This window comes from Streptomyces malaysiensis subsp. malaysiensis (genome assembly GCF_040653035.1).
Lineage (GTDB): Bacteria > Actinomycetota > Actinomycetes > Streptomycetales > Streptomycetaceae > Streptomyces > Streptomyces malaysiensis.
Genome location: NZ_JBEZNG010000002.1, coordinates 57,672 through 113,667, shown reverse-complemented (window position 1 = coordinate 113,667; position 55,996 = coordinate 57,672). Strand labels below are relative to the sequence as shown.

At 68.5% G+C, this 55,996-nt stretch carries 50 protein-coding genes and 7 pseudogenes (2 of these 57 only partly in view); 29 read left to right on the top strand and 28 right to left on the bottom strand.

Annotated features, from left to right (window positions below):
- Positions 1-407, top strand: the 3' portion of a protein-coding gene (locus tag AB0E24_RS04675; protein ID WP_100808725.1) for a TetR/AcrR family transcriptional regulator. It extends 295 nt beyond the left edge of the window; only the last 407 of its 702 coding nucleotides appear in the window; its start codon lies off the left edge, out of view; the stop codon is at positions 405-407.
- Positions 408-721: 314 nt separating this feature from the next.
- Here AB0E24_RS04675 and AB0E24_RS04670 read toward each other — a convergent pair whose 3' ends face one another.
- From AB0E24_RS04670 to AB0E24_RS04660, 3 genes and pseudogenes are all read right to left on the bottom strand, one after another.
- Entirely contained in the window at positions 722-1,369 is a 648-nt protein-coding gene (locus AB0E24_RS04670) for a zinc-binding dehydrogenase (RefSeq protein WP_359375252.1), read from the bottom strand.
- Positions 1,370-1,381: 12 nt separating this feature from the next.
- Positions 1,382-1,534, bottom strand: a pseudogene (locus AB0E24_RS45960) (alcohol dehydrogenase catalytic domain-containing protein); the annotation flags it as partial.
- A 263-nt stretch (positions 1,535-1,797) separates the two neighbouring features.
- Positions 1,798-2,718, bottom strand: coding sequence for an NADP-dependent oxidoreductase (locus AB0E24_RS04660; protein ID WP_359374904.1), 921 nt, complete (start codon positions 2,716-2,718; stop codon positions 1,798-1,800).
- 98 nt (positions 2,719-2,816) lie between these two features.
- On the opposite strand from AB0E24_RS04660, the gene AB0E24_RS04655 reads away from it, so the two are divergent.
- On the top strand, positions 2,817-3,407 hold the full coding sequence (locus AB0E24_RS04655; protein ID WP_232636109.1) for a TetR/AcrR family transcriptional regulator: 591 nt from the start codon (positions 2,817-2,819) through the stop codon (positions 3,405-3,407).
- Positions 3,408-3,529: 122 nt separating this feature from the next.
- On the opposite strand, the gene AB0E24_RS04650 is transcribed toward AB0E24_RS04655, so the two are convergent.
- The 3 genes from AB0E24_RS04650 to AB0E24_RS04640 all read right to left on the bottom strand — a co-directional run bounded on the left by AB0E24_RS04650 (position 3,530) and on the right by AB0E24_RS04640 (position 6,847).
- Complete coding sequence (locus tag AB0E24_RS04650) at positions 3,530-4,174, bottom strand: response regulator (RefSeq protein ID WP_359374901.1); 645 nt, start codon at positions 4,172-4,174, stop codon at positions 3,530-3,532.
- A 4-nt stretch (positions 4,175-4,178) separates the two neighbouring features.
- Positions 4,179-5,564 carry a sensor histidine kinase gene (locus AB0E24_RS04645; protein WP_359374899.1) on the bottom strand — a complete coding sequence of 462 codons (1,386 nt, stop codon included), beginning with the start codon at positions 5,562-5,564 and terminating at the stop codon, positions 4,179-4,181.
- Positions 5,565-5,638: 74 nt separating this feature from the next.
- Positions 5,639-6,847: a Clp protease N-terminal domain-containing protein gene (locus AB0E24_RS04640; protein WP_359374898.1), complete on the bottom strand. Its 1,209-nt coding sequence runs from the start codon at positions 6,845-6,847 to the stop codon at positions 5,639-5,641.
- Between the two features lie 440 nt (positions 6,848-7,287).
- Here AB0E24_RS04640 and AB0E24_RS04635 point away from each other — a divergent pair, with 440 nt between their 5' ends.
- A complete protein-coding gene (locus tag AB0E24_RS04635) occupies positions 7,288-7,464 on the top strand; it encodes a hypothetical protein (RefSeq protein ID WP_250850435.1) in 177 nt (58 codons plus the stop codon).
- Positions 7,465-7,476: 12 nt separating this feature from the next.
- Here the strand turns inward: AB0E24_RS04635 and AB0E24_RS04630 are convergent, their stop codons facing one another.
- Positions 7,477-8,097 (bottom strand): hypothetical protein, encoded by a 621-nt coding sequence (locus AB0E24_RS04630; RefSeq protein WP_359374897.1) that lies wholly within the window; start codon positions 8,095-8,097, stop codon positions 7,477-7,479.
- A gap of 90 nt (positions 8,098-8,187) precedes the next feature.
- Between AB0E24_RS04630 and AB0E24_RS04625 the strand changes: the two are divergent.
- The 4 genes and pseudogenes from AB0E24_RS04625 to AB0E24_RS04610 form a co-directional block, all read left to right on the top strand.
- Positions 8,188-8,445: pseudogene (locus AB0E24_RS04625) on the top strand (PaaI family thioesterase); the annotation flags it as partial.
- 252 nt (positions 8,446-8,697) lie between these two features.
- Positions 8,698-9,525 (top strand): alpha/beta fold hydrolase, encoded by an 828-nt coding sequence (locus tag AB0E24_RS04620; protein ID WP_359374895.1) that lies wholly within the window; start codon positions 8,698-8,700, stop codon positions 9,523-9,525.
- Positions 9,518-10,129, top strand: coding sequence for a TetR/AcrR family transcriptional regulator (locus tag AB0E24_RS04615; protein WP_079255763.1), 612 nt, complete (start codon positions 9,518-9,520; stop codon positions 10,127-10,129). The genes AB0E24_RS04620 and AB0E24_RS04615 overlap by 8 nt, the downstream gene beginning before the upstream one ends.
- Positions 10,126-10,494, top strand: a complete 369-nt coding sequence (locus tag AB0E24_RS04610; protein WP_347235170.1) for a hypothetical protein — start codon at positions 10,126-10,128, stop codon at positions 10,492-10,494. Before AB0E24_RS04615 ends, AB0E24_RS04610 begins: the two co-directional genes overlap by 4 nt.
- A 280-nt stretch (positions 10,495-10,774) precedes the next feature.
- Here AB0E24_RS04610 and AB0E24_RS04605 read toward each other — a convergent pair whose 3' ends face one another.
- The gene (locus tag AB0E24_RS04605) at positions 10,775-10,966 is read right to left on the bottom strand and encodes a 3-methyl-2-oxobutanoate hydroxymethyltransferase (RefSeq protein ID WP_251771195.1); all 192 of its coding nucleotides are present in this window, start codon (positions 10,964-10,966) and stop codon (positions 10,775-10,777) included.
- 392 nt (positions 10,967-11,358) lie between these two features.
- Between AB0E24_RS04605 and AB0E24_RS04600 the strand changes: the two genes are divergently transcribed.
- Positions 11,359-12,051 carry a CPBP family intramembrane glutamic endopeptidase gene (locus AB0E24_RS04600; RefSeq protein ID WP_069869558.1) on the top strand — a complete coding sequence of 231 codons (693 nt, stop codon included), beginning with the start codon at positions 11,359-11,361 and terminating at the stop codon, positions 12,049-12,051.
- Positions 12,052-12,488: 437 nt separating this feature from the next.
- Here the strand turns inward: AB0E24_RS04600 and AB0E24_RS04595 are convergent, their stop codons facing one another.
- On the bottom strand, positions 12,489-13,538 hold the full coding sequence (locus AB0E24_RS04595; RefSeq protein WP_359374891.1) for a zinc-binding dehydrogenase: 1,050 nt from the start codon (positions 13,536-13,538) through the stop codon (positions 12,489-12,491).
- A gap of 76 nt (positions 13,539-13,614) precedes the next feature.
- On the opposite strand from AB0E24_RS04595, the gene AB0E24_RS04590 reads away from it, so the two are divergent.
- On the top strand, positions 13,615-14,193 hold the full coding sequence (locus tag AB0E24_RS04590) for a TetR/AcrR family transcriptional regulator (protein WP_359374890.1): 579 nt from the start codon (positions 13,615-13,617) through the stop codon (positions 14,191-14,193).
- Positions 14,194-14,550: 357 nt separating this feature from the next.
- Here the strand turns inward: AB0E24_RS04590 and AB0E24_RS04585 are convergent.
- Positions 14,551-14,715, bottom strand: a pseudogene (locus AB0E24_RS04585) (ATP-binding protein); the annotation flags it as partial.
- A 330-nt stretch (positions 14,716-15,045) separates the two neighbouring features.
- Between AB0E24_RS04585 and AB0E24_RS04580 the strand changes: the two are divergent.
- The 3 genes from AB0E24_RS04580 (at position 15,046) to AB0E24_RS04570 (ending at position 17,398) form a co-directional block, all read left to right on the top strand.
- Positions 15,046-15,450, top strand: coding sequence for a cupin domain-containing protein (locus tag AB0E24_RS04580; RefSeq protein ID WP_231981860.1), 405 nt, complete (start codon positions 15,046-15,048; stop codon positions 15,448-15,450).
- Between the two features lie 186 nt (positions 15,451-15,636).
- Complete coding sequence (locus AB0E24_RS04575) at positions 15,637-16,383, top strand: SDR family NAD(P)-dependent oxidoreductase (protein WP_359374888.1); 747 nt, start codon at positions 15,637-15,639, stop codon at positions 16,381-16,383.
- Between the two features lie 10 nt (positions 16,384-16,393).
- Complete coding sequence (locus tag AB0E24_RS04570) at positions 16,394-17,398, top strand: metallophosphoesterase family protein (RefSeq protein ID WP_359374886.1); 1,005 nt, start codon at positions 16,394-16,396, stop codon at positions 17,396-17,398.
- Positions 17,399-17,682: 284 nt separating this feature from the next.
- On the opposite strand, the gene AB0E24_RS04565 is transcribed toward AB0E24_RS04570, so the two are convergent.
- The 3 genes from AB0E24_RS04565 to AB0E24_RS04555 form a co-directional block, all read right to left on the bottom strand.
- A complete protein-coding gene (locus tag AB0E24_RS04565; protein ID WP_069869645.1) occupies positions 17,683-17,961 on the bottom strand; it encodes a hypothetical protein in 279 nt (92 codons plus the stop codon).
- A 445-nt stretch (positions 17,962-18,406) separates the two neighbouring features.
- Positions 18,407-20,464, bottom strand: coding sequence for an ATP-binding SpoIIE family protein phosphatase (locus AB0E24_RS04560; protein WP_359374884.1), 2,058 nt, complete (start codon positions 20,462-20,464; stop codon positions 18,407-18,409).
- Positions 20,465-20,979: 515 nt separating this feature from the next.
- Positions 20,980-22,455, bottom strand: coding sequence for an FAD-binding protein (locus tag AB0E24_RS04555; protein WP_359374882.1), 1,476 nt, complete (start codon positions 22,453-22,455; stop codon positions 20,980-20,982).
- A 423-nt stretch (positions 22,456-22,878) separates the two neighbouring features.
- Between AB0E24_RS04555 and AB0E24_RS04550 the strand changes: the two genes are divergently transcribed.
- The 6 genes from AB0E24_RS04550 to AB0E24_RS04525 all read left to right on the top strand — a co-directional run bounded on the left by AB0E24_RS04550 (position 22,879) and on the right by AB0E24_RS04525 (position 30,641).
- Positions 22,879-23,949: a PP2C family protein-serine/threonine phosphatase gene (locus AB0E24_RS04550; protein ID WP_359374880.1), complete on the top strand. Its 1,071-nt coding sequence runs from the start codon at positions 22,879-22,881 to the stop codon at positions 23,947-23,949.
- Positions 23,950-24,352: 403 nt separating this feature from the next.
- Complete coding sequence (locus AB0E24_RS04545) at positions 24,353-25,417, top strand: LacI family DNA-binding transcriptional regulator (RefSeq protein ID WP_206331031.1); 1,065 nt, start codon at positions 24,353-24,355, stop codon at positions 25,415-25,417.
- A gap of 162 nt (positions 25,418-25,579) precedes the next feature.
- A complete protein-coding gene (locus AB0E24_RS04540) occupies positions 25,580-26,536 on the top strand; it encodes an ABC transporter substrate-binding protein (protein ID WP_359374877.1) in 957 nt (318 codons plus the stop codon).
- Between the two features lie 74 nt (positions 26,537-26,610).
- Positions 26,611-28,176, top strand: a complete 1,566-nt coding sequence (locus tag AB0E24_RS04535) for a sugar ABC transporter ATP-binding protein (RefSeq protein ID WP_359374876.1) — start codon at positions 26,611-26,613, stop codon at positions 28,174-28,176.
- Positions 28,169-29,242, top strand: coding sequence for an ABC transporter permease subunit (locus AB0E24_RS04530; protein WP_147964619.1), 1,074 nt, complete (start codon positions 28,169-28,171; stop codon positions 29,240-29,242). The genes AB0E24_RS04535 and AB0E24_RS04530 overlap by 8 nt, the downstream gene beginning before the upstream one ends.
- 49 nt (positions 29,243-29,291) lie before the next feature.
- Positions 29,292-30,641 carry a hypothetical protein gene (locus tag AB0E24_RS04525; protein WP_359374874.1) on the top strand — a complete coding sequence of 450 codons (1,350 nt, stop codon included), beginning with the start codon at positions 29,292-29,294 and terminating at the stop codon, positions 30,639-30,641.
- A 92-nt stretch (positions 30,642-30,733) separates the two neighbouring features.
- Here the strand turns inward: AB0E24_RS04525 and AB0E24_RS04520 are convergent, their stop codons facing one another.
- Entirely contained in the window at positions 30,734-31,186 is a 453-nt protein-coding gene (locus AB0E24_RS04520) for a DUF6640 family protein (RefSeq protein WP_079260229.1), read from the bottom strand.
- 5 nt (positions 31,187-31,191) lie between these two features.
- Complete coding sequence (locus AB0E24_RS04515) at positions 31,192-31,878, bottom strand: TetR/AcrR family transcriptional regulator (RefSeq protein ID WP_347235161.1); 687 nt, start codon at positions 31,876-31,878, stop codon at positions 31,192-31,194.
- Positions 31,879-32,254: 376 nt separating this feature from the next.
- On the opposite strand from AB0E24_RS04515, the gene AB0E24_RS04510 reads away from it, so the two are divergent.
- Positions 32,255-32,893 (top strand): TetR/AcrR family transcriptional regulator, encoded by a 639-nt coding sequence (locus AB0E24_RS04510; RefSeq protein WP_359374872.1) that lies wholly within the window; start codon positions 32,255-32,257, stop codon positions 32,891-32,893.
- 5 nt (positions 32,894-32,898) lie between these two features.
- Positions 32,899-33,897: an NADP-dependent oxidoreductase gene (locus AB0E24_RS04505; protein ID WP_079255748.1), complete on the top strand. Its 999-nt coding sequence runs from the start codon at positions 32,899-32,901 to the stop codon at positions 33,895-33,897.
- Between the two features lie 341 nt (positions 33,898-34,238).
- Here AB0E24_RS04505 and AB0E24_RS04500 read toward each other — a convergent pair whose 3' ends face one another.
- On the bottom strand, positions 34,239-35,276 hold the full coding sequence (locus tag AB0E24_RS04500) for a C-terminal binding protein (protein ID WP_359374870.1): 1,038 nt from the start codon (positions 35,274-35,276) through the stop codon (positions 34,239-34,241).
- Positions 35,263-37,023, bottom strand: coding sequence for an IlvD/Edd family dehydratase (locus AB0E24_RS04495; protein ID WP_359374868.1), 1,761 nt, complete (start codon positions 37,021-37,023; stop codon positions 35,263-35,265). The genes AB0E24_RS04500 and AB0E24_RS04495 overlap by 14 nt, the downstream gene beginning before the upstream one ends.
- Here AB0E24_RS04495 and AB0E24_RS04490 point away from each other — a divergent pair.
- Together AB0E24_RS04490 and AB0E24_RS04485 are read left to right on the top strand one after the other, a co-directional pair.
- Positions 36,998-37,738 carry a glycoside hydrolase family 15 protein gene (locus AB0E24_RS04490; protein ID WP_435865245.1) on the top strand — a complete coding sequence of 247 codons (741 nt, stop codon included), beginning with the start codon at positions 36,998-37,000 and terminating at the stop codon, positions 37,736-37,738. The two genes, AB0E24_RS04495 and AB0E24_RS04490, sit on opposite strands and share 26 nt — an antisense overlap.
- Positions 37,735-39,165, top strand: a complete 1,431-nt coding sequence (locus AB0E24_RS04485; RefSeq protein WP_359374867.1) for a glucose-6-phosphate dehydrogenase — start codon at positions 37,735-37,737, stop codon at positions 39,163-39,165. The genes AB0E24_RS04490 and AB0E24_RS04485 overlap by 4 nt, the downstream gene beginning before the upstream one ends.
- Here the strand turns inward: AB0E24_RS04485 and AB0E24_RS04480 are convergent.
- Positions 39,145-39,540, bottom strand: a pseudogene (locus tag AB0E24_RS04480) (DJ-1/PfpI family protein); the annotation flags it as partial. The gene AB0E24_RS04485 and the pseudogene AB0E24_RS04480 overlap by 21 nt on opposite strands.
- On the opposite strand from AB0E24_RS04480, the pseudogene AB0E24_RS04475 reads away from it, so the two are divergent.
- Positions 39,453-39,788 (top strand): annotated as a pseudogene (locus AB0E24_RS04475) (ATP-binding cassette domain-containing protein); the annotation flags it as partial. The pseudogenes AB0E24_RS04480 and AB0E24_RS04475 overlap by 88 nt on opposite strands.
- Positions 39,789-39,835: 47 nt before the next feature.
- On the opposite strand, the pseudogene AB0E24_RS04470 reads toward AB0E24_RS04475, so the two are convergent.
- The 8 genes and pseudogenes from AB0E24_RS04470 to AB0E24_RS04435 form a co-directional block, all read right to left on the bottom strand.
- A pseudogene (locus AB0E24_RS04470) lies at positions 39,836-39,958 on the bottom strand (MerR family DNA-binding transcriptional regulator); the annotation flags it as partial.
- A 40-nt stretch (positions 39,959-39,998) separates the two neighbouring features.
- A complete protein-coding gene (locus AB0E24_RS04465) occupies positions 39,999-41,213 on the bottom strand; it encodes a glycerate kinase (RefSeq protein WP_359374866.1) in 1,215 nt (404 codons plus the stop codon).
- A gap of 176 nt (positions 41,214-41,389) precedes the next feature.
- Positions 41,390-43,171: a glyoxylate carboligase gene (gene gcl / locus AB0E24_RS04460; RefSeq protein ID WP_359374865.1), complete on the bottom strand. Its 1,782-nt coding sequence runs from the start codon at positions 43,169-43,171 to the stop codon at positions 41,390-41,392.
- A 1-nt stretch (position 43,172) separates the two neighbouring features.
- The gene (locus AB0E24_RS04455; RefSeq protein WP_283888465.1) at positions 43,173-44,069 is read right to left on the bottom strand and encodes a 2-hydroxy-3-oxopropionate reductase; all 897 of its coding nucleotides are present in this window, start codon (positions 44,067-44,069) and stop codon (positions 43,173-43,175) included.
- Positions 44,070-44,121: 52 nt separating this feature from the next.
- Positions 44,122-44,943, bottom strand: coding sequence for a hydroxypyruvate isomerase family protein (locus tag AB0E24_RS04450; RefSeq protein WP_079255743.1), 822 nt, complete (start codon positions 44,941-44,943; stop codon positions 44,122-44,124).
- A 214-nt stretch (positions 44,944-45,157) separates the two neighbouring features.
- On the bottom strand, positions 45,158-45,547 hold the full coding sequence (locus tag AB0E24_RS04445; protein WP_359374862.1) for an allophanate hydrolase-related protein: 390 nt from the start codon (positions 45,545-45,547) through the stop codon (positions 45,158-45,160).
- Between the two features lie 104 nt (positions 45,548-45,651).
- The gene (locus AB0E24_RS04440; RefSeq protein WP_359374861.1) at positions 45,652-46,818 is read right to left on the bottom strand and encodes a malate synthase; all 1,167 of its coding nucleotides are present in this window, start codon (positions 46,816-46,818) and stop codon (positions 45,652-45,654) included.
- Positions 46,811-48,277 carry an NAD-dependent malic enzyme gene (locus AB0E24_RS04435; protein ID WP_359374859.1) on the bottom strand — a complete coding sequence of 489 codons (1,467 nt, stop codon included), beginning with the start codon at positions 48,275-48,277 and terminating at the stop codon, positions 46,811-46,813. The genes AB0E24_RS04440 and AB0E24_RS04435 overlap by 8 nt, the downstream gene beginning before the upstream one ends.
- Before the next feature lie 271 nt (positions 48,278-48,548).
- On the opposite strand from AB0E24_RS04435, the gene AB0E24_RS04430 reads away from it, so the two are divergent.
- The 6 genes from AB0E24_RS04430 (at position 48,549) to alc (ending at position 54,705) form a co-directional block, all read left to right on the top strand.
- Positions 48,549-49,340 carry an IclR family transcriptional regulator gene (locus tag AB0E24_RS04430; protein WP_069869583.1) on the top strand — a complete coding sequence of 264 codons (792 nt, stop codon included), beginning with the start codon at positions 48,549-48,551 and terminating at the stop codon, positions 49,338-49,340.
- A gap of 164 nt (positions 49,341-49,504) precedes the next feature.
- On the top strand, positions 49,505-49,681 hold the full coding sequence (locus AB0E24_RS04425) for a hypothetical protein (RefSeq protein ID WP_359374857.1): 177 nt from the start codon (positions 49,505-49,507) through the stop codon (positions 49,679-49,681).
- A gap of 223 nt (positions 49,682-49,904) precedes the next feature.
- A complete protein-coding gene (locus AB0E24_RS04420) occupies positions 49,905-51,389 on the top strand; it encodes an NCS1 family nucleobase:cation symporter-1 (RefSeq protein WP_359374855.1) in 1,485 nt (494 codons plus the stop codon).
- A 44-nt stretch (positions 51,390-51,433) separates the two neighbouring features.
- A complete protein-coding gene (locus AB0E24_RS04415; RefSeq protein WP_359374854.1) occupies positions 51,434-52,168 on the top strand; it encodes an aspartate/glutamate racemase family protein in 735 nt (244 codons plus the stop codon).
- Positions 52,169-52,197: 29 nt separating this feature from the next.
- Positions 52,198-53,538: an allantoinase AllB gene (gene allB, locus AB0E24_RS04410; RefSeq protein ID WP_359374852.1), complete on the top strand. Its 1,341-nt coding sequence runs from the start codon at positions 52,198-52,200 to the stop codon at positions 53,536-53,538.
- Positions 53,539-53,589: 51 nt separating this feature from the next.
- Entirely contained in the window at positions 53,590-54,705 is a 1,116-nt protein-coding gene (gene alc / locus AB0E24_RS04405; RefSeq protein WP_359374850.1) for an allantoicase, read from the top strand.
- Between the two features lie 10 nt (positions 54,706-54,715).
- On the opposite strand, the gene AB0E24_RS04400 is transcribed toward alc, so the two are convergent.
- Positions 54,716-55,192: a TetR/AcrR family transcriptional regulator gene (locus AB0E24_RS04400; RefSeq protein ID WP_359374848.1), complete on the bottom strand. Its 477-nt coding sequence runs from the start codon at positions 55,190-55,192 to the stop codon at positions 54,716-54,718.
- A gap of 228 nt (positions 55,193-55,420) precedes the next feature.
- Positions 55,421-55,996: pseudogene (locus tag AB0E24_RS04395) on the bottom strand (non-reducing end alpha-L-arabinofuranosidase family hydrolase); its annotated part runs 327 nt beyond the window's last position; the annotation flags it as partial.

The following is a 55,996-nucleotide window of genomic DNA, read 5'->3' as shown; positions in this document are numbered from 1 at the left end:
TGTTCGACGCGATCGACGCACACCCCTGGGTCGGGGCAGAACTCTCCCGGCAGCCGTGGCGACCCGCTCTGCTGGACTTCTACGAGAGCATCGCCAGACTGCTGGACGCACTGGCCATCCCCGAACGATCGCGCTTCGACGCGGCCGGCACGCTCATGAACTACGTCCTCGGCGTCGCCGTGCAGAACGCCGCGAACGCCCGGCACCTCGCCGACAGCGACACGGACCGAGCAACTTTCCTGGACACCGCTGCCGCGCAATGGGCGCAAGTGAACCCCAGCCGGTACCCGTTCGTCCACGCGGCAGCGACGCGACTGCGCGAGCACGACGATCGCGAGCAATTCCTCGCCGGCGTCGACATCTTTCTGACAGGTATCGCCGCCCTGCGCCAGTCTTCCGAGTCTTGAATACGGCTCAGGGCTGAATTGAACCGCTCGGGGTGGGGTGTCACGGATCGCACTGTGGAGGCGCTGGTTGTTGAACCAGTCAACCCACTCCGCGGTGCCGAGTTTGAGGTTCCCCCGCTGTGCGGGTGTGGCTGATTAGCTGGTCAGGGTGGGTTGACGTGGTTTCAGGTTCACTGGTTCGGCCGTTGCCTGGTCGGCGTAGTGCTTCTCGCCCGGCTGTGCCCATCGTCGCGGATGGTGGTGCGGATCTTCCTGCCGCGGCGGGCGCCCTCCGGACCCAGGTCGCGCATCAGCCGAGCGACCGTCCTACTGCGTCAAGGAATTAGGACGATCTTGCCGACATGCGTGTTGCGTTCCAGGACCGCATGTGCTTCTGCCGTGGCGGAGAGTGGGAACGTGTCGGCGACGACAGGCCGGAATGCGCCTGCGGCCACACCGTCCTTCACGAACCGGTACGCACGACGGCGAAGCTCGGTGTCGGTCGCCAGATCCAGCCCATAGCCCGTGATCGTGAGCTTTCGTGCGGACACGTCGAGGGGGAACAGCATGGGTTCCTGCGACAACAGGCCGTACTGGACGACGATCCCGCCCGGTGCCAGAGCGTGAAGCAGTGTGGTCAGCGCCGGTCCCGCAACGGCGTCGAACGCGACCCGGGCGCCTGCCCCGGCGGTCAGCGCGTGGGTCCTCCCGACCACGTCCTCCTCGTCAGTGACGATCACCGCCTCGGCCCCCAGCCGCAGCAGGTCTGCTTTTCGCCGCGTGCGGGTGAGTGCCACCGGAGTCGCGTTCAGCCTCCGGACGATCGATATGGCTGCCAGCCCGACGCTGCTGGATGCCGCATTGATCAGGACGACATCCCCGGGGCCGACTTCGGCGATCTCGACCAGTGGGGCGTACGCCGTGAGGTGGGCGACCCACAACGCCGCGGCCTCGACAGCCGAGAGTTCGGGCGGTTGCGCCACAACCGCGACGTCCGGCACCAGGATCGTCTCTCCGTAGGTCCCGAATCTGAGCGGCCGTACACTCGGCAGGACGGTGACGGCGTCCCCGCGCTCGAACGCGGTCACCCCCGTGCCGACGTCCTCCACGATTCCGGCCGCTTCGAATCCGAGTGGTGAAGGAAGCTGCGCCGGACCGTAGAAACCTGCACGGTCACACTTTCAGATCGGGCCACTCGGCGTTCGGCCAAGTAATCGAGGTGCTTGAGGAGCCATGCCGTCCGGTCGACGCTAGGGGTGAGAATGCCCGTTGGGAATCGAGTATGTCGCCCACATCGTCGACGCGTGACTGCGCATAGGTCCTGAGCGAGTCCAAGTTCCCGAATGCGCTCAGGCTCATTCTCTGTTCAAGAACCTGGACAACAAAGGTAATTCTCGGCTCTGTCGCCCGGTCAGGACACGGTCAGGACGACTTTGCCCGAACCGCGCCTGTCCTCGGCTCGGGCGTGGGCCTCGGCGGCGCGGCCGAAGCCGAACGTGTCCCGGACGATGATCCGCAGACGCCCCTCGGCCGCGAGACGGGCTGCTGTGGAAAGGCCGTGTCGGCCGTCGGGCTGGCCCGAGCCGCTGTAGGACAACCGGACGCCGTGATCGGGGGCAGTGAAATCGGCGATGGTGAGAACCTTGGCAGCGTCACCAGTGATCGTCAGCAGATCGGGGAGCGATCCGGCCCCCGCGACATCCAGGGCGGCATCGACCCCGTCGGGTGCTAGCTTCGCCACCCGTACCGGGAGCCCCGGACCGTACGTGGTCGGGACGCCGCCCAGCTCCGCAATCAAGTCCTGGTTTTGTGGGGACCCAGTGCCGACGACCCGGACACCGCGCGCCACCGCCAGTTGGACGGCGACGCTGCCCACGGCCCCTGACGCGCCCTCGATGAGCAGCGTGGACCCGGGACCGATGCCCAGCGCGTCGAGCGCCCGGGTTGCGGTCTCGACGCTCGTTGCGGCGCCGCCGGCCTCGGCCCAGCTCCACGTCGGCGGTTTGGGGGCCCAGAACTGGAGAACGGCGAACTCGGCGGCTGCCCCGCCGAGAAGCATGACGTCCACCGCACCGAATACCTCGTCACCAATGGCGACGCCAGTGACTCCGAGCCCGATCTCATCGACGACTCCGGCTGCGTCGACACCCGGAATATGGGGGAATTTGAGATCTGGGCGCAGACCACCGGACCGGAGGATAGCGTCGGCGCCTGTAATGCCGGAGGCACGCACGGCGATCCGAACTTCTCCCGGCCCGGGATGGGGCTGGTCGATCTGCCCCACCTCCAGTACGTCGGGGCCTCCGAAACGAAGGTACTGCACGGCGAACATGGCGATTCCTCTCTCCGATCCGACGGCTCGCTGGCCGTTAGCGGCGACGGTATAGAAGGGAGTGGAACAGCACGCCCGTTTACGGTTAAGTGGTAGACATGTCAGCTAGATCGACTCGGAACATCCGCTCCGACGCCCGTGACAACCGAGAACGCCTCGCGCGGGTGGCCCGTGAGACCTTCGCCGCGCAGGGCCTTGAGGTGGCGATGCGGGAGATCGCCAGACGAGCCGGCCTCGGTATCGCCACGGTCTACCGCCACTACCCGACTCGTGAGGACCTGATCACAGCGGCTTTCACCGAGCAGGTAACAGCGTGCTCGGCGACCATGGCAGCGGCGGTGGAGGACCCAGACCCATGGCGAGGCCTCACGACAGTCGTCCATGAGATCTGTGGTCGTCAGGCACTCGATCGCGGCTTCAATGCCACTCTGCTTGGCTCGGAGTCCACCCGGACGCTCTTCGCCGCCGAGCGCGCCGCGAACGCGCGCAGCCTCGAACTACTCGTCGCACGGGCACGCCAGGCGAAGGTCGTGCGGGCAGATCTGACGGTCGGTGACGTGGGAATCGTGCTACGCGCGGCCAGCGCGGTCTCAGCGTCCTCACGCGATCCGCTCACCGACGTGCGGCGCCTTGCCGCGTTATTGCTCCGGGGAATTCGCGCCGAACCAGCCGAACCGCTGTGTGAGTGAGCAACCCCGTTGAGGAATCCTCGGTCGTCGCCTGCAACGCCGGTCGCGCAACGGGTCAGTTCCGGAGCGTTCCGGGCGACTCCCGTGGCGGAAGGTGCGCGGCTGTGCGGCCCGCTCGGGCGTCAGTCGAGCAGCCCCGCCTCCTGCGCCAGCACCGCCGCCTGGACCCGGTTGGTGCAGTCGGTGCGGGTGAGGATGCTGCTGATGTGGGACTTGACCGTGCTGGAGCTCAAATGGAGCTGTGCGGCGATCTCGGCGTTGGAGAGGCCGGTGCCCAGCAGCCGGAGGACGTCCCGTTCGGCCGGTGTCAGGTCCGCGATCCGACGTGACGCGGCGTCAATGCCGTGGCTCAGCCGGGTCCGGAAGTCGACGAGTTGGCGGGTGACCTCCGGGGCGAGGACGGGTTCTCCGGCGGCGGCGCGGCGTACGGCGTCGATGAGGTCGCGAGGGCCGGTGTCCTTGAGGAGGTAGCCGTGGGCCCCGGCGCGCAGGGCGCTGGTGACGGTCGATTCCTCGCCGAAGGCCGTCAGCATCACCACCCGGGTGCGGGACGAATGCCGGGTGATATCGGCGACGGCGGTGATGCCGTCCCCGGGCATGCGGACGTCGAGGAGGGCGACGTCGACGGGGTGGGCGCGGCAGGCTTCGACGGCCTCACGGGCGTTCTGTGCCTCGGCCACGATACGGACCTCGTCGTCGGTCTCCAGGATCAGCCGGATCCCGGCGCGCATCAGCGCCTCGTCGTCGGCGATCAGGACTCGGATCATCGGTTCAGTGTAGGACCGCCATGATCAGCAGGGCGATGGTGGTGCCGACCGTCGGCAGCAACACCAGTATCGCCACGCACCCGCCGCCCAGGAGGCGGGGCCACGTGAGGACCTCCGTGGACAGCGGTGGTCGGGAGCCCGCCCCGCCGGACACCGACCCGGGCGAAGTGGCGTACACAGGCGGGGAGTCGGGCCGGTGGGGTATCCGCGCGGAGAGGATGAAGCCGCCCTCCGGGCGCGGTCCGGCGTGGAGAGCGCCCCCGAGCAGGCTGATCCTTTCCTGGAGGCCGATGAGTCCACTGCGGTTCCCGTCCCCTGGCTGACGGGGCACCGGCGGGGCATCGTTGACGACGGTGATCACCACCGTTTCCCCTTCGTCGTGGAACGTCACACGGACAGGCGCGCCGGGTGCGTGCTTCAGTGCGTTGGTGAGTCCTTCGCGGGTGACACGGTGGACGGCCTGACGGGCGCGGGCGTCCGCGCCCGTCTCCGCGGTCGCGTTCCAGTGCAGTTCGGCGTCGGCCCCAGCGCTCCGGGCATCCTCGACCAGGGCCGAGAGGGACTCGTGGGTCCCCCGCTCGCCGATGTTCTCGCCGGACGGGTGACGGAGGACGCCGAGGATGCCGCGCAGTTCATCCATGGCCGTTCCGGCGGTGGTGTGCAGGAGTTCGGCCTGGGAGGCCAGCGGGGGCGCTTGTCGTTCGGCGGCGAGCTGGAGGGCTCCGGCGTGCACGGAGATGAGGAGGATGCGATGGCCGAGCAGATCGTGCATCTCGGAGGCGATGCGCGCCCGTTCCTCCATGCGGGCCGTCTCGTCGGTGAGCAAGCGGGCCTGTTCGAGGTAGGCGTTGCGTTCCCGCAGCAGCCTCGTCAGCGGGCGGCGACGCCCCAGCATCATGCCGGACAGTGCGGGCAGCAGGATGAACAGCGCGGCCACGCCGGCGCCGACGGCCAGGTACGGCATCTTCGGGAGTCCGCTGAGGGATTGGGCGGCAATCGACAGGAGCACGGCACCGGCAGCGCTCGCCCCGACCACTGCCCAGGCGCGCCGTGCGGGGGTGATGCGGCGCACGGCGGACCACACGACGCACGGCACCACCACCATCGCCCACACGTTGTCCCCGGCGATCAACGGCACGCAGCACAGCACCGTGAGGGTCGGGTACATCCGCCGCGCGGGCACGAGCAGCGCCGCCCACACCCCCAGGAGGGCCACCGACACCGGGTGGGCGGGCGGAACCAGCGGAACCGGCGCCAGCGAGCACAGCAGGACCAGGCCGGCGAGTACGGACTCGGTGACGACCGTCCGCCGGGGCGCGGTGCGCACCGCCTCCCGGATCGCGGTGGCCTCGCGGCGCGCCCGACTCCACAGTCGAACTGCCGGGCTCATGGTTTCCTCCGTGTGGTGTGGATGCCGTTCTCAACCGCTGTTCTGGTCACACGTGTTGGCGGACCACCGCGGCCTCAGGATGCCTGGGCCGCTCCGCCCGGGACCCGGAGCTCCGGCTCCGCCCGCAGCCCGGCGACGTCCGCCCCGCACTCGGTCAGCACACGCTCGATCTCCGCCGCGGATTCCGCGTCCGTCCCCTTCTCGTCCAGCAGCGCGGCCAGCAGATGGGTCGTGCCGACTGTGGACGAGCCCTGGGCGGAGGCGGTGAGCTCCGTGACGTGCAGGAGCCGCCGGCCGGAGTCGCCGGTGTCGCCGACCTCCGGGGGCTCCCCCTCCGCGACCCCGGTGGTGGGAAGCAGTACCCGGGTGACAGCATCCTGCCGTACGCCGTGCCGGCGCAGGAGTTCCGCCCCCCGGTTCGCCGCCGTCAGCTTCTCGGGCAGCTCACGCCCCGCGACGGTCAACGACCGCTCCAACGCCAGAATACTCAGCAGCACATCGACAGGTTCCACCTCCGACGCCCCGCGCCGCACGGCCTTCCGTTGTGCCTCCGAGTGCACCACGCCCACGACCGCGGAGCCGAATCCGGCACCGCCCCCGAATATCCAGGCGGTGAACTTCCGGGTCAGCGGATTACCGCTCTTGCCGAACGTCCCCGCCTTGCGCAGCACCAACACCGCGGTGGGCTCCGGCGCTTCGTCGCTCTCCCGCAACGCGTCGAGCGCCCTTGGGACAGCCGAGACGTCCAGCTTCTTCACCGCCATGGCCTCGCGGGCACGCGTATCGGGCAGCTCGACCAGCGCGCGCGCCACATGGCGGACGCGCACGGAAACGGTGCCCTCCTCCCGTGCGGCTTCCAGCGCCTTGCGCAGACAGGTCCGCAACGCACCGGTCATCGGCGGGAGTTCAAGACTTTTCTGCTCTTCCTTCTTCTTCCGGTTCTTCCAGCGCAGCCTCTTGGCCTCCTCCTGCCGGACCACCCGCCAGAAGGCGTCGATCTCGCGCTCGTCGTCCGGGCTTCCCACCACACCGTCACCCGCGTCGTCGCTGACCCACACGGATGTCCCCCGGCACCCGATCGAACCGCCGAGCGAGCCGGCGGCCCTCATCCCGGGTGCGATCGCGGAACCCGCGGCCCAGTCACCCGACACGAGCGCATACAGCACGCTTTCCGTACCGGCGTCGTCGCGTTCCTGCTTGTCCACCGCGCGCATCGCCTCCAGTAACAGCTTGACGACGTCCCTCTCGAACTCGGTGGTCACACCGGCGTTGCGGTCGGACATCCGCTGATCCATCCTGCTTCCCTCTCCGTGGTGTTACCTGCTGAGGAGGACGCTAGTGCGCGTTTTCCGGCTCCGCGTCGCCTGACCGGCCATGCCTCAGGTCCGATCGGCCGGGTGCTTCCGTCCGGGCGGACGAGAGGCTTTGCGGTGCGGGCCCAAGTGGGTCGCTCTGCCGCTGGGGTGGCCGCTGCCGCGTTACGCGCGGACGGCAGACGACGGTCGATCGTGAACCCGACCGGGCCCCGTGGCGGCGACAACGCCGCCGGTTGGGCGTAGAGCCGGTCCGTGTCCAACGGGAGCGGCAAGGGGCGGCGCGGAGCAGGCCAACAGCGGCGGTGACACCGAGGAGGGCGCGCGCTCGACGACCGCCTCGGGCGGGACGGACAAGGTCGCGAACAAGGGCACAACCGCTGGCGCTCAGCCCGTGCCGCGGCGACGAGATGCTGGTCACCGCGGTGCACCGGTTCGCCGTGCAGCAGGGCGACCACCTGCTGGTCACCGCGTCGAGCGAGGGCACCGAGCCATGCTGCGTCACCTCGTACCGGGCCGTGAAGCTCGGCGAGCAAAGGCGAGGACGACGCGGAGAGTGGGCAGTGTTGCGCGAATTGTGCTCGTGACCCTCGCCTCGGTCACCGGACTCCTGGTCCGCGGACTCCTGGTCCGCGGCGCGGGGCCGTCGGACCGTAGTGCACCTGGAAGCTGACGGTCCGCCGGTTGCCGAAGTCTGCGATGACGGAGTAGGGCGAGAACTCGCGGATCGGCTCGTGCGCCCACTCTGCGAGGAACGAGCGGGACTGCCGCAGGAGATCGCGGTCCTCGTGCTGGACGCGCAGTGTGTGCGGGCGTAGTTGAGCGACTTCGTGGTAGCGGCCCAGTCGGCGCTGCCAGAGGGTCAGCTGGTCGCCGTCGTCGATCGCCACCAGTCGCCGCCGGGCCAGCCGGGCGAGCACGGTGAGCGGAACCCCGCCGATGGCGTCGAACGTGCAATCGGACTGTCGGCGGCGCCGCGCGTCGAGCCCTGCGATGTCCACGATCCGCACCCAGCGGATCCGCAGGTTCGCGGCGCTGCCGCCGTGGCGGCGCAGATGGGCGCGGAGGACCCGCACCGAGCCGAGCAGATACCGGTGCCGACGCAGCACCATCAGGGCGATCAGCAGACCGACAGCGGCAACGCCCCAGACCCAGCCACCGCCCAGCGCGAACCCGGCCGCGAACGCGAGGCCGAGGGCGAAAAACCACCAACCGGCCATCGTGCCCTGCCTCCCGTCCCGGTCCCGGTCCCTGTCACTGCGACCGAGCGGGCAGGGTGACATGGCCGGCCGGGGACCGGTCCCGGCACCATCGCCGACAGCGCCGACCGCTACGCTCCGCTCACCCTGTTCGACGAGGGCTCCGAGGTCCTCACCGTCGAGTACAAGATCAACCTCCTCGCGCCCGCCGCTGACGACCACCTCGAAGCGATCGGCACCGTCCGCAAGCCCGGACGCACCCTGACCGTCTGCCAATGGGAGGTCTACGGCGTCCAGGCCGACGGCGCCCGCAAGCCAGTCGCCAACGGCCAGCAGACCTTGATCCGCGTCCATCGGCCCGCCGCATGAGCCCACAGCCGTCCACTCCGCCTCTGCCGTCCCGGCTGTTGTGATGGCAGCGGCCCTTCGCCGACGCCAACACCCTCCTGCTGCCCGGACGACAACCGGCCCCGGTCGACACCGGCTTCGTCGGCCCGCGCACACGCCGGAAACGTCGACTCCCACCCACCGGGCTTGCCATGGATTCCCACGCACCGACCTTGACCGCTTCGGCTAATCGGAGTAGCTTTTTAGCTATCGAAATTAGCTACGGAGGTCGACATGACTGAGTTCCTGAACGTGGAAGGCGGCACCCTCGCCTACGAGGTGACCGGCTCCGGACCACTGATGGTGCTTGCGCACGGGATCGGCCAGAGCCGTGACGCCTATCGGTTCATGGTCCCGGAGCTGGCGGCCGCCGGTTACCGGGTCGCGGCCGTGGACCTGCGGGGGAGCGGCGAGTCGACCGCGACGTGGCCGTCGTACACGCGCACCGACATCGCCGGCGACCTGATCGCACTGATCCGGCACCTCGGCGGTCCCGCGGTGCTGGTCGGCCACTCCATCTCCGGCGGAGCCGCGACGATCGCCGCTGCCAAGGCGCCGGCACTCGTGAGCGCCGTCGTCGAACTGGCGCCGTTCACCCGCAAGGTGGAGTACTCGCTGAGCGCCCTGGGCCTGTCCCGCTACCGCAAGGGTGCGACGGCGATCTCGGGCGTCGCGATGCTCGGCAGCCACAAGCAGTGGCGGAAATACCTGGAGATCGCGACCCCGGAACCGCGCCCGGCGGACTGGGTCGCGAGCCTCGAGCGCATCGACGCGATGCTGCACGAGCCGGGTCGCATGAAGGCCCTACAGAAGCAGATGAACAGCGCCGCCGACGCCGGAGCCCAACTCGGCAACGTGCACTGCCCGGTCCTGGTCGTCATGGGCACCCTCGATCCCGACTGGGGTGACCCGAAGGCCGAGGGCGAGGCCATCGTGGCCGCGCTGCCGGAGGGCGTCGGTCGGCTCGAGATGCTCCCGGGGGCCGGCCACTACCCGCACGTCCAGTTCCCCTCGGCAGTGGTCGGCCTGGTGCGCTCGTTCCTGGAGACGGCCCGTGCCTAGGGCCGGACTCGACCGGGCCACGGTCATCGCGGCCGCGTCCGAACTCGCCGACGAGGTCGGCTTCGCCGGCCTGACCATGGGCCTGCTGGCCGAGCGGGTCGGCGTGCGGACACCGTCGCTGTACAAGCACGTCGATTCGCTGGACGCCCTCCAGCGGGGCATCGGCCTCCAGGCCGTCCGCGACATCGGCGCCATCCTGACCCGGGCCGCCGTCGGCCGGTCCGGTCCGGACGCGGTCCGCGCGATCGCCGAGACGTACCGGAAGTGGGCCCTCGACCACCCCGGCCGGTACGCCGCCAGCGTCCGCGCCCCGCGCCCCGAAGACGAGGAATACCAGGCCGTGGCCCACGAATCGGTGCAGATCCTGTTCGACGCGGTCGCCGGCTTCGGGCTGACCGACGAGCGCGCCATCGACGCGGTCCGCGCCCTGCGCACCGTCATCCACGGCTTCGCCGGCCTCGAAAGCGCCGATGCCTTCCAGATGGAGCGCGACCCCGCCGACAGCTACCGGTTCGTCATCGACATGCTCATCAACGGTATGCGCGCAGAGGCCGCCATCAGCGGGCCCGACACCGCACCGCTCCATGCCGGGGAGGGACCATGACCCAGGCCGCCGACTCCCCGAACCGCACCAACGCCGCCTCCGGGCTGCGGTTCCTGACCGAACTGATCGGCTGGACGGCCGCCCCATGGGCGCTGCACCGGATTGACTGGGTGGTCGCGATCGCCGCGCTGGTCCTGCTGATCGGACTGCCGGCCGTCGTCGGGACACCCGGCGACCGCCCCTTCGACCCGCCGGTGGCTATCCCCGGCGCGGCGATGCTCCTGCTCGTGCTCCTCGAAGTGGCCGCCGCAGCGGTGGCGCCGTGGTTCGCGTGGCCCACGTGGGCGGCGGTCGTCGCGACCGCGCTGGCCGCGACGTCGGTCGTGCTCGAACAGCCCCGCTGGCGTTGGCTGTTGCGCCACTAGATGTATTGATCACGACTCGATACACACCCTGGCACTGTGGCAGCCGGAGGAACTCCTCCTCGTCGTCGACGCGCTGTCGGACTACGACGTCGGCTGGGTGAACCTTGCTCTCGACGGCCTCGACGTCGCCAGCCGCCTCCAGTGCCGTCGTCGCGGGCACCGGCCGCTTCGCGTCCCCACCCCGACCCCACACCCGGTAGCCGCCGGGGGCTGTGCTCGGACTGCGGGGTGAACCGATGTGCGCTATGACCGGGATCCCGGAGCGGGTCAGCAGCTCCACCTACGGCAGCATTTCTTCCCCAGCCTCCAGCTTCACCGCGTGCGCGCCGGCCTCCTTCATGAACCGCACCACTGTCTGGGAGCAGTGTTCCGCGGACGTCTCGTACGAGCCGGACGGCAGGTCCGTGATCACGACCGCACGGCGGGGCGCGGTACCGGACACCGCGCGTACGAGCGGGAGCAGTGCGTCCACCGCCATCTCCTGCGGCGTACCGGCGGGACTGCGCCCCAACCAGCGGCCACCAGATTGGTCACGACCCGAGTGAGCAGCGCGGCATCACCGCAAGCGTCCACGAGCCACCGTCGACCGCCTCCGCCACGGACGAGACCACCGGCTCTGCCCGCTCCGTAGCCCGGTTCACGATCCACCGGCCATCCTGCCGTCGCTCGACGGGGTGTGCCAGGCCGAACCCCGGCGAGCGGGGCCTGCCTCCTTCGCCCTCGGGGCCGTGACCGGTCCGCGGAGGCGACAGCGGTGGTTCGGTGCCAGACTAGGTTGAGCGGTCATCCTGCGGGGCCGCACGACCATCACAGCGTGCTCGAAGAGATCTTCGCCGGGCCGGGATGCGTACACGGGGAGCCCGTATGCAGGATGAGCCGTCCGTCAAGGGCCTGACCCGCCGTCAGGAGCTTGCCGAGACGGCCGTCTTCCTGCTGCTCATCCTGCCGTCGATGGCGTTGTCGTTTCTCGCGGTCGGTCAGGGCGCCTTGCCGTTCCCCTTGGTCGCCGCCACGACGATCCTGCGCGATGCGGGTCTGGTTGCCCTGATCCTGCTTCTGCTGGCCCGCGCCCGGCAGTCCGTCGCGGCCATCGGCTGGGTCCGCCGCACCGTCGGGCGGGAGATCATCCTGGGGGTCGTTCTCTCGGTGCCGGTGCTGATCGGCGTAACAGCGCTGAACGCCGCCCTTCGAACCGCGCACCTGTCCGGACCACGGACACTCCCCACGGGCCTGGTGCCCGCACCCCGGTTCGGCACACTGCTGCTCGCCGTGGTCCTCGTGGCAGTGGTCGCGGTCGCCGAAGAGACGATTTTCCGTGGGTATCTCTTGCTGCGGTTCACGCGCCTGCTCCGAAGCCGTGCCGGAGCCGTGCTGCTGTCGTCGGTGGTCTTTTCCATCGGCCACGGCTACGAAGGCAGCGCGGGGGTGCTGACCGTCGGGGTGACCGGCGTGGTCTTCGCCATCGTCTATCTATGGCGCCGAAGTCTTGTGGCACCGATCGTGATGCACTTCTGCCTGGATTTCATCACCATCGTGCTGGTGCCGCTCCTTCGCTGACCGGCCGAGTGCCACCGTGCCGCCCGGGGCCGTCAGGGAGGCGACATACGGGCCGGGAATGAACCAGAATCCTACCGAAGCCAGGCACCCGGCCCACTGTCCGACCGTCGGGGACCCCCCAACGCTCCGACGGCCTCACCTCCCCGTCGAACCCGTCAGTTCTGGGAGTTGGCGGCGGTGACGCTCCATGGCTCTCTGTGGGCTGGGGTTTCTCAGTCCATTGCGAGATCGGACACGTAGCTTGAGGAGGCTTGTGCCCCGGCCGCCCGGCACGGTGGCAGGACGGACCGGGACGAGTCACCTCAGCTGGCGGTTCGGAATCTGCCTCCGCGGGCCGATTCCGAGGGGCCAACCCGCATCTCTTGCACAGCACCGCTTCAAGAAGCTCCTTCTACATCAGGCTCCTCTCGGCGTTCGTGACACACGTGGATCGAGGGTCAGGGATGCAGGACGATCTTTCCCACGTGATTCCTGCGGGCGAGTTCCTCCTGTGCCCGGGCGGCCTCGCCGAGCGGGAACGTCGCGGCGATGACGGGCTGGATCTCGGCACGCCGGGCCAGGTCCATGAGGAGGCCGAAGTGCGCGGGTGTGTGCATCGCGGAGCCGATCACCTGCGCGTTGTGCAGATAGAGACGGCGTACGTCGAAGGCGACGCGATGTCCGCCCAGCGCGCCGGCGATCACCCATCGGCCCCCTTCGCGCAGGAGGGGCAGGCCCTCACCCACCAGGTCTCCGGCCACGACGTCAAGTGCGACATCGATGCCCTCGGGGGCGGCGGCGCGGATCTGCCCGGCGATGTCCTGCGCGCGGTCGACGACCTCGTGTGCGCCTGCCTCGCGCACCGACTCGATCTTCGAACCGCTGCTGATGGCGAGCACCCTCGCGCCGCGCGCCCGGGCGATCTGCACCAGTGCGAGGCCGACGCCGCCGGACGCTCCTGAGACCAGGACCGTCTCTCCTTCCCGCAACCGGCCCCGCTCGATCATGCCCAGTGCCGTGCCGTAGGCGGTCGGCAACGACGCGAGCTGATCGTCGGTGAGCGTGGATTCCGTCATGTCGTGCACGCGCTCCACGGGTGCGGTCACATACTCGGCGTAACCGCCGTCGCGCTCGCTCCCCATCAGGCCCACCGGGTTCGCGTCGGGCCGGTCGGAGTCGTAGATCGCCGGGTCGACGACCACTCTGCGACCGACGAGGTCCCCGTCGCTGTCGGTGCCGGCAGCGACGACCTGGCCGGCCACGTCGGCGCCCTGGACGCGTGGGAAGTCGATGGGGCCCCGCCAGCCCGACAGGGCGCTCGCGTCCCCGGGCCGGCCGTAGGCGCCCTGCCGGGTCCACAGGTCGGTGTTGTTCAACGCCACCGCGCTGACCTGGACCAGTACCTCACCCGGCTGCGGGGTCGGAACGGCCACCTCTGCCGACTGGAGGACCTCGAGTCCTCCGTGCCGCACGATCATCATCGCGCGCATGGTCTGTGACACGGTCATCGGGTGCATCTCCTCAGAGGGTATACTGATCGGTGAACTTCACCTCACGTTACACCGATCAGTGAAGGGGTGCTCGATGCCGGACCCGCGGTCCATCACACCGGCCGGACGCCGCATCGTGGCGGCTGCCGAGGACCTGTTCTACAGCCGGGGAATCACAGCTGTGGGAGTGGACCTGATCGCGGAACGTGCCGGGACGACCAAGCGGACCCTGTACAACCAGTTCGGTTCCAAGGACCGCCTCGTGGCGAGCTACCTCGCGGAGCGCGACCAGCGCTGGCGGTCACTCGTCCGTGCCGCGATCGACGCCTGCGACGACCCTGCCGAGGTCGTCACCGCACCCTTCGAAGCACTGCGGACCTGGAGTGCGACGAATACCCGCGGATGCGCGTTCATCAACGCCCTGGCCGAACTCCCGAACCCGTCACACCCCGCGTACCGCATCGCCGAGAACCAGAAGCTCTGGTTGCTGAACCTGTTCGAGCAACTCGCGGCCGCGGCCCATTGCTCGGACCCCGCCACCCTCGCCACCCGGCTCCTCATCCTGCACGAGGGCGTGCTCGCCACGCAGCCACTGCCTCGCGACACCCTTTCCACCAGCACGGAGCTGGCGCGAGCCCTGGTTAGCCTGTCCCGTGAGGCTGCGGACGGCTGAACGCAGGCGGGTCTCGCCGTCGACGGCAGCGTGCGCGCGCCGTAGCCATCGCGGTGGCATCCCGCGCACCGGCCTGCGTGAGCGTGTCGGTGAAGGGGAGGGCCGCACAGTCACGATCCGCACGCCGGTGTCCGCCTCGGCGCGGTGGATCGGGGCCGACCCGTCCGGCCGCTCAATGCGCGAGCAGCATACGGTGCATGCCGGGACCCGCGACCTGGCGGCACCGGGCACGGTCGAGTCCGCGACCATTTTCAGCCGCTGGTGCTCGTTCGGTGTCGCACGGATGCGGAGGAGCATCCCTGCGGCGAACCGGCGGTGCAGGTCGGTGTCGGGCAGCGCGTCCGGCAGGGCCGGCATGTCCCGGCAGTCGACCCGGACGGTGAAAATGCCTTCCCGCTCGGCGGCATCGGCCAGCACGTCGAGCAGCGCGCTCTTGCCGACGCCACCGGGCCCGTGCACACAGAGCACTCCCGGCGTGGCCGCCGCGGCCCGGAACTGTGCGATCTCGCGGTCGCGGCCCATGAAACGACGCAGCGTCTCGACCTCACCCGGCTTCCGGAGTCCGAAACTGACGCGGCCCAGGGCGTCGAGCTGGACCGCATGCGCGCGCTGCTCGACGCCTGGAAGCAGCACGACTGGAAAGCGGTTCCCCGCGTCGGTCGGCCCCATGGAGCCGCCGAACTCTCAGTAGAACGTTGGGTATTGACGTCGGAGCCCTCTTCCTACACACTACGAAAAAGAATGAACGTTCTGTCTTTCTCGTTGGTTCCGCGACCTCGCCAGAGCCTCGAAAGATATGACTCGAAAGGTATGACCACATTGCGCAACAACCTGCTGCGGCTGGGAACGACGATGGCTGCCGTCGTCGGTCTGTCCCTCGGCGCCGGCACGGCGTTCGCCACCCCCGCCGGTCCGGGTGTGTCGGGCACGATCATCGCCCAGACCACGGTGGGTGGAAAGGACTACGTCCTCCGCCAGATCACCGTCCCCCCGGGCCAGAGCACGGGCTGGCACTACCACGACGGCATCCTCTACGGCCTCGTTCAGCACGGCACGCTGAGCCACTTCGACTCGGACTGCGATTCCGACGGCGTGTACGGGGCCGGCAGCACCCTCACGGAGCCTTCGGGCGCGAACCACGTGCACCTCGGCCGCAACCTCGGCAAGACCGATGTCGTCCTCGACGTGCTGTACGTCCTTCCGCACGGCGCCCCGCTGTCGCAGGACGCCCCCAATCCGGGTTGCGACTTCGAGTAGGCCCCGCCGCCCGGTCATCCCCGTGGGTGGTGAGAAGACGCCGGATCCGGCGGCGCGGGGGGACCGGGCGGGACGCCGCACGGCGCGGGTACGAGACGCACGCGGCGCGGCCGCGACCGCGGTGCACAGCGTGGTCACGAGTGATGCGTCAGCCTGTGGCGGCTTTGACGGCCGTCACCTCTGCGGATGGCCCCGGCTCTGTCGGCGGACCACCAGGAGATCGGCGGCGCCGGCACAGTCGCCCTGGTCACCGGGGCCAGTAGCGGAATCGGCGAGGGCGCCGCGCTCGCGGTGGCCGCTCTCGGTGCACGTGTGACCGTCGTGGCCCGTCGGGCCGACCGTCTCGACGCACTCGTCGAAAAGATCGAAGGCACCGGTGGCCACGCTCTGGCCGTGGGCGCCGACATCACGGACGAAGGACAGGCCCACGCCTCCGTCGCCCGCACCGTCGAGACGTACGGCCGCCTCGACACCGTGGTGGCCAACGCGGGCGTCATGCTCCTCGGACCGATCACGGGCGCCGACAACCCCGCGTTCGTGGACGCGCAGTCGGAGGCGGTGGGCGCCGCCGCGGGTGGCGACGAAGTCGAGGGTGACTCCGTGGGGTTAGACGTCGGCGGGGTCACGGTGGGGGGCAGTGAGGTTTGGCGACCGGCCCTCTCCCCAAGACGGGAGCTGCCCGCGAGAGGACTGAACGTGCCTTCTGCTCAGCACCAGCATCGACCGGCTCCAGGGCCCTCAGCAGCAAAGGAAGTGTCCAAGAGCTGGTCAGGCCGTATACCGTCCTTGCCGCCGCGGGTGGCGCAGGTGCTTCCGGCGGGCACCTCACAGGGCGGACGATCGAGCTGTTCTGCGAGCGTGCGTGGCGGCCTTCAACCAAGGAACCGCCTTGCCGCGCAAAATTCCCTGAAGGCCGAACCGCTGCCATCCTAAGATCGCCCGCATGCGGCGTACGATCATCATCGGCGACATCCATGGCTGCTTCGACGAGCTGCTCGAACTGCTTGATGAAGTCGACATCCAACCGGACGACCTGCTGGTCAGCGTCGGTGATCTGGTCGACCGAGGTCCAGCGCCCGGTGCTGTGGTCAGGCTTTTCCGTGAACGTCCGAACTCGGTCGTGGTCATGGGCAACCATGAGCGAAAGCACGTGCGCGAGATCTTCTCCTACGCGCAGGAGATCACGCGCTTGCAGCTCGGCGACCACTACGCCGAAACGGTCGAATGGATGCGGGCTCTGCCGTACTACTTGGAGAACGAGCACGTCCGTGTTGTCCACGCCGCGATGCTGTCCGGAGTCCCGCTGTCGCACCAGAGGGAGGAGATCCTCTGTGGCTCGACGAGGGGTGAACGAGAGCTCACGGCACTGTTCCCGGACAGCTATTGGCATCAGCACTACACCGATACCAAGCCGGTGGTGTTCGGCCATCACGTAACCGGCCGGGAACCGATGATCCGCGACGGCAGGATTTTCGGTCTCGACACCGGTGCCTGCCACGGCTGGAACCTGACCGCACTATGTGTCCCAGGGTTCACGGTCCACTCGGTGAAGGCGCACGGGGACCACTGGTCGACCATCAAGCGCCAGTGGCAGTTGCCCGTCCTGAAGACCAAGCCTTGGCATGACTCCACTTGGCCGGAGCTGGCTCATGCGATAGAGCGGTTCTCTTCAACATCTGACCCAGCGGCACACCGGTGGCTGGAGGCGCTCCAAGAGTGGGCCGCGGGTCTGAAGTCGGCATTTCCCACTCTGGTCGCCACAGCGCATCGAGTCGCCAGCGAACTCACCCCGAACGAACTGCGCCAGCATCCTGCCGCGAAGGTTCTCTTCCAAGCCCGTAACGGCCGCCTCGACCAAACCAGCCTGGCCAGGCAGTGCCCAACACCGCGCCGGACGATCGACCTGGCGGCCGCATTGGGGCTGGTTCTGAACGAGCTGCCCGACTGAACCTCAGGGGGGATGGCCTCGGGGAATGCGGGCTGCTGCTGGGGATTTCGGACCAGACAGTGGCGCGCCGGTACACGCGGCTGCGGAACGAGGCGGGAGTTCGGGTGGCCGGTGCGGTGCGGTGCGGCCGGAGGCGGTGGGGCGGCAGTTGTGGCTGGTGCGGGTGCGGTGCCCATCGCTCTACGCCGCGGGCGGCAGCTCCGAGCTCGCGCACACCGTCACCGCAGTTATGGATCTGCGTATCGAGATGATGCGAGCCCGCCTCGCGACGGCGCACGAGTACGTCACCCGGCGGGTTTGATACGGAGGACGGCGGTGGTGTCGTGGATCTTGAGGACCTTCAGACTCATGGCGTCGTTGATGGTCGCGGCCGGTCCCTCACCGCAGCTCAGCCCGACGCCGCCTCCGCCCTCCGATGACACGCCGCCGCCACCGGAACAACCTGAAACGCTGTAGCCCGACCCCGTCAGCCGCGCGACCATGTCGACTTCGCCGCCAGTAATCGCCGTCACCTTGATCCGCCCGAGGCCGTACGTCGCCGGCACTGTCACGACATCCCCCACGGCGACCTCGATCTCGCACGTCCCATCGGCGCACGGCCCGGTCGGCGAGGGCGACGGCGTGGCCGTCTCCGGGGGAGTCGGTGCGGGGTCGGACACCGGTGAACCGGAGCTGGACCCGCTGGGCCGGCCCTCGGCGGAGGGCCCGTCCGAAGAATCCGAGGAACACGACGTGAGAGCCACGAACACGGCAGCGACAACAACGGCGAGGACAGCGCTGGATGACGTTCTACGCATCATGGCCCCATGAAACCCCTCCCCGGCCGGGACCCCTCCCGCCCGGGCCGGTGTGGCCGGGTGAGGGCCCTCCCAAAGCTGTCGCTGCCGCAGGACCGCACGCAGGCGTCGTTCACCAATAGCGAGGAGCCGGTCGGTGCGTTCAGCGCGGGCTGCGCGTATCCACTGTTCGGTGCTCTCGCCAGGCTCACACGCCCCGGCCTTCACCTGTTCAGCCCACCGGGGGAACTTCAGGGAGCGGTTGCTCGGCCCATATGGTCTTTCCGGATTGGCCGTAGCGGCAGCCCCAGCGCGTGGCGAACTGGGCGACGAGGAACAGTCCACGGCCGCCTTCGTCGGTGGTGCGGGCGCGGCGCAACCGCGGCTGGGTGTTGCTGGGATCGGTAACTTCGCAGATGAGTGTCGCGTCGCGAATGAGCCGGAGCCCGATGGGGCCGCCGGCGTAGCGGATGGCGTTGGTGACCAATTCGCTGACGACGAGTTCGACAGTGAAGGACGCTTCTTCGAGGCCCCAGGCGCTGAGTTGGTGTGAGGTTGCGTTCCGAGCGCGGGCGACGACGGCGGGATCGGCGGGGAACTCCCAACTGGCCGTGGCGTCCCTTGGCAGAGCTCGGGTGCTGGCGAGAAGCAGGGCAATGTCGTCGCGAGGCCGTGGGGCGACGTCGGCCAGAACGGTACGACCGATAGCGTCCAGGGGGTGGCCGGGGTGGATGAGCGAGGCGAGGCGATCGGTCAGCTGCTGGATTCCGGTGTCGATGTCGTGCTCGTGGCAGTCGAGCAGGCCATCGGTGTACAGGGCGAGGACGCTGCCGGGGTCCAGGCCGATGGTGGTGGTCTCGAAAGGCATACCGCCGACGCCGAGGGGAGGGCCGGGGGAGAGCGCGACGGGGCTACCGGTGCCGTCGGGCTGGAGGAGAATGGGGGGCGGATGGCCGGCGCTGGCGAGCGCACATTGGCAGGCGATGGGGTCGTAGACGGCGTACAGACAAGTGGCGCCAACGGTGTCCTGGTGAGCAGTGTCGGCCTCGGCGGCCAGCCGGGCGACAAGATCGTCGAGATGGGTGAGCAGTTCCTCGGGTCCCAGCTCCAGATCGGCCAGGGTCTGGACGGCGGTGCGAAGGCGGCCCATGGTTGCGGTGGCCGGCAGCCCGTGGCCGATGACGTCGCCGACAACGAAGGCGATCCGCAGCGAAGGCAGGAGGATGACGTCGAACCAGTCTCCGCTGATGTCGGCACCGCCACTGGCGGGCAGGTAGAAGCCTGATGTCACGGATGCCGGAGTGTCGGTGGTGGCACGAGGGAGCAGGCGCTGTTGCAGGGCGACGGCCGCGCGGTGCTCGCGGGTGTAGCGCCGGGCGTTGTCCACGCTCAGCGAGGCAGCGGAGGCTATATCCGCCAGCAGACCGGCGTCCAGGTCGGTGAAGGGCTCGGCCCACTTCGTGCGCCAGACCACAACTGTGCCGAGCAGGAAGCCGCGGGCGAACAGGGGAGAAGCCACCATCGAATGCGCGTGCTCAGGCACAAGCAACGAGAATGCATCCGGGAAGGCGCGCGAAAGCCCATCGTTTATGCCGGCCCGGTCGCGCAAAAGGATGGTCTCACCGCGTTGGAGGGCTCGCAGGCCGGGCCAGTCCCCGAACGGAGGGACCGGCGCCCCCGGCTGGAGCAGAGCGGCGGGCCAGGGCCCGGCGGCCGAGGCCACGGCGGCCCGACGCAAATGCAGCTCTCCACCGCCGAGGAACTTGGGGGGCTCGTCGCCACCGAGCACGGACTCGGCCAGGTTGACCCACGCGAGGTCGCCCAGGGCAGGGACGAGGACGTCGGCCAGGTCCTGGGCAGTGCGCTGCACATCGAGGGAGCGGCCGATGGTGGCCGAGGCTTGGTGGCGCAACTCCAGGTCGTGGCGGGAGCGCTGCCACTTGGCGGTGTCGGTCCGGCAGGGAGTGGGGACGGCCAGCATGAGGAAATCAGAGCAGTTCTCCAGCGGATAAATCCGGAAGGAGACTTCGACGACGGCGCCGGAGCGATGCCGCAGCAGGGCCCGTCCCGCCGTCGGCATTCCGTTCACCATGGGCTCGGCCCGGCACTCGGAGGAGTCGGCGAGCAGATGCCCGACCGGGTTGCCGCAGACCTCCTCGGCTGTTCGGTCGAGCAGCTCGGCCGCTGCGCGGGACCAGCGCAGCACGATGCCTTGCGCGTCGAGCATGGCCGTCACAATGTCGTCGAACGAGGAGAACCCAACGTCGGCGTAAGCGGTAGAGGACTTCATCTTGCGCTGCTCCTCCGCAACCTGGTCGGTTCTATTCCTATTATAGATGTATATTCCTGCCATTTATCGAATAGCGAATACATCAGGAGTTATCGGGGTTGAATTCGCGTTGTCGTAGCTGTTGAGAGAGCTTGATCCTCGCGGGCCGCCATTGCCATGAGGTACGGGTCAGCGTCCGATCGGGACCAGCGAGGGTCGGGTCGCGCACGGCCGACAACCAGCGCCGGACGCTGTCGAGGATCAAGGCCGTGATCGGCCACCGCTTCCACAAAGACTATGCCCCGCAATGGACCGGCGCGCCGCACAGCAGCGGTTACCAGCGGCTTCGCTGCGGCCCGCTCCGTGCCTTGGTAGGCCGGCCCACGCGGGACGAGACCGCCTGCGCGGTCCAAAGGACTTGCGGAGGTGTGACCACCAGCCTCCATCGGATGCCGCAGCCGACGGAGGCCGGGATCGTCAGGTTGCCGGTGGCTGCAATCCAGCATGGCGGTGCGCCCAAGGATGGGCGGGCGTGCTCAGGTGGTGAAGATGTGCTGACCCGGGGCGAGCAGGAGATGCGGGTCGTAGCGGCGCTTGGCGGCGGCGAACTCTTCCCACGCCTCGCGGTAGTGGCCGCGCCAGTCGTCGGCGGTCATCGGGATGGACCCCACGGGGTACTGGGTGGCGCCGGCTGCGCGGACCCGCTCGTACGTGGCGTGGTTGGCGGCCACCCGAGCGGTTATCGTCGTTTGGTCCTTTGGGTCGAGCGCCCACAGGACGGCCAGCAGATACGGCACCGGATCGTCCGGGACCCGCAGCAGCGGGGCGCGCAGGTGGCGGCGTGCCAGTGGGTAGAGCAGCACCAGGCCGCCGATCTCCTGTCCGGCCAGCTCATCGAGCAGGGTGCGGGACAACTCGGCGGCGCGGTCGCCAGGCAGTATCAGGTTGAGCCAGGGGTGGGCCCAGTCCCAGACGCCGATGTGCTTGAGCTTTTTCACGCCCTCGGCGAGACGGTTGAGGAATGTGAAGTACGGCATCGACTCGGCGGTGACACGGTGGGACCGGTCGTGCCGCAGGCCGCGCAGCCACTCGGCGTCGTCAGGCTCGGACCCGGCGGGCGGTCCGTAGACGGCGAACTCCAGCACGCAATTGGTGTATGCGCCCTCGTCGTTCGCCTCGACCCACCCCTCGACATACGCGTACCGCTCGTCTTCGGCAAGCCGCCGCTGATCGGCGAGGAATGTCTCGAGATCCAGGTACGACAGCTGGTAGTGCCATACGGTCTGGGGGGCGGTGACCAGCCGCAGCGTCGCCGAGACGATGACCGCGCACTGGCCGAGGCCGGCGAGCACCGCGTGGAACAGGTCCGGCCGCTGGGTGGGCGAGCAGCTGACCAGGTCCCCGGCCCCGGTGACGACATCCAGCGCGATGACGTTGTCCACCTGGGCACCGAACCGGCATGCCTGGCCACCGAGTCCGCCGACCGACAGGGTGCCGCCCACCGACAGCTCCAGATAGTCGGTGAAGATCGGGGGCGTCAGCCCCTGCTGTAGCGTCTCGCGTACCACCGCACTCCACACGGCCCCGGCCCCCACCGTGACCTGCCCGGCCTCCACGGGCCCGATCCCGTTCAGCGGCTCGGTTTCGATCACCAGCCCGCCGTCCACCTGCGCCTGTCCGTACGTCCCGTGCCCCTGGCCGCGGGCGGCCACCTCGATGCGGTAGGCGTTGCAGAACCGGATCATCGCCGCGATCTCCTCGACGGAACCGGTCCGTAGCACGCCTCCCGGGATGTGGTGCACGATATGTCCGAAGTCATCTCCATCGTCGCTGAGCAACGTCTCGTCCGCGCGTAACGAGCCCTCCAGGCGCGGCACATGCACCAGGCCGGTCCGCCCGGCGCTCACCTCCGCCTCCGTCACCCACACCCGTGCCTGCGGATCGAAGGCCACCACCTCGACCCCGGTCGCCCCTGTTCGTAAATCCGTCGGTCGCTCCACCTGCTCCGTCATGCCTCCCCCTTCCGCCCGCCGCCCGTTCCAGGCGGCACATCACGGACCCCACGTCATAAACCAGACGATCGTAGCGTCGCCATCGTGCCTGTACCGGGGCGCTTCGCGATCGGACCGAAAATCGATGTGAGGCAGGCCGTACGACCATGGTCCGGCGCAACGACGAGCCCCCTTGTCCGGGGGCAACGGACACTTCCCGCTGGGGGGCGGACTGTCCGGGAGCGGGCGAATACGGCCTTTATTGAAGTCAGCAATCAAGTAGCGAACGGGAGCGAATCTCTCGGAGGCTACGGAAGCCATGGCGGGGTTGTCGCCCCGCGTAACCGGTGGTGTCGGGTGTATGCAGGAGATATGCGTCTTCGGTACGACCCGGCTCGTTCTATCAGGCCACAGTGGTCGAGTCCGTTGCTGCTTGCTGTTCCCGTGGGCCTCATTGTGGCGATCACACTGGTCGACATCAACACTCCCGCGACCATCCCGTTCGGCCCCTTCCTGGTCGCGGCACCCGCGATCGCCGCGTCGTTCGCGGGCCCAGGGGAGACCGCCATGATCGGCGCGCTCGCCGTCGCGGCCCAGGTGTTGCTCAGCCATGTGCAGGGCGGTGTGATGACCTCGCCCCATCAGGTACAGCTCGGCGCACTGGTGGTGATCTCGGCGCTGGTGACGGTCCTGCGCTATGCGACCGACCGGCATCTGCGCCGGCTGAGCCTGGTGCGCTCGGTAGCGGTGGCGGCCCAGGAGGTGCTGCTGCGCCCGCTTCCCGGCCGGGTCGGACCACTGTGCATCGCCTCCGTTTACCACGCGGCTCAGGAGGAGGCGCAGATTGGCGGTGATCTATACGCGGCCGTACGTGTTGAGGGCGCGACGCGGCTGGTCATCGGGGACGTCCGCGGCAAGGGACTGTCCGCTGTGGGGGACGCCTCAGTGCTGATCGGTGCCTTCCGCGGGTCCGCATACTGCAATCTCTCGCTGCCCGGTGTGGCCGCCCACCTGGGCAACGCGGTTTACTGGAATTGGATCCACTCCGGCGAGGACTCCCAGGAGACCTGGGAGTCCTTCGTCACCGCCCTGGTGCTGGACGTCTACGACGAAAGCTGTGTCGCCGGAATGGTGAATTGTGGCCACCCGCCGCCCCTTCTCGTTCATGGCACCGAGATCACCATGCTCGAAACCACCGACCCCGCACCGCCGCTCGGACTCGACATGGTGTCGGAATGTGACTTCACGGCCGGGATGTTCTATTTCGAAGACGGCGATCTTCTGCTGCTCTACACCGACGGCGTCACCGAGGCCCGCGACTCCACCGGCACTTTCTACCCGCTCCCCGCTCGCCTTGCTGCCTGGAAAGGCAGCACTGCCCAGTCCCTGGTGCGCTACCTCCAAGCCGACCTGCTTCAGCACGTCGGCGGACGCATCAACGACGACGTGGCCATTGTCGCCATCACCCGCGCGGCCACCATTCCGGGCGCACAGCAGCGTCGAACCGCACGCTGACCGTGGTGACCTGCGCATTACCGGGAGCGTCCGTCACTCGATAGCGCCCCTACTACGGATGAGGCCGCTACCTGGAGTGGCCGGCTTCGCCGTGGCCCCCGCAGCCGGGGTCACCCGGCATGGGCGGCAGCGGCGGGTGCCGCCCGGGCCGTCCGTTCCCGCTGTGGCGGTGCCACCGGCGGTGTCGATCGCCGCCCGTGCGAGAACTCCGGCGCCGGCGTCCGCCCGGGTCTGTGCCCGGGCGGGGGAAGTCTTCGGCACGGGTGGTGCTGCGACCACGTGGGTCCGCGAATCCCTGAGTGAACTCTTGACGTGCCGAGGGGGGCGACATACGGTCACGCCTAATCGTTTAGGGCAGGCTGGTGACAGCGCGCGGCGATCATCCTAATCGTTTAGTAGAGCGGTGCCAGAAGTGACAAAGAAGCCCACATTGCGCGATGTCAGTCGTGCTACCGGTTTGTCTGTCTACACGGTCTCGCGTGCGCTGAGCAACCGCGACGGAGTGTCGACAGCCAGCAGGGAACGGGTGCTGAAGGCCGCCCGCGACCTGGGGTACGTGCCGAACCGGGCCGCCCAGGAACTGCGGCGGAACACACGCAGCTCGGTCGCCGTCATCACCGCCAGCACCTCCAACTACTACTACCTGGACTTGATGACCGGGATCCAGCGCACCCTGCGTCTCTCGGACCGTGCCGCGATCGTGGCCGATGTCGCCGCGGAGGGCGTCTACACCCGCGCGGTGGAGGATTCCTTGGTGCACGACCTGATCCAGTCACGGACCGCCGGGGTGATCGCGACGCTCACCCTGAGCCGGCGGAGCATTCAGTTGCTGGAGAAGTGGGATATCCCCGTGGTCTTCGTGGACTCGGCGCCACCCGAGGGCGCGGACCGGGTGCCGAGCATCACCACGGACAACATCGGCGCCAGTATGAAGGTCGGTGCCCATCTGGCCGGCCACGGCTACACCGACTGGCTGTTCCTGGCCTATCCGGCGCGCTGGTCGACCCGCGCACAGCGTGAGCGCGGGCTGTGTGAGGCGGCATCCGCCTACGGCGCCACGCTGGAGGTGCTGGAGAGTGAGAACGACACGGCGTCGGCCTACAGCACGCTGAGCCGCTACCTGGACACCCCCGGCCGTACCCTGCCGCGCGTCATCATCGCCGGCAACAACCCGATGGTGCACGGTGCCCTGCGCGTCCTCCAGGACCGGGCGGTCAAGGTACCCGACGAGGTCGCGATCGTGGCCTTCGACGAATTCCCCTGGGCCCCGCTGCTGGACTCTCCACTGACCGTGCTGAACGAGGACAGCGAGACCATCGGCGTGCTGGCCGCACAGATCCTCACCGGGATCATCGACGAGCAGGTGGAGGCCGAACGCCTGGGCAAGGCGACCACACCCGTCTATCGACCCGAGCACCGCCAGGAGATGACGGCCGACCTCATCATCAGGAAGTCCTGCGGCTGCTGACCCGCGCAGCGCACCGCAGCCGGACCACGCGCCCCGAACAGCCCCGCCGGTGAACCCGGCACGCTCACCAATCCTCCGGTTCCACATCGACGCGACCGTCATCCGCACAGCCACACGTCTGCCCTCTTGGGCCGCAGACGAGCACCCGAAGGAACGCACAGCATGAAGTCGATCACCAGCAAACACGTCATCGTCGCTTCGGCCGCCCTGGTGGCGCTGAGCCTGGCCGGCTGCACCTCCGGCGACAACCGGGCCCAGGGCAAGCCTGAGAAGATCAAGAAGATCGGTCTGATGGTCCAGGACATGTCCAACCCGTTCTTCTCGGCCATGGACAAGGGTGCCAAGCAGGCCGCCGCCAAGATCGGTGCCACCGAGAACACCCAGGATGCCCAGCTCGACCTGGCCAACCAGAACAACCAGATCGACACCTTCATTCAGCAGGGTGTGAACCTGATCATCGTCAGCGCCGTCGACGGGAACGGCATACAGCCGGCGATCGAACGCGCCAAGCGGGCGGGCATCGTTGTCATCGCCGTCGACACTCCCGCCAAGAGCGCCGACGCTGTGATCATGACGGACGCCGTGCAGGCCGGTGAGAGATCCTGCGACTATCTGTTCAAGGAGATCGGAGGCAAGGGCAACGTCCTGATAGTCGACGGCACACCGATCCAGACGATCCGCGACCGCATCACCGGCTGTAAGAAGGCCATGAAGCAGTACCCCGGGATCAAGGTCGTGGGGCACCAGTCCTCCAAGAACGACCGTGCGTCGGGCCTGGCCGTCACCACCGACATGCTCACCGCCACCCCCAACGTGCAGGGCATCTTCGGAATGAACGACCCCTCGGCCCTCGGTGCGGTCCTCGCGGTCACCCAGGCCCACAAGACCGGTCGGGTGAAGGTCACCGGGGTTGACGGGAGTCCGGAGGGGGTGGCCGAGCTCAAGCGTGCCAGGTCGCCGTACATCGGCACCGCCACACAGAACCCGGCCGAGATGGTTCGGCGTGCCGTGCAGGTCGCCCAGGACATCGTCCGCAACAAGCCGCCGAAGGAAACCACGATCCTCATCCCCAGTGAGCTGGTCACCCGGGACAACGTCGCCCACTACAAGGGCTGGTGAGAGACCGACGGCCACATGGTGCGGGCACTCGAGAACAGCCGCCCGTCACCGCCTGACCACCGGAAGGCGTACCCATGACAATGTCGCGTCCCCAGCCCCAGCCCCAGCCCCAGCCCCAGCCCCAGCCCCAGCCCCTGCTCCGTCTCGCGGCCGTGGCGAAGAGCTTCGGCCCCACCCGGGCCCTGGACGGGGTGGACTTCGACCTCCGTGCGGGTGAGGTCCATGCCCTGATGGGGGAGAACGGCGCCGGGAAGTCCACCCTGATGAAGATCCTCGCGGGCAATGTACAGCGGGACGCCGGACGCATCCTGCTGGACGGCCAGGAGATAGAGATCCGCTCGCCCGCCGACGCCGCCGCCCACGGCATCGCCATCATCCACCAGGAGCTCAACACCGTTCCGGCCATGACCGTCGCCGAGAACCTCGCGCTCGGCCGCGAACCGCGCAACCGGTACGGAGCGCTCGACCGGCGTGCGATGCTGGCCTCGGCCCGGCAGAAGCTGGCCCGCATCGGTGCGGACATCGACCCGCGCCGCGAACTGGGCGAGCTCAGCGTGGGTAGGCAACAGATGGTGGAGATCGCCCGGGCGGTCAGTGAGAGCGCCCGGATCCTTGTGCTCGACGAGCCGACCGCGGCCCTCTCACGCGCCGAGGCGCTCCATCTGTACGGCCTCATCGGCGAGATGCGCGCCGCGGGCACCGGACTCATCTACATCAGCCACCGCATGGAAGAGGTCTGGCAGCTCGCCGATCGGGTCACCGTCTTTCGCGACGGCACCTTCATCGGCACGCGGGAGAAGGACCGGATCAGCCCGCCGGACGTGGTGCGGATGATGGTGGGCCGCCCGCTGGACGACCTCTACCACCGCGATTCACGCTGCGCGGGCGACGTCGTCCTGGACGTCCAGGGGCTGCGCGGCGCTGACGGCACGGGTCCGGTCAGCCTCCAGGTCCGGGCCGGTGAAGTCGTGTGCCTGGCGGGGCTGATCGGTGCCGGCCGGACCGAAGTGGCCCGGCTGATCTTCGGCGCGGACAAGCCCTCCGGAGGCACCGTCACCGTCCATGGCAGACCGGCCACCGCCACCAGCCCCGCCCGGGCGATGGCGGCAGGAATCGCCATGGTCCCCGAAGACCGCAAGAAACAGGCGCTCTTCCTCGACCACTCGGTGGAGGACAACATCGCGGTGAGTTCGCTGGCGGGCCACGTCCATGCCGGTGTCCTCAAGCGCGAACGGATCCGCGGCGCCGTCGAGGACCAGATGCACCGGCTGCGACTGCGCCATAGCGCGCTGCGCCTCCCGGCCAAGGCCCTGTCCGGCGGCAACCAGCAAAAGGCCGTCCTCGCGCGCTGGCTGATGCGCACATGCGACGTCCTCATCCTCGACGAGCCTACCCGCGGCGTCGACGTCGGAGCCAAGAGCGAGATCTACGAAGTCATCAACGAGCTGGCCGCTGTCGGCAAGGCAATTCTGGTCATCTCCTCCGACCTGCCCGAGGCGATCGGCATCAGCGACCGCATCCTCGTGATGCGCGCCGGGCAGATCGTGCACGAACTCCCCTCACGCCATGCCACTGAGGAAGACGTGATGTTCCACGCCACCGGGACGGTGGCGCACGCCCATGGAGAAGACAATGAGTGACCACTCTCCCAGCCCTCGGCTCCAGGTGAAACCGGAGTCCACCGCCGAATCGCGGCGCGGGCCGGTGACCTCGTCGGGCTTCGACTTCGCCTACTGGTGGGACCGGGTGGGCATCCTCGTCGTCCTTGTCGTGCTCACCGCCCTGATGGCGGCCATCGCCCCCAACTTCGCCACTGTCGACAATCTGCTCAACATCGCCCGGTCGATCTCCATCAATGCCATCCTCGCGGCGGGTATGACCTTCGTGATCCTCACCGCCGGGATCGATCTCTCCGTCGGCTCGATCGTGGCCGTCTCCGGCATCGTCGCGGTACTCACCGCCACCTCCGGCCTGCCCTCGCCGGTCGCTGTCGTCGTCGGTGTGCTCGTCGGCGCCGCCGCCGGTGTCGTCAACGGCCTGCTGATCGCATACCTCTCCCTCGCCGCGTTCATCGTGACGCTCGGCACGATGACCTTCCTGCGCGGCCTGGGCTATACGATGACCGACGGTCAGCCGGTCGTCTCCAACGTCCTGAACTTCCGTGACCTCGGCAACGGCTACATCGCCGGGATCCCCGTGCCCGTGGTGATCATGGTGATCGTCTACCTCGTCGCCTGGTTCACCCTCGAACGCACCCGCTACGGCAAGCATGTCTACGCCGTCGGAGGCAACGCGGAGGCCGCCCGCCTCGCCGGCATCAACGTGCGGCGGGTCACCACATCGGTGTATGCCATCGCCGGTGCCTGCGCCGGCCTGGCGGGCGTCATCTTCGCCGCGCGCGTGGTCTCCGCCCAGCCCACCGCCGGCACCAGCTACGAACTCGACGCGATCGCCGCGGTCGTTCTCGGCGGGACCAGTCTCATGGGCGGGCGCGGGCGCCTCGTCGGCACCCTGGTCGGCTCGGTCATCCTCGGTGTGCTGAGCACGGGACTCATTCTGATGAACGTCCAGTTCTTCACCCAGCTGCTGATCAAGGGCGTCGTCATCATCCTCGCGGTGGCCATCGACAGCCTCAAGCGGCACCCGCTGCGACTGCGCCGCCCATCGGCGGCCGGCGCCGCGACCGCCACCACGCAGCGGAGCTGAGTACTCTCCCCGGCCCAAGCCACCGCCCCACACAGCGAGAGGAGCGACCGTGGCTCTGCCCGTCGTCGTCATCACCGACCCTCTGCCGGGCCGCCGCGTCAGCGAACCCCTGACGTTCACCGTCGACGCCGCGCTCGAAGGAGACCTGTGGACCGCCCGCACCGACACCGGCGAGGAGGTGCTCTGCCAACGGCTGACCGCCCCGGCCACCCCGGGGCGCACCACCTTTGTCGCCGTCGTCTCGTTCGAGCAGCGGGTCGAGCTCACCCTGGCCGGACCGGCTCAGAGTGCCGGCGACGGCATCCGGACACGCGAACCCCAGGAACCAGACGCGTTCGTCCGCCTGGACACCGGCTACTTCGACCTGGAGATGTGCACCGGGACCGCCCAGGGCACCGGCGCCTCCAAATGGGGACTACGTCACTTCGGCGCCGTGGCCGAGGGTGTGGACCTCCTGCCCTCGGGCAACAACGCCATCGGCGGCTTCTACGGGCCGTTCTTCACCCCGGAGAACGGACTCATCAACCCGCCCGAGCACACCACCGTCGATATCGAGGTGGTCGAGCAGGGACCGGTCCTGCACCACTACCGGATGCACGGCACCGTCCCCGACGGCCTGCTCGAAGAGCTCCGGGGGAAGACCTTCTCCATCGACTGGCGATTCACCCACGGCACGCCGTACTTCACCCGCAGCTACCGAGTCGACGACTTCCAGGCGGTGATCAACGGACGCTCCGTAAGCAACAAGATCACCGTGGGTGACGAGTTCGAAAGCGGCGCCGGCGACATCGTCTTCACCCGCTTCGAGGCATACGACGGGACGCGCTACCGCGCCGGTGACCCCTACGCCGAGGAGTTGAAGACCATGGTCGGCAAACTGCTGGCCTCCGGAATATCGGCCACCGAGAAGTTCGAGACGTTCAAGTCGCTGCTCACCGGTGATTTCGACTCCGCGCACTGGGATCTGTACTGGCGGCTGTTCAGCACCTGGGAAGGTGCCCTGCCCGATGCCGACATCGGAAAGTGCCTCGGCCAGGTCAGGGCGGCGTCCCATGTCCGGGCCGACCTGAACGACCGGCCCTGGACGTTCGCCCGCGACGGCGTCGACGTGTCCACGCTGGCGGACGAGACGATCTTCGCCGGACCGGCGACCAAGACCGTCGAGTACCACCCCCGGTACCGCCGGGCGATGGTCTGGTGGACCTCTCAGGCATCAGGGGCATTCCAGGTCGTCCAGCGACGCCAGTCAGGCTGGGTGAACTGGGGCACCAACGGCGAGAACGAATGCCCGGAACTGCCCGTCGGGGTCGAGATCAAGACCGCCTACGGATCGTTCGTCGAAACCTGGACCACAGTGGCCGATCAATTGGAAAACCCGCCGCACGTCGCCGTCGGCTGAAGAGAAAGACGGGAAGAGAAGCGCCGCAGTCGCAGCACACGGCCACGCGACGGTGCCGGCTCACCGGTCAGGGCTGCCCTCCCGCGGCTACATCAAAGGTGCTTGAGACGCCGCCTTTCCAAGAGATATCCCAGAGCAACGGCGCACAGGGAGGGCAGGGCAACGACCGCCTGCGGGAATTTCCTCTCCTTTTCGTGTCCACAGTCGGTCTCTTCTCCCTCGCAGTCGTTGGCCGCGCTGGTGCCAGGATAGGCAAGGGCAGAAATCTGCGTGAGCCAATACATACTGGCGGCCGCAGCGCCGTTCTTGAGATTATGCTCCGCATTCCCGTTCGACTTCCAGATGTTATAAATGGTAAGTGTACCGAGAGCGACTCCCGTGCTCATTGTCTGAGCATTGTGGAACTTGGCATGAGGAGGCCAGGTGGGGTTGTAGATATGGGTTTTATTCCAGTCTGCAATGTAGGGGCCGACGGCTGTTGTGAGGGCTGCCAGAGAGATGAGGGCGCGCCCGGCGGTGAAACGCCTGTCCGCAGGAGTGGTCATGGTCATTATTTCCTTCCGATTTTTGCATCGGGATAAATTTCGCGAAGAAACTCCGAGCGCGCGTGATCAAAAGTCATCAGTGCAGTTGAAGCAGCCGATTCCACTGCACGGGAATCAACTGGCGTGGACGGCTCGAGCAAAACTCGCGAGACATCAGAAAGCATTACATCTGAGTCTTCCACGCCAAATTGGCGAGGATCGACAACGGGATCGTTCGCGTCCATGTGAAACATCCCCTCGACCATCGCGAGCAGCGCGTAGATCTGCGTTCCTGCGGATAGGTCGGTTCGTATCAAGCCATGCTCACGCAGAATTGGGATGCTTTTCACGAGCAGTGGGACCGGGCCGATCGTGCTTCTGATCCTCCGGATGTCAGGGTGTTCCTTGAACCAGCCAAGCAGTTCAGAATCCTGGGTTTGCATGGCAACAATGAACGGGTGTTTACGAACTGTGCGCCGCATCAGGGGAAGGAAGCTGTGCGGGACGATGATGTTCGCGTCTGCCGCAACGGAGGTATGGACGGTCTCGAGCATCGCCATCGCATCCCTGGCGTAAAGGTCGATGATGAGGCTCTCTTTCGATTCCCAATAGAGGTAGACCGTTCCCTTGCCTACACCGGCGAGGGCGGCAATATCGGCTATGGCAAAACCTCGCGGTCCATGACGGAGAAGGAGTTCTCGGGCGGCATCCAAGATGCGCTGCTCCTTCGGAGCCTTCCGATTGGCTGTACTCACAACCCCACCGCCGGTGCTCGCTGCCGCATCGTTCGCCTGTCCATGCTCATAGACTCAGGATGGCATGACTGATCGGATTGGTCATTTGGTCAGTGATGTGATCCGGGGCACAGTCTCTTGGCTCTCAAGGCAGATGCACGTCCGCGGGCGACTCAAGCGCGGTTGTACGGGGAACGGCCGTCCCGCTCATCAGTGGACGAGCCGCCCCTGTCTCGGGGCGATGACTGCTTCCCCGGTTCAGGGCCGATGCACCTGTTCGGCACCGACTCAATGTGCACACTGCTTACATCGACTATGTTGTGGATGTAAGCAGTGCAAACTTGAAGTGAGTGTCATGACGAGGGCGGGCGGCTCGTACCACCACGGCGACCTGCGGGTCGCTTGTCTGCGTGCGGCGCGCGAGCTGCTGGAGGAGGACAGCGGCGGCGGGCTCTCGCTGCGCGCGGTGGCCCGGCGGGCCGGTGTGTCGGCCACCGCTCCGTATCGGCATTTCCCCGATCGGGAGGCGTTGGTCTCCGCGGTCGCCGCGCAGGGGTATCGCGAGCTCGCGGAGCGCCTCGCCGAGGCGCATCCCGCGCCCGCGACGCCGGAGGACCTCGCGGGCGTCGCCGTGGCCTATGTGCGGTTCGCCCTCGCGCATCCGGCCCTGTTCCGGGCCATGTTCTGCGAGCCCTGCGACCCGGGCAACGCCGAACGGGCCGCGGCGACCGCCGCCGTCTCGGCGTACGTCCACGCCCTCGTTCGACGCGCTTTCCCCGGGAGCGGCACCTGTTCGGACCAAGAGGCCGACCTCGAAGGGCTGGCCACCGCCGTCTGGGCCCTGGTGCACGGCCTCGCCTTCCTCCACCTCGACGCCAAATTCGACACCTCCACCCCCGAGGTCGTAGCCGACCGGGTCCGAGCCGCGGTCCACGCGCATCTCGGCGTGACCGCGCGACGGTGCCGGAACACGCGCAACGGCGAAAGCAGGTAACTCCCATGCAGGCATACGTTCTCACCCGCTACGGAGACACGAACGCGATGGAATTGCGCGACGTCCCCCAGCCCACGCCGGGCGCGGGCGAAGTGCTCATCCGCGTGTACGCGGCGGGCCTCAACCCCGTCGACTACAAGGTCCGCCAGGGCAAGATGCGGATGCTCACCCACCTCGACCTCCCCAGGGTGGCGGGCAGCGAACTGGCCGGTGTGGTCGAGGAGACCGGCCCGGGCGTCACACGTCTCGCCGTCGGGGACCGGGTGTTCACCAGGGTCGACAAGCAAAAGCTCGGCGCGTATGCCCCCTATGCCGTCGTCGACGAGACCTTTGTGGCGAAGATGCCCACGTCCCTGGAGTTCACCGATGCGGCCGGGCTCCCGCTCGCCGGGCTGACCGCCCTGCAAGCGCTGCGCGACGAACTGGCCGTCAAGACCGGTGACAAGGTCTTCATCTCCGGCGGCGCCGGCGGCGTCGGCACCCTCGCCATCCAGCTCGCCGTCTGGCTCGGCGCGAAGGTGACCACCACTGCCTCGCCCCGCGGCGAGGACCTGGTCCGCTCCCTCGGGGCCGAGAGAGTGATCGACTACCGGACGCACAAGTTCGTGGACATCCTGCACGACTTCGACGGAGCGTTCGACCTGACCGGCGGCCAGGACCTGATCGACAGCTTCGCCATCCTCAAGCCCGGCGCCAAAACCGTCTCCATCGCCGGCATCCCCGATGCGACGACCGCCCGCGACATAGGCGCCGGCCCCCTGGTGACCGCCGCGCTGACGGCGGCCAGCGCCAAGATCCGCCGCGCGGCCCGGCGCCGCGGCGTCGGCTACCGGTACATGTTCATGCACCCCAGCGGAGACGACCTCGACGTACTGTCCGAACTGGTCGACACGGGCACCCTCACGACGGTGACCGACCGCGCCTTCCCCTTCGAGCAGATCCCCGACGCCTTCGCCTACCTGGAACAGGGCCACGCCAAGGGCAAAGTCGTTGTCCAGATGTGAACCCCACGCCCCAGCGTGAACCGGACCCCATCCGGCCGCCACGTCGTCCGCATCCGAAGCGCGCCGACTACACCGAAGAACGCTCCTACAGTTCTGCCGCCAGCGGCGGCTTCGACGTCACCGAATTCGCCTGCCGCGTTGACGCGGCGGCCGCGAGGTCAGCTCGGGGCTGAGCTGACCGCGCGTGAAGAGTGGCCTGCCGCTGACCCCACTGGGCCAAGTGGAACGTCGATCACAAGCGGGGCGGTAGACGCAGCGATACCTGGATCGATTACCGCGACCTGCTGACCGCCGCCCACCAACAAGTAATGTCGGGATTCACGTAGCCGTACCCACGGTGGTCAGGACCCGTCAGGGGGAGAGGCGCGCTGGTGCGGGTGGGAGCCCGCTAGCTCATTGACCGGGAATCGTGCCGGTTGCCCGGACAGAATGCGCACGGCCTCTTCAGCGGCGATGGTCCGTACCGTCCTGACGGCTTCCTCGGAGTAGTAGGCGGCGTGAGGCGTGACGATCGCGTTGGGCAGCCTGAGGAGGGGGTTGCTCGGGCGCCATCCACGCTGTTTCGCGGGTTCCTCCTCGATGTCGTCCAGCGCCGCGCCGGCGATCCATCCTTCGTCGAGGGCCTGGTGGATCGCCGCATCTTCCACGATGGGACCGCGTGCGGTGTTGATGAGGATGGCGCTCGGCTTCATCCGGCGGAGCGTCGCACGGTCGAAGGTGTGGTGTGTCTGTGGGGTGAGCGGCGTTTGGACCACCACGTAGTCGGCATTTTCCACCAAGTCGTCGAAGGACATCGGTCGGACCTGGTATGCCCGGATCTCAGGCTGGTCGAGAAACGGGTCATATGCCCAGACCTCGACGCCGAACGCTTTCGCGCGTTCGGCGATGAGCCGTGCGATGGAGCCGAAAGACAGCAGGCCCAGTACCTGTCCCCGGAGTCTGTGGATGGGCCTTCCGGTCTTCCAGTGCCATTCGCCCTGTCGGGTCGCCCGGTCGTACTGGCAGATTTTGCGGGCGGCCGCGAGCCAGAGCGCGACGGCATGATCGGCGACCTCTTCGGCACACCATTCGTTCGGTGCGGCCGTGACCTGGATTCCGCGTCGGGTCGCGGCGTCGACATCGACGATGTCCACGCCAGTGCCGTAGCGAGCGATCACCCGGCAGCGGGTCAATGCGTCGATGGCGCGGGAACCGACACGCGCGTACTGGGTCAGGATGCCGACGGTCTCTCGTCCCGCCTCGATCACCTCGTCCTCACTCTTGCACTGCGCGGCAAGGAGCTGGAGTCCGGCGCCTTCGATGATGGCGCGTTCGATGTCCACATCACCGAAGTCGAAGTCGGCGATGAGGATCGCTTCGCTCGAGTCAGTGCGAGTCACGAGGAATTCCCTTGGTGTGAACGAGATCCTGGTACGACACGGCAAGCTCCAGGCAGCCCCCGCTGTCCAGTTGGCCGACGGTGGAACGGTAGATCTCCTGCCACGGTGTCTGGTGCTCCAGCGCCGGGGGTGTGTAGTCGGCCAACCGCGCGGCGATCTCCTCATCGGGCAGGAGGACGTCGACGCGTGCGTTGTCCAGGTCGACGCGGATCCGGTCGCCGGTGCGCAGGATGGCAAGGTTGCCGCCGACCGCGGCCTCGGGGCTGGCGTTGAGGATGGACGGTGCATCCGACGTGCCGCTCTGCCGGCCGTCACCGAGCGCAGGCAGCGCGGTGATGCCTCGCTGGATCAGCTCCGCGGGAAGCTCCATGTTCACGACCTCGGCCGAGCCTGGATATCCGACGGGCCCGGTGTAGCGGATGACGAGGAGGCAGTCCTGGTCGATGTCCAGCTCTGGGTCTTCGATGCGAGAGTGGTAGTCCTCGGGCCCGTCGAAGACAATGGCGCGAAAGTCGAATACCGACGGATCGTCGGAGTGTGGCAGGCCGCGGGCCCGAAAGCTGTCGGTGATGACCGACGTTTTCATGACCGCGGAGTCGAACAGGTTCCCGGTCATGACAAGCAGTCCGCCTTCCGCGGTGACGGGATCGTGGAAGGGGCGGATGACCATCGGGTCGGCGGGCGGGACATCCTCCAGGTTCTCGGCCACCGTACGACCCGAGACGGTTGCGGCGTCACCGTGCAGGTGCCCCGCTTCCAGCAGCGCCCACATGACCGCCGGTACACCGCCGGCGCGGTGGAAGTCCTCGCCGAGGAACTCCCCTGCGGGAGCGAGGTTCACCAGCACTGGAATGTCGTGTCCGACCGGCTGCCAGTCCTGGTTGGACAGGTCCACCCCGACGTGACGTGCGATGGCGTTGATATGGATGGGTGCGTTGGTCGAAGCTGCGATGGCCGATGCGACAACGATCGAGTTCTCGAAGGCCTGCCGGGTCATGATCTTGCGGGGGGTCAGGTCCTCTCGCACTATGGTCACCGCCCGGCGGCCTGTGTCGTAGGCCATTTGCGCCCGCTCGCTGTAGGGGGCCGGGATCGCCGCGCAGCCGGGCAGGGACATTCCGAGCGCCTCGGCCAGACTGTTCATCGACAGCGCGGTGCCCATCGTGTTGCAGTGCCCGATACTGGGCGCGGAGGCGGTCACCCGTGACATGTATTCGTCGTAGTCGATCTGCCCGCTGGCGAGTAGCCGCTTCGACTGCCAGATCACCAGCCCCGAGCCCGTCCGCACGCCGTTGTGATAGCCGTTGAGCATAGGTCCCCCGGACAAGACGATCGCCGGAATGTTCACTGTCGCCGCCGCGGTCAGGCAGGCGGGCGTGGTCTTGTCGCAGCCTGTCGTCAGAACCACTCCGTCAAGTGGATAACCGTAGAGCACCTCGACCAGTCCGAGATAAGCGAGGTTGCGGTCCAGCGCCGCGGTGGGGCGCTTTCCGGTCTCCTGCAACGGATGGACGGGGAACTCGAACGGAATGCCGCCACCGTCGCGGACCCCGGCCTTGATCCGGTCGGCGAGGGTGCGATGGTGCTGATTACAGGGAACCAGATCGTTACCTGTCTGAGCGATTCCGATGATCGGTCGGCCCGACCCAAGTTCAGCCCGTGTGAGGCCGTAGTTCAGGAACCGCTCAAGATACAGAGCCGTCATCTCCGGATTTCCCGCATTGCGCACCGACCAGTGGCTGCGCACGGCCAGCCAGGTACAGCCCGCGCTGTGGGTACGCCTGGCGGGGCTGGCCGACACTGCGGAGCAGGCGTGGCGTCAGCCAGACCAGGGGATCTGGGAGGTGCGCAGCGAGGGCCGGGCGTTCACGTACTCGGCCGGAATGTGCCAGGTGGCCCTGGACCGAGCCGCGACCATCAGCGAGCGGCTGAACCTGCCCGGGCGCACCACGGCTTGGCGGGCCTCGGCCGACCGGCTGCGCCGGGTCATCCTGGAGGAGTCCTGGGACGAGGACACGCAGACGCTGAGCGCACACCTGGACGGCGGCGGCGTGCTGGACGCGAGCCTGCTCGCACTCCCGCTGCGCCAGGTGCTGCCGGCCGACCACCCGCGGATGGCCGCAACCACCACGGCCATCGCCAAGCGCCTGTCGGCCGGTGACGGCCTGCTCTACCGCTACCTGCACCGGGAGTCGTCCGACGGCTTGTCCGGCGACGAAGGCGCCTTCATGCTGTGCAGCTTCTGGCTGGCCGACAACCTGACCGCCCAGGGCCGACTCGATGAGGCCGAAGAGCTGTACGCCTCGCTGTGTGCCCGTACGAGTCCGCTCGGACTGCTGCCGGAACAGATCGACGCCACCTCCGGGGAGTTCATGGGCAACTTCCCCCAGGCGTTCAGCCATATCGGGATCATCGCCAGCGGCGTGAACCTCGCCCGTGCGAAGACAGGCGCCCGGACATGATCGATCGGCTCGCCATCTTCGGCGCGACGGGAGACCTCGCCGCTCGCTACCTCCTGCCGGCCCTGGCCGCCCTGCGGGCCGCGGGCTGCCTCCGCGACGGCTTCCAGCTGATCGGCGCGAGCAGGGAGGATTGGGACAGCGACCAATACCGCGGCTGGATCGCCGACCGGCTCGACCGCCACGGCAGCTTCTGTCCCGCCGACGCCAGGAGGGCCGTGGCGGCCTCGGCCCACTACCGGCAGGCCGACGTCACCAACCCCGGGGACGTCGCCGCGGTCGTCGCCGGAGACGACCCGATCGCCGCATACCTCGCCCTTCCTCCGGCCCTCTTCCCGCACGTGGTCACCGCCCTGTACGACGCGGGCCTGCCGACGGGCAGCCGGATCGTGCTGGAGAAGCCGTTCGGCGAAGACTTGGCGAGCGCGCGGGAACTGAACTCGCTGCTCGCTGGTCTCGTACCCGAGCAGGCGGTGTTCCGGGTCGACCACTTCCTGGCCATGACGACCGTCCAGAACGTGCTCGGGAGCCGGCTCGCCAACCGGGTGCTGGAGCCCCTCTGGAACAGCACCCACATCGCGGAAGTGGAGATCATCTGGGACGAGACCCTCGCCCTGGAAGGCCGGGCCGGCTACTACGACCGCGTCGGCGCACTGAAGGACATGGTGCAGAACCATCTGTTGCAGTTGCTGTGCCTGGTGGCCATGGAACCCCCGATCACCCTTGGCGAGCGGGACCTGCGCGACCGGAAAGTCGACGTGCTGCGGTCCGTGCGGCCCCTCACCGACTACGACGTCGCGCACCGCACCCGCCGCGCACGCTACTTGTCCGGCCGCATCGGCGACCGCGCCATCCCCGCGTACGCTGACGAGGAGGGCGTGGATCCCCGGCGGCACACGGAGACCTTCGCCGAGGTCGAACTGGAACTGGACAGCTGGCGCTGGTCCGGGACGACGTTCCGGCTGCGCAGCGGCAAGGCGCTCGGACAGGACCGCAAGGAGGTCATGGTGCGCTTCCGCTCCGTTCCCCATCTGCCCTTCGGCCATGAGGGAGAGGCCCTGCCCAATGTGCTGCGCTTCGGACTGGAGCCAGAAGGTTTGACCCTCGACATGATGGGCATCGGCTCCCGCGCCCGAGCCTTCACCCCGCTCTCGCTGACCGCACGGATGGAACCGCCCGACCTACCCGCCTATGGCCAGCTCCTCCTGGATGTCATGAGGGGGGATCCGGCGCTTTCCATCCGTGGTGACGAAGCCGAGCAGGCATGGCGGGTCCTGACACCCGTCCTGAGCGCATGGGAGAGGGACCTCGTCTCGATGCAGGAGTATCCGGCCGGTTCCGACGGCCCGGCTCCCCGGCCGCACGAAGGCGAACAACGGCCGCGTAGCGACCTGTTGCATCCTGAAGCGCTACCGGGTGACATGCCCTGACAAGGCCGTGGCCACGAGCTCTAACAACGGCGGCTCGTGTGCTTGCGGAAAGTCTGGGCGTCCCCTACGCGGACGGCGACGACTTCGACCCGCTTTTTCGGGATTACCCGCGTCGAACGGCGGCTTCGGGTCGTATTCCGCGGCCAGCTGACAGAATCTCGCGACATCATCACCGAAGACGTGCGCAACGATCGTGAGCCCGAAGTCGATGCCCGCGGTCACACCGCCGCCGGATATCGTGTTCCGATCTATGCACACGCGTTCCGTCGACACCTCGACACCCAACTGTGCCAGATGGCCGCGAGCGGCCCAGTGCGTGGCCGAGCGATAGCCGTCAAGCAGCCCGGCCGCGGCGAGGACGAGCGATCCGTTACAGACCGAGGTGGTCCTGGCGCGGGGAGGTCCTGGCGATGGTGGGTGCGAACGGCTCGGGCAGGTCGACGCTGGCCAAACTCCTCGCCGGGCTCTACGCCCCTGCCCAGGGCTCCGTGATGTGGGACGAGGCGGGCCTCGCCACTGCTGATCCCGAGCAGCTGTGGTCATGGCTGGCGATGCTGTCGCAGGACACCGCCCGTTGGCAGGTGACCGCGCGGGAGAACCTCACCCTCGGCCAGGGCGACGGCGACGACCGGGCGGTGCTCTGCGCCGCGAAGGCGTGGGGTGCGGATTGCGGCCCGTACTCACGCTGGCCGGATGCGGAGCGCCGCAGCGGGGGCAGCAGGCCGCGCCGCTCGTAGAACCGGAGTGCACGAGGCGTCGTCCTGGAGGCCGCGGCGGCTTCGCCGATCCGCATCCCCGGGCCCTCGTCCGCCCGACCGTGGTGAGCGGTGGCATCATGCATCGGAGGGGAACTTCTCCAGGTGGTCAGCGTGATCGTCCGGGTGGGGGCCGGCGGCCGAGGGCGGGTCGATCAGCCAGTCCACAGCGATCGCGGCGGCGCGTTGTTCGAGCAGTGCACCGGCGTCGCGTATGCAGCGTGCGGGGTCGGATTCGATGTCGGTGAGGGCGTAGGCGGTCTGGATACCCGCGCCGCGCAGTTGCTCGGCGGACAGCTCGGTGCGGCCGGCGACCGCGACCACCGGGACTCCCTGGGCGCCAGCCGCGGCGGCCACGCCGACGGGTGCCTTGCCGTGCAGGCTCTGCGCGTCCAGCGATCCCTCGCCGGTGATCACCAGCCGGGCTCCGGCCAACTCGTGGCGGAAGCCGAGCAGATCCATGAGGATGTCGATGCCCGCGCTCGGCTGGACGCCGAGGAAGGCCATGGCAGCGAAGCCGACGCCGCCGGCGGCTCCCGCGCCGGGCCGCCGGGCATGCTCGCCGCCCACCACCGCGGCGGTGGCCTCGGCCCAGTGAGCCAGGGCTGCGTCCAGCACCTCGACGTCCTCCGCCGTGGCGCCCTTCTGCGGGCCGTACACGGCGGCGGCGCCCAGCGGGCCGAGCAGCGGATTGTCGACGTCGCAGGCCATGATGACCTCCGCCCGGCGCAGGCGCGGGTCCAGGGAGCTCAGGTCGATGGTGTGCAGCCTGGTCAGAGCCGCCCCGCCGCGCGGCAGTTCGGTCCCGGAGCTGTCGAGCAAGGCCCCTCCGAGGGCCTGCACGAGGCCCGCGCCACCGTCGGTGCAGGCGCTGCCGCCCAGCCCGAGGACGATGCGACTGCACCCGCCGTCCAGCGCGGCCCGGATCAGCTGCCCGGTGCCGTAGCTGGACGCGTTCAGGGCGTCCGGTCTGCCGTCGGGCAGGAGGCGCAGCCCTGACGCCTGCGCCAGCTCCACAACCGCCGTACGGTCCTTGACCGCGACCGCGGCCTGCACCGGTTCCCCGGTGGGTCCTGCGGCGGTGACGTCGACGCGGAGGAAGCCGGCGGACAGGGCCGCCTGGAGGGTGCCCTCGCCGCCGTCAGCGATGGGGACGGTGCGGATCGGCAGGGTCGGGATCGCTGCGCGCAGGCCCGCCGAGACGTGGTCGGCGACCTCGACGGCGGTCAGCGAGCCCTTGAACTTGTCCGACGCGATGACGACATGGCCGCCGGCGGGGGCCGGTTGGATCATCTGCACGATCTCACTTCCGGGAGATCCGGCTCCGGGAAGCTGCTCGGAGCGGTTCGAAACGAAGAATGACGAGGTGAGAAAGGGGGAGGGCCTCCCGGCGGCGCCGGCACGACCGGATTTGGTCACGCCGCCGGGAGGAGTCTTTCGACGCTACGTCAACTGAGGGCGCGGGCCGGTCAGTCGAGCGTGTTGAGCACCGCCGTGGGCGCGTCCGAGGCTTGGAGGGCGACCGGCTCGAACTCGTTGATCGAGTCGAGGCCGACGCCGCCCATGGAGACGTTGGTGACGCGCTCCAGGACGACCTCGACGACCACCGGGACGCGGTAATCGGTTATGAGCTTCTTGGCCTGGTCGAACGCGGCACCGAGCTCGTTCGGGTCGTAGACCCGGATCGCCTTGCAGCCCAGCCCCTCGGCGACCTTAACGTGGTCCACGCCGTAGCCGTTGACCTCGGGAGCGTTGACGTTCTCGAAGGACAGCTGGACGTGGTAGTCCATGTCGAAGGCACGCTGCGCCTGGCGGATCAGGCCCAGGTACGCGTTGTTCACGACGACGTGGATGTAGGGGATGTTGAACTGCGCGCCGACAGCCAGTTCCTCGATCATGAACTGGAAGTCGTAGTCGCCGGAGAGCGCGACGACCTGGCCCTCGGGGTCGGCCGTGGCGACGCCGAGGGCGGCCGGCAGGGTCCAGCCCAGCGGGCCTGCCTGTCCGGCGTTGATCCAGTTGCGCGGTCCGTAGACGTGCAGCATCTGCGCGGCCTGGATCTGTGACAGACCGATGGTCGTGACATAGCGGGTGTCACGGCCGAATGCCTTGTTCATCTCCTGGTAGACCCGCTGCGGCTTGACCGGCACGTTGTCGAAGTCGGTCTTGCGCAGCAGCCGGCCCTTGCGCTCCTGGCAGCCGGCCGCCCACTCGGAACGGTCCTTGAGGACCCCGGCCTCCTTGCGTTCCTTCGCGACCTGCACGAAGAGCTCCAAGGCGGCCTTGGCGTCCGAGGCGATGCCGAAGTCCGGCGCGAACACGCGGCCGAGCTGGGTCGGCTCGATGTCGACGTGGACGAACGTACGGCCCTCGGTGTACTTGTCGATCGCGCCGGTGTGGCGGTTGGCCCAGCGGTTGCCGATACCCAGGACGAAGTCCGACTCCAGCAGCGTCGCGTTGCCATAGCGGTGCGAGGTCTGGAGACCGACCATGCCGGCCATCAGCTCGTGGTCGTCCGGGATCGTGCCCCAGCCCATGAGGGTGGGGACGACCGGCACACCGGTCAGCTCGGCGAACTCGACCAGCAGGCCGGAGGCGTCCGCGTTGATGACACCGCCACCGGAGATGATCAGAGGCTTCTCGGCGGCCTGGAGCATGTCCAGGGCCTTCTCGATCTGCGCCCGGGTCGCGGCCGGCTTGTAGACCGGCAGCGGCTCATAGGTGTCGATGTCGAACTCGATCTCCGTCATCTGGACGTCGATCGGCAGGTCGATGAGCACCGGGCCGGGACGGCCGGAACGCATCAGGTGGAATGCCTGCTGGAAGACACCGGGGACCTGGGCGGCCTCGAGGACGGTGGTCGCCGCCTTCGTCAGCGGCTTGGCGATCGAGGCGATGTCGACGGCCTGGAAGTCCTCCTTGTGCAGCTTGGACACCGGCGCCTGGCCGGTGATGCACAGAATCGGGATCGAGTCCGCGGCGGCCGAGTACAGGCCGGTGATCATGTCGGTGCCGGCTGGGCCGCTGGTGCCGACGCAGACGCCGATGTGGCCGGCCTTGGCACGGGTGTAGCCCTCCGCCATATGCGAAGCACCCTCGACGTGCCGGGCCAGGACGTGGGTCAGACCGCCGTTGGTCCGCATCGCGGCGTAGAACGGGTTGATCGCCGCGCCGGGCAGCCCGAACACATGGGTGACGCCCTCACGCTTGAGGATCTCCACCGCGGCCTGGGCCGCTGTCATACGCGCCATGTCAGTTCACCTCTCGTCCGGCGAGGCGCTCGACACCTCGGAGCAATGCGGAGTGGTCGAGCGAGCCGTCGCCGTTGGCGCGGGCCGAGGCGACGAGCTGGGCGGCCAGCGAACCGACCGGCAGCGGCGCCTCGACGGCGCGGGCGGCGGCGGTCACGATGCCCATGTCCTTGTGGTGCAGGTCGATCCGGAAGCCCGGAGCGAACTCGCGGTTGACCATGTTGGCCTTCTTGCGGTTCAGCACGGTCGAACCGGCCAGACCCCCCGCGAGGACGTCCAGCGCGACCGGCAGGTCGACGCCCGCGTTCTCCAGGAAGACCACGGCCTCGGCCACGACCTGGATGTTCACCGCGACGATGAGCTGGTTGGCGGCCTTCACGGTCTGGCCGGCGCCGGTCGGACCGACGTGGATGACCGTGGTGCCCATGGCGTCGAAAACCGGCTTGGCGTCGGCGAAGTCGTCCGCCTCGCCACCGACCATGATGGACAGGACGGCCTCGATCGCGCCGGCCTCGCCACCGGAGACGGGGGCGTCCAAGGTCCGCACGCCCTTCTCCTTGGCGGCGGCGGCGACCTTGATGGAGGTCTGCGGGGTGATGCTGCTCATGTCGATGACGAGCGTGCCCGGCTTCACGTGCTCCAGGACACCGCCCTCACCGAGGACGACCTCCTCGACCTGCGGGTCGGCGGGGACCATCGTGATGACGACCTCGGCGTCGGCGACAGCCTCGGCGACGCTGCCCGCGCCCCTGCCGCCGGCGGCGACGAGCTTGTCGATGGCGGGCCGGCTGCGGTTGTAGCCGGTGACGGTGTGGCCGGCCTTGACGAGGTTGGCGGCCATCGGGCCGCCCATGATGCCGAGGCCGATGAAGGCGATCTTCCGGGGGGTGGTGTTCAACGCTTCTCCTTGGTCGATGTTCTGCGGGCGGACCGGATCTTCAAGGGGCCGTTCAGCCTGCGCGGCGCTCCCGGGGAAGCCAGTCGAAGCTGTCGGCCGAGGCGACGGTCGGCTTGTACTCCAGACCCACCCAGCCGCGGTAGCCGAAGGCTTCCAGCCGGGCGAGCCGGCCCTCCAGGCCGATCTGCCCGGAGCCCGGCTCGCCGCGTCCCGGCGCGTCCGCGATCTGCACGTGGCCGATGCGGGCGGCGTGCGCCGCGATCACGGCGTCGACGTCGTCGCCGTTGACGGTCAGGTGGAACAGGTCGGCGAGGAAGCGGACGTTGTCCACGCCGCTCTCGCGCTCGACCCGGTCGATGACGGCGATCGAGTCCGCCGCGGTGAGCAGCGGGTAGGCCGGAGCGCCGCTGACCGACTCGACCAGGACCGTGGCGCCGGTCCGCTGCGCGGCCCTGGCCGCGAGGGCCAGATTCTCCGTGGCGAGGTCATCCTGCGCCTTGGGGACGACGCCCTCCACCCGGTTGCCGTACAGGGCGTTGAATGCCTTGCAGCCGAGCTGCTCGCCGATCCCGAGAGTGACGTCGATGTTGTCACCGAACTCGGTGGACCGGGCGGGCCACGACACCAGGCCGCGGTCGCCGCCGGCCATGTCGCCGGCGAAGAAGTTGAGCCCTACGAGCTGGACGCCCGCGTTACGCACGGAATCGACGAACGCGTCGATGTCCCGGTCGGACGGCACAGCCTCGGCGAACGGCCACCAGAACTCGACCGCGTCGAACCCGGCGGCCTTCGCCGCGGCCGGACGCTCCAGCAGCGGGAGTTCGGTGAAGAGGATGGACAGGTTGACCTCATACCGAAGGTGATGCATCTTCATTTCCGCTTTCTGGAAGAAGGATTCTACGTTATGGAATGTCTGCCTGTGGATCCGGCTGTTGTCAAGAGATTCCCTGCGCGAAATGCCCCTGATGGAGGCAAAGGTGCCGAGGAGTGCCTCGGATGCCCCTCGGGTATCGCTCGGGGACGCCCACGGGCGTTGGGACGACGCGCCGCACCCGCGTGGATCGCCGTCGGCTCCCGCGAACCCCGGATCAGGCCTCGCGGCCGAGTGCCTTCAGGTAGGCGCGCCACCCGCCGAACTCGGTGATCTCCTTGTGGAGGTCCCGCTCCAGCTCGCCCCGGCGAAGGATCATCGAGAAGCAGGCAGAGCCGTCGTCGAGCTTGATGATGCCGAACTCCAGCTCGGCCGGCTCGGTTGGCAGCAACTCGTCACGCAGCACCTCCATGGGCACGTCGTACACCTCGCCCTCGACGGCTGTGTCGACGGAGGTGTCCGGGAGCAGACCCGGGCAGGTCTCCCGGATGGAGAAGAAGCGGTAGCCGGGAGCGGTACGGGTCTTCTGCACCAACGGGGCGCCCTGGAGGTGGTGGTGGAACGGGCCACCCTCCATCGCCTGGCCGTTCAGAAACATGTGAGCCATGGGGACCTTCTCTCTGAGTTGCCCTGAGACGAAAAGTCGTCGTCGGGCGGGGGAGGCCGGACATGAGCGGGGCGCGGTGGCCGATCGGTCGCGAAAGCGGCCGGTCAGTCCAGCAGGGCATAGCCGGGCACGGTGAGGAAGTCGGCGAAATCGCCGTCGAGGGCGACCTGCTCGAACAGCGCGCCGGCCTGCTGCCAGCGGCCGGCGTCGTACGCGGCGTCGCCCAGCGACTCGCGCAGACCGGACAGCTCTTCGGAGACGAGGCGGCGCACCAGTTCGGCGGTGACCTTCTCGCCGCCCTCCAGCACGACGTCGTTGTGCACCCACTGCCAGATCTGCGAGCGGGAGATCTCGGCGGTGGCAACGTCCTCCATGAGGTTGAAGATGCCGACCGCGCCGTGGCCGCGCAGCCACGCCTCGATGTATCGCAGGCCGACCGCGATGGCGCTGTGCAGCCCGCGCTCGGTGCGGGCGCCCTCGGTGCCGGCGACGTCGAGCAGCTGCTCGGCGGTGATCTCGACGCTCTCGACGGGCCGGTCCTTCTGGTTCGGCCGGTCGCCGAGAACGGAGTCGAAGGCGGTCCGGCAGACCGGCACCAGGTCGGGGTGGGCCACCCAGGAGCCGTCGAAGCCGTCACCGGCCTCGCGGTTCTTGTCCGCCGCGACCTTGGCCAGAGCCGCCTCATTGACCGCGGGGTCGCGGCGCGAGGGGATGAACGCGGCCATGCCGCCGATGGCGTGGGCGCCGCGGCGGTGGCAGGTCTGCACGTGGCGCTCCTCCAAGTGCCAGCCGACCACGACGGTGGGGAGCTCCGCGTCCGGCCGCAGGCGGTACTCCTTGCCCTCGGGTGAGGTGAAGTCGATCCGGCGCTCGAAGGCGTCGATCAGGTTCGCCTGGCCCTGGACGAGGTTCGACCAGGTCGGAGCGGTGGCGTCCTCGAAGTCCGCCAACCAGACCTGCGCGCCTGAGTTGAGGGCGTTGACGGTCATCTTGCGGTCGGTGGGACCGGTGATCTCCACCCGGCGGTCGAGCAGGGCGGCAGGCGTCTCGGCGACCTTCCACTCGGCCGCGCGGATCTCCGCGGTCTCGGGGAGGAAGTCCAGCCGGCCGGTGCGGGAGATCTCCTCGCGCCGCGCGGTGCGCGCCACCAGCAGCTCCTCGCGCCGCGCGCCGAAGCGGCGCTGTAGACCAGCCACGAAGTCCAGCGCCTGCGGTGTCAGGATTGGCTCGGCCCCCTCGACGTGGGCTCCGGTCACCTCGATATCAGGCATTGTTTTCTCCTGGGAGCTCGGCGCGGTCCGGGTCCTGGTCCTGCGCGGTGGTGTGCGCGGCGGCGGCCTCACGGACGGCTGCGGCGACGGCCGGGGCGACCGAGGCGTCGAAGACGCTCGGGATGATGGAGTCGGCCGACAGCTGCCGCGGGGGCACGGCGGCGGCGATGGCCCGGGCCGCGGCGGTCATCATCTCGCCGGTGATGTCCGAGACGCCCGCGTCGAGCAGTCCGCGGAAGAAGCCGGGGAAGGCCAGCACATTGTTGATCTGGTTGGGGTAGTCGGACCGCCCGGTGGCGACCACCGCGGCGTGCCGGCCGGCGGCGGCCGGATCGACCTCCGGGTCCGGATTGGCCAGGGCGAACACGATCGCGCCCTCGTCCATCGCCGCGATGTCCTCCTCCGTGAGGAGGTTCGGCGCGGAGACTCCGATGAACACGTCGGCGCCGCCCAGCGCCTCCCTGAGCGTGCCACGACGGCCGGAGCGGTTGGTGTTGTCGGCGATCCACCGCCGGAAGTCGTCCATCCCCGCCTGCTCGGGGTCGAGGACGCCGCGCCGGTCGCAGCCGATGATCTCCCCGACGCCCTGCTTGTGCAGCAGCCGGATGATCGCATGGCCGGCCGCGCCGACACCGGAGACCACGATCGTGATGTCCTCGATGCGCTTGCCCACCACGCGCAGGGCGTTGGTGAGGGCGGCCAGGACCACGATGGCGGTGCCGTGCTGGTCGTCATGGAAGACCGGGATGTCCAGGGCCTCGCGCAGCCGGGCCTCGATCTCGAAGCAGCGCGGCGCGGAGATGTCCTCCAGGTTGATCCCGCCGTACACCGGCGCCAGGGCCTTGACGACGGAGACGATCTCGTCGGTGTCCTGGGTGTCGAGGCAGACCGGCCAAGCGTCGACGTCCGCGAACTGCTTGAACAGCGCGGCCTTGCCCTCCATGACGGGGAGCGCGGCCTCAGGGCCGATATTGCCCAGTCCGAGCACGGCCGAGCCGTCGGTGACCACGGCGACGGTGTTCCGCTTGATCGTCAGGCGGCGGGCGTCGGCCGGGTTCTCGGCGATCGCCGTGCAGACCCGCGCCACGCCGGGGGTGTACGCGCGGGAGAGGTCGTCGCGGTGCTTGAGCTGGACCTTCGGCGTCACCTCCAGCTTCCCCCCGAGGTGGACCAGGAACGTCCGATCGCTGACCTCGAGGACGGTGACCCCGGGGACGGCGGCCACGGCCTTGCCGATCTGCTCCGCGTGGTCCGCGTCTCGGGCATCGCAGGTGGCATCGACGACCATGCGGTCGGCCCGACGCTCGGCGACGTGGAGCGCGGTGAGTGCCCCGCCCGCCTCCCCGATGGCTTCGGCGATCGCCGAAGCCATCGCGGACTCCGGGGGAGCCTCGACACGCATGGTGATCGAGTAGCCGGGAGTCGGGGGCGTCGTCTTACGGCCAACCTTGATTTCCATATTGCGGAGCCTAACTTCCGTATTGCAGAAGTCAAGGGCTCTCAGGGCCTCCGGATGTGAGCCACCTGGCCGCGAGTCACCCGGGAGCGTGCGCACTTCCGTCATGCGAAAGTCCGGGGCCCCGCGCCGCCTGGGGCTCGGCGGATGTCAGGCGGCCTGAGGGGTCGATCCCGGATGCCGGGTGCTGGGCCCGTTGCCCCCGGCGAACTTCGCCCGCACGAGCTGGTCGAAGTCCCCGCGGCGGCCCAAACTGAGGAAGTATGCTTTCGCCATGCGAAAAACGCAGAGCCCCGAGGAGTCATCTCCGGCGCGATCTGGCGGCGTCCAGTCGATCGTGCGCACCTTCGAACTGCTCGAGGCGCTGGCCGACCAGGGCGGCTCGGCCAGCCTGTCCCGGCTGGCCGAGGCGTCCGGCCTGCCGCTGCCCACCATCCACCGGCTGGTCCGGACCCTGGTCGACCTCGGCTACGTACGCCAGGAGGCGTCCCGGGAGTACGTGCTCGCGCCGCGGCTGATCCGGCTCGGCGAGAGCGCCGGCCGGATGCTGTCCACCTGGGCCATGCCCCACCTGGCGAGACTCGTCGACTTCCTCGGCGAGACCGCCAACCTCGCCATGCTCGACGGCGATCAGATCGTCTACGTCGCGCAGACGCCGGGCTTGCACTCGATGCGCATGTTCACCGAGGTTGGTCGCCGGGTCTCGCCGCACTGCACGGCCGTCGGCAAGGCGCTGCTCGCCGACCACTCCGAGGCCGATGTCCGGGCGCTGCTGCGGCGTACCGGTATGGCGGAGCACACCGAGCACACCATCACCGACCCGCAGACCTTCCAGGACCAGCTGGCCTGGGTCCGCGAGCACGGCTACGCCACCGACGACGGTGAGCAGGAGATAGGTGTCCGCTGTGTGGCCGTGAAGATCCCCAACGTGTCGTCGAGGATCGCCTTCTCCATCTCCGGCCCCGCGCCGCGGATGACCCAGGACTTGATCGACCGGGCCGTGCCACTGCTGGTCAACGCCGCCGAGGACCTGTCCGCCGAACTGAGTTCGACGGCTCTGAGCTGAGGGTGCTGCCCGCCCGCGCCCAAACCGCCGGCGGGCAGCATCTGGTCGGACCGGATTGGGACAGATCTCTCTCGCGAGAGTGCCAAAGCCTCCGCCCTCAACGGCATGGGCATTCCTCGGTCTGCGGGCGTTCCGTGTTGGTGTTCCACTGAGCGGTGTAGTCATTGAGGCTTGTCGTCGACTGCTTACCCGAGGCGGCGTATGCCCTCCAGGGCAGTCAGGAAGCCGCGCTCGTCTTCTCCGCGGTGGCGGGCATGCCCGTACGGGTGAGCAACCTGCGCCATATACACGACATATCCGCAGGCCACGAGCGTGCGCATCGGGCGGCGACAGACCGCTGACAGCGGAGGGCTCGCTCAGATCCACCCGGCCGGGTCGGTGCCCCACCCAGGCTTGGCATGAAGCGTTCCGACCGATTGACAACGGTTTGCCCTTGTCCCGGTTTAATTTCGCCTGGACTCTTGACGGTGCTCTCGGTGAAAACTACGTTCTGCATGCCGAAAGTGTTCTTCCGGTATGCAGAAACTACCCACTGCGTCTTTCCCCCTGCCCCGGGAGCCCCGTATGCCTCCTGTTGTGGATGACCGATCGTCCGTGGAAACCAATGGCACCGCCAGTTCCGGTCTCTACACGTACGATCTCGCCCCGACCAAGAAGGAAGGGCGCCGCTGGGGCGCCTACAACGTCTTCACGCTCTGGGCCAATGATGTGCACAGCCTCGGAAACTACGCGTTCGCGATCGGTCTCTTCGCGCTCGGCCTGAACGTCTGGGGCATTCTGGCGGCCTTCGTGCTCGCGTCCCTGCTGCTCTTCCTGCTGCTCACCCTGTCGGGGTTCATGGGGCACAAGACGGGCGTCCCCTTTCCTGTCATGAGCCGCATCGCGTTCGGTGTCAAAGGCGCGAAGATACCGGCCGGTATTCGCGGCGCCGTCGCCATCGCCTGGTTCGGCATCCAGACCTACCTCGCCTCCTCCGTCCTGGATGCCCTGTTGCTGGCGATGTTCCCCGGTCTGCGGGCCCTGGAGGCGCACTCCGTGCTCGGTCAGACGCCGCTCGGCTGGATCACCTTCATGATCCTTTGGCTCCTTCAGGTCCTCATCGTGAGTTACGGCATGCAGATGATTCGGCGTTACATGGCCTTCGCCGCGCCCACGACCCTCATCGCCATGTCCGCGCTGGCCGCCTGGATGTTCTTCCGGGCGGGAGGATCGATCTCCCTGTCCAACGGCCACCCGCTCACCGGCGGCGCGATGTGGCTGCACGTCCTCCAGGGCGCCGCGCTGTGGGTCGTGATCTACGGGACCTTCGTACTGAATTTCTGCGACTTCACCCGGTCGGCCAGGAGCCGCGGTTCCATCGTCCGCGGCAACGTCGTCGGCATCCCGGTGAACATGCTCTTCTTCGCCGTCATCGTGGTCGTCCTCAGCGGCGCGCAGTTCAAGCTCGACGGCCAGATCATCACCAGCCCCACCGACATCGTCAGGACCATCCCGAACATGATCCTGCTGGCCGCGGCGTCGCTCGCCCTCATCGCACTGACGATCGCGGTGAACCTGCTGGCGAACTTCGTGGCGCCGATCTACGCACTGGTCAACCTCTTCCCGCAGCGGCTGAACTTCCGCCGGGCCGGCCTGGTGAGCGCGGTCATCGGACTGGTGATCCTGCCGTGGAACCTCTACAACAGCCCGATCGCGGTGGAGTACTTCCTCGGTGGGCTCGGTGCCCTGCTCGGGCCGCTCTTCGGTGTGATCATGGCGGACTACTGGCTGCTGCGCAGGGCCCGGGTGAACGTGCCCGACCTCTATACCGAGGACGCGCAGGGCGAATACCACTACCGCCGTGGCTACAATCCGCGGGCCGTCTGGGCCTTTGTGCCCTCCGCGGCGATCGCCGTCGTCATCGCCCTGGTGCCGGCCTTCCACGCTGTGGCCGGTTTCTCCTGGTTCATCGGCGCCATCCTCGGCGCCGGGCTGTACGCCGTCATCGCGGACCGCAACGTCCTGATCCGGGACGTGGACGGCGAGGCCATCGCGGTCGCCGCCGAGTGAACCGGTCAGCAGAGCCCACCGGAATCCGTCCAGAAAGCCGATCCATGCGCATCCTCGTCGTGAACGTGAACACCACGCAGTCCATCACCGACTCGATCGGTGAGCAGGCGGCCGGTGCGGCGTCGCCCGGTACCGAGATCGTCCCGCTGACCCCCTCCTTCGGAGCGGAATCCGTGGAGGGCAACTACGAGAGCTACCTCGCCGCCGTCGCCGTGATGGAGGCAGTCCGCGCCTACACCGAGCCGTTCGACGCCGTGATCCAGGCCGGATACGGCGAGCACGGACGGGAGGGCTTGCAGGAGCTGCTCGACGTGCCCGTCGTCGACATCACCGAGGCCGCCGCGAGCACCGCCCAATTCCTCGGCCGCTCCTACTCCGTCGTCACCAGCCTCGACCGCACGGTTCCGCTCATCGAGGAGCGTCTCCACGTCGCCGGCCTGAGCGCCCGGTGCGCCTCCGTGCGCGCCAGCGGACTCGCCGTACTCGACCTGGAACGGGACGAGAAGGCTGCCGTAGACGCGATCGTCGAACAGGCCGCCCGCGCGGTGGAGGAGGACCGGGCGGAGGTGATCTGCCTGGGCTGCGGAGGCATGTCCGGCCTCACGGAGCGCGTTGCCGAACGCACCGGGGTCCCCGTCGTCGACGGAGTGAGTGCCGCCGTGACGATTGCCGAGTCCCTCGTCCGGCTCGGGCTGTCCACCTCGAAGGTGCGCACATACGCACCGCCGCGGCCCAAGCGCATGGTCAACTGGCCTCCGGCGGGTGAAGGGCGGCCGTGAACAGAGAACCAGCACAAGAGGAGGGTCCATTGCCCGACGTACAGCTCGTACTGCGCTCAACGCGCGTCATCACCCCCGAGGGCACGCGCCCCGCGTCCGTCACCGTGGCCGACGGCCGGATCGTGGACGTGCTCCCGCACGACGCCGAGGTGCCGCCCGGAGCCCGGCTGGAGGACGTCGGCGACGATGTCCTGCTGCCCGGACTGGTCGACACCCATGTGCACGTCAACGACCCCGGACGCACCGAGTGGGAGGGCTTTTGGACCGCGACGCGCGCAGCGGCGGCCGGCGGCATCACCACCCTCGTCGACATGCCCCTCAACTCCCTCCCGCCGACCACGACCGTCGACCACCTCCGTACGAAGCGGGAGGTCGCCGCAGCCAGGGCACATGTCGACGTGGGCTTCTGGGGCGGCGCGCTCCCTGACAACGTCAAGGACCTGCGGCCGCTGCACGACGCGGGCGTCTTCGGCTTCAAGGCGTTCCTGTCGCCGTCGGGCGTGGACGAGTTCCCGGCACTCGACAGGGAGCAACTGGACCGGTCGATGACGGAGATCGCCCGCCTCGGCGGACTGCTGATCGTCCATGCCGAGGACCCGCACCATCTGGCCTCCGCTCCGCAGCAGGGCGGCCCGAAGTACGCCGACTTCCTCGCCTCGCGCCCCCGTGGCGCCGAAGTCACGGCCATCACGACCCTGATCGAACAGGCGAGGCGGCATGGCGCCCGGGTGCACGTGCTCCACCTGTCGTCGAGCGACGCGCTGCCGCTGATCGCCGGGGCCAGACGGGAGGGCGTGGCCATCACGGTGGAGACCTGTCCGCACTATCTGACCCTGACGGCCGAGGAAGTCCCGGACGGCGCCAGCGAGTTCAAGTGCTGCCCGCCCATCCGCGAGGCCGCCAACCAGGATGTGCTCTGGCAGGCGCTGGCCGACGGCACGATCGACTGTGTGGTCACCGACCACTCCCCGTCCACGGCCGACCTCAAGACCGACGACTTCGCCACCGCCTGGGGCGGTATCTCCGGTCTCCAGCTCAGCCTGTCGGCGGTATGGACCGAGGCGCGGAAGCGGGGCCACGATCTCCAGGACGTGGTCCGCTGGATGTCGACAGCTACGGCACGGCTGGTGGGCCTGGACGCACGCAAGGGTGCCATAGCGGCGGGCCGGGACGCCGACTTCGCCGTGCTCGCCCCCGACGAGACATTCACCGTCACCCCCGCGGCCCTCCAGCACCGCAACCGCGTCACGGCGTACGCCGGCAGGACCCTGTACGGCGTGGTCAGATCCACCTGGCTGCGTGGCGAACGCGTCCTCGCGGACGGCGAGTTCACCGAACCGAAGGGCCAACTCCTCACCCGGCCCTCCTGATGCCCATTCCGCACCCCCGGCGGTCCACACCGAAAGGCAGACCTGATCACAGTGACGGCGATACCGACTTTCACCGGCGACGCGAACCCCTACGGAGGCGGTGATCCCTACGCGGACTACCGCACCGCCGACTTCCCCTTCACCCACCACATCAACCTCGCCGACCGTCAACTGGGTGCCGGAGTCATCGCCGCCAACGACGAGTTCTTCGCCCAGCGCGAGAACCTCCTCGTGCCCGAGCGTCCCGAGTTCGACCCCGAGCACTTCGGGCACAAGGGCAAGATCATGGATGGCTGGGAGACGCGCAGGCGCCGCGGCGCCTCGGCGGACCACCCGTGGCCGACGGCCGAGGACCACGACTGGGCGCTGGTCCGGCTCGGCGCCCCGGGCGTCGTGCGGGGCGTCGTGGTCGACACGGCCCACTTCCGCGGCAACTACCCCCAGGCCGTGTCGGTCGAGGGCGTGTCCTTCCCCGGCACCCCGTCCCCGGAGGAACTCCTTGCGGACGACGTGAAGTGGACCACGCTCGTCCCCCGCACTCCGGTCGGCGGCCACGCGGCCAACGGCTTCGCCGTGTCCGTCGAGCAGCGCTTCACGCACCTGCGTGTGAACCAGCACCCCGACGGCGGCATCGCGCGCGTCAGGGTCTACGGTGAGGTCGTCCCGGACCCCGCGTGGCTCGCCGCGCTCGGCACCTTCGACGTCGTGGCCCTGGAGAACGGTGGCCAGGCGGAGGACGCGTCGAACCTCTTCTACTCGCCCGCCACGAACTCCATTCAGCCGGGCCGGGCGCGGGTGATGCACGAGTGCTGGGAGACCCGCCGCCGCCGGGACCGGGGGCACGACTGGATCCGCTATCGGCTGGCCGCCCAGTCCGAGATCCGTGCGATCGAGATCGACACGGCGTATCTGAAGGGGAACGCCGCGGGGTGGGCTTCGGTGTCGGTACGCAACGGCGAGAACGGGGAATGGGCCGAAGTCCTGCCGCGCACCCGTCTCCAGCCCGATACGAACCACCGCTTCGTCCTCGGCACGGCGGCCATCGCCACACACGCCCGCATCGACATCTACCCCGACGGGGGCATCTCGCGGCTGCGGCTGCACGGTTCCCTGACGGAGGAGGGCGGGGCGCGACTGGCGGAGCGATACCAGACGCTCGGCAGATGAGCCCCGGCGGTCAGGCCGGGTGTCCGCCGTCCACCGCCGGTTCGTGCCAGGAGGACCGGCTCGACAGACACCTCCGGCCGGCCTTCCACGCCCGGTAATGCTGTTCGGGGTTGTCGGTGAAGGAGGCATGGCGGGGGCGCCGGCCGAGGAGGCGATGGGCCGCCAGGTCGATCACGTTGCTGCCGATCAGCTCGCTGGCGCTTTCCCGAGTCATTCCGCCCGCCAGCACGAAGGGCGTTCCCGCCATCCGCGCGCGCATGTCGCGCAGGAGTTGGTGGATCTGCTCGACCACGGCGTCGGTCACCTCCAGAGTGAAGCGGATCCGGTCCGCGACGGTGCGCCCTCCGTGAGCCGCCTTGGCTGTCGCCGCCACGGTCCGGTGTGTCAGGCTGCCCGAGCCACCCGCGGCCAAGACGGCGATGGCGGCATCCAGAAGCGCGGTACGCCGCGCAGCGCCGCGGGCGGTCAGAGCGCGGGCCTCACCCACAGTCTCTCCCTCCACCGCCGACACCAGGTACAAATACCGGATACCCGTAAGCCGAGCTGCCTCGGGTGCGTTCGGCGGCGGCCAGGCGCCCGAGATGCTCGGTCACCTGAGAAGTGCTTCTTTCCTCGCCATCAACAGGACTTTCGACAAGCTCTGTCGTCGCAGGTCGGAAGCACTTCTCGGGTTGGTGATGAAGCCTCGGGCGGACCAGCCGGGGAAAGCGCGAGATCAGCGCTGGAGGGTGAGGACGCCCGGCCGCCAGGGCAGTTGGTCGTAGGGGCCGCCGGCGGAGGGGGACTTGCCCTGGTAGAGGAACTGTAGGTTGCAGGGGTCGATGGTCATGGTCTGGTCGGGGTTGTTGCGGACCAGGTCACCGTGGCTGATGTCGTTGGTCCAGGTGGCGCCGCTGTTGGCCTTGCCCGCGAAGGGGTTGCTCTCGCTGGTGGCCTGCGGGGTCCACGAACCGCTCAGGCTGGAGGCCGTGAACGAGCGGAAGTAGCGCCCATTCGCACCGATCGCCTCAACGATCATGAGGTACTGGTTCTGGTCCTGAACCTTGTAGACCTGGACCCCCTCGAACAGGTTGTTCGTCGAGTCGCTCAGGACTGTCGTGTACGACGAGCCGAAGCTGCCCGGGAAGTTCCCGATCGGCATGTTCGCTCGGTAGATCTTGCCGTTGTCACCGGCGAAGAACAGGTACATGTTCTGGCCGTCACCGATCAGGGTCTGGTCGATCGGGCCGGTGCCGGAGCCGGAGATGCTGCCGGTGAACAGCGGCTGCGGCGAGGACCAGCCGTTGGGGTT

What these genes read in the sequence shown, in the direction of transcription:
- AB0E24_RS04660 (WP_359374904.1), bottom strand. Translation starts at nt 2,718, where the DNA reads ATGTTCGCCGTGCAGTACCTTCGTTTCGGAGGCCCCGACGTACTGGAG.
- AB0E24_RS04655 (WP_232636109.1), top strand. Translation starts at nt 2,817, where the DNA reads ATGTCAGCTAGATCGACTCGGAACATCCGCTCCGACGCCCGTGACAAC.
- AB0E24_RS04650 (WP_359374901.1), bottom strand. Translation starts at nt 4,174, where the DNA reads ATGATCCGAGTCCTGATCGCCGACGACGAGGCGCTGATGCGCGCCGGG.
- AB0E24_RS04645 (WP_359374899.1), bottom strand. Translation starts at nt 5,564, where the DNA reads ATGAGCCCGGCAGTTCGACTGTGGAGTCGGGCGCGCCGCGAGGCCACC.
- AB0E24_RS04640 (WP_359374898.1), bottom strand. Translation starts at nt 6,847, where the DNA reads ATGTCCGACCGCAACGCCGGTGTGACCACCGAGTTCGAGAGGGACGTC.
- AB0E24_RS04635 (WP_250850435.1), top strand. Translation starts at nt 7,288, where the DNA reads ATGCTGGTCACCGCGGTGCACCGGTTCGCCGTGCAGCAGGGCGACCAC.
- AB0E24_RS04630 (WP_359374897.1), bottom strand. Translation starts at nt 8,097, where the DNA reads ATGGCCGGTTGGTGGTTTTTCGCCCTCGGCCTCGCGTTCGCGGCCGGG.
- AB0E24_RS04620 (WP_359374895.1), top strand. Translation starts at nt 8,698, where the DNA reads ATGACTGAGTTCCTGAACGTGGAAGGCGGCACCCTCGCCTACGAGGTG.
- AB0E24_RS04610 (WP_347235170.1), top strand. Translation starts at nt 10,126, where the DNA reads ATGACCCAGGCCGCCGACTCCCCGAACCGCACCAACGCCGCCTCCGGG.
- AB0E24_RS04600 (WP_069869558.1), top strand. Translation starts at nt 11,359, where the DNA reads ATGCAGGATGAGCCGTCCGTCAAGGGCCTGACCCGCCGTCAGGAGCTT.
- AB0E24_RS04595 (WP_359374891.1), bottom strand. Translation starts at nt 13,538, where the DNA reads ATGACCGTGTCACAGACCATGCGCGCGATGATGATCGTGCGGCACGGA.
- AB0E24_RS04590 (WP_359374890.1), top strand. Translation starts at nt 13,615, where the DNA reads ATGCCGGACCCGCGGTCCATCACACCGGCCGGACGCCGCATCGTGGCG.
- AB0E24_RS04580 (WP_231981860.1), top strand. Translation starts at nt 15,046, where the DNA reads ATGGCTGCCGTCGTCGGTCTGTCCCTCGGCGCCGGCACGGCGTTCGCC.
- AB0E24_RS04575 (WP_359374888.1), top strand. Translation starts at nt 15,637, where the DNA reads ATGGCCCCGGCTCTGTCGGCGGACCACCAGGAGATCGGCGGCGCCGGC.
- AB0E24_RS04570 (WP_359374886.1), top strand. Translation starts at nt 16,394, where the DNA reads ATGCGGCGTACGATCATCATCGGCGACATCCATGGCTGCTTCGACGAG.
- AB0E24_RS04560 (WP_359374884.1), bottom strand. Translation starts at nt 20,464, where the DNA reads ATGAAGTCCTCTACCGCTTACGCCGACGTTGGGTTCTCCTCGTTCGAC.
- AB0E24_RS04555 (WP_359374882.1), bottom strand. Translation starts at nt 22,455, where the DNA reads ATGACGGAGCAGGTGGAGCGACCGACGGATTTACGAACAGGGGCGACC.
- AB0E24_RS04540 (WP_359374877.1), top strand. Translation starts at nt 25,580, where the DNA reads ATGAAGTCGATCACCAGCAAACACGTCATCGTCGCTTCGGCCGCCCTG.
- AB0E24_RS04535 (WP_359374876.1), top strand. Translation starts at nt 26,611, where the DNA reads ATGACAATGTCGCGTCCCCAGCCCCAGCCCCAGCCCCAGCCCCAGCCC.
- AB0E24_RS04530 (WP_147964619.1), top strand. Translation starts at nt 28,169, where the DNA reads ATGAGTGACCACTCTCCCAGCCCTCGGCTCCAGGTGAAACCGGAGTCC.
- AB0E24_RS04520 (WP_079260229.1), bottom strand. Translation starts at nt 31,186, where the DNA reads ATGACCACTCCTGCGGACAGGCGTTTCACCGCCGGGCGCGCCCTCATC.
- AB0E24_RS04510 (WP_359374872.1), top strand. Translation starts at nt 32,255, where the DNA reads ATGACGAGGGCGGGCGGCTCGTACCACCACGGCGACCTGCGGGTCGCT.
- AB0E24_RS04505 (WP_079255748.1), top strand. Translation starts at nt 32,899, where the DNA reads ATGCAGGCATACGTTCTCACCCGCTACGGAGACACGAACGCGATGGAA.
- AB0E24_RS04485 (WP_359374867.1), top strand. Translation starts at nt 37,735, where the DNA reads ATGATCGATCGGCTCGCCATCTTCGGCGCGACGGGAGACCTCGCCGCT.
- AB0E24_RS04465 (WP_359374866.1), bottom strand. Translation starts at nt 41,213, where the DNA reads ATGATCCAACCGGCCCCCGCCGGCGGCCATGTCGTCATCGCGTCGGAC.
- gcl (WP_359374865.1), bottom strand. Translation starts at nt 43,171, where the DNA reads ATGGCGCGTATGACAGCGGCCCAGGCCGCGGTGGAGATCCTCAAGCGT.
- AB0E24_RS04450 (WP_079255743.1), bottom strand. Translation starts at nt 44,943, where the DNA reads ATGAAGATGCATCACCTTCGGTATGAGGTCAACCTGTCCATCCTCTTC.
- AB0E24_RS04445 (WP_359374862.1), bottom strand. Translation starts at nt 45,547, where the DNA reads ATGGCTCACATGTTTCTGAACGGCCAGGCGATGGAGGGTGGCCCGTTC.
- AB0E24_RS04440 (WP_359374861.1), bottom strand. Translation starts at nt 46,818, where the DNA reads ATGCCTGATATCGAGGTGACCGGAGCCCACGTCGAGGGGGCCGAGCCA.
- AB0E24_RS04435 (WP_359374859.1), bottom strand. Translation starts at nt 48,277, where the DNA reads ATGGAAATCAAGGTTGGCCGTAAGACGACGCCCCCGACTCCCGGCTAC.
- AB0E24_RS04430 (WP_069869583.1), top strand. Translation starts at nt 48,549, where the DNA reads ATGCGAAAAACGCAGAGCCCCGAGGAGTCATCTCCGGCGCGATCTGGC.
- AB0E24_RS04420 (WP_359374855.1), top strand. Translation starts at nt 49,905, where the DNA reads ATGCCTCCTGTTGTGGATGACCGATCGTCCGTGGAAACCAATGGCACC.
- AB0E24_RS04415 (WP_359374854.1), top strand. Translation starts at nt 51,434, where the DNA reads ATGCGCATCCTCGTCGTGAACGTGAACACCACGCAGTCCATCACCGAC.